Annotated in this window: 53 protein-coding genes and 1 pseudogene (1 of these 54 cut by a window edge); 24 read left to right on the top strand and 30 right to left on the bottom strand. The window is 73.2% G+C overall.

Translation table 11 applies throughout. The annotated features are described in order from the left end of the window. The 3 genes from HTZ77_RS41875 to HTZ77_RS41865 all read right to left on the bottom strand — a co-directional run. A protein-coding gene (locus HTZ77_RS41875) for a DUF4132 domain-containing protein (protein WP_175595346.1) crosses the window boundary here: on the bottom strand, positions 1 to 572 show its beginning. It extends 4288 nt beyond the left edge of the window; only the first 572 of its 4860 coding nucleotides appear in the window; its start codon is at positions 570 to 572; its stop codon lies beyond the left edge, outside the window. Between the two features lie 50 nt (positions 573 to 622). Next, positions 623 to 2809, bottom strand: coding sequence for a P-loop NTPase fold protein (locus HTZ77_RS41870; protein WP_175595345.1), 2187 nt, complete (start codon positions 2807 to 2809; stop codon positions 623 to 625). 87 nt (positions 2810 to 2896) lie between these two features. Next, the gene (locus tag HTZ77_RS41865; RefSeq protein WP_175595344.1) at positions 2897 to 3544 is read right to left on the bottom strand and encodes a winged helix-turn-helix transcriptional regulator; all 648 of its coding nucleotides are present in this window, start codon (positions 3542 to 3544) and stop codon (positions 2897 to 2899) included. A gap of 97 nt (positions 3545 to 3641) precedes the next feature. Here HTZ77_RS41865 and HTZ77_RS41860 point away from each other — a divergent pair, with 97 nt between their 5' ends. The 3 genes from HTZ77_RS41860 (at position 3642) to HTZ77_RS41850 (ending at position 6016) form a co-directional block, all read left to right on the top strand. Next, positions 3642 to 3929 carry a DUF4287 domain-containing protein gene (locus tag HTZ77_RS41860; RefSeq protein ID WP_175595343.1) on the top strand — a complete coding sequence of 96 codons (288 nt, stop codon included), beginning with the start codon at positions 3642 to 3644 and terminating at the stop codon, positions 3927 to 3929. Positions 3930 to 4315: 386 nt separating this feature from the next. Beyond that, positions 4316 to 4837, top strand: coding sequence for a snapalysin family zinc-dependent metalloprotease (locus HTZ77_RS41855; protein ID WP_175595342.1), 522 nt, complete (start codon positions 4316 to 4318; stop codon positions 4835 to 4837). A gap of 138 nt (positions 4838 to 4975) precedes the next feature. Further along, on the top strand, positions 4976 to 6016 hold the full coding sequence (locus HTZ77_RS41850; RefSeq protein ID WP_175595341.1) for an ankyrin repeat domain-containing protein: 1041 nt from the start codon (positions 4976 to 4978) through the stop codon (positions 6014 to 6016). Between the two features lie 10 nt (positions 6017 to 6026). Here HTZ77_RS41850 and HTZ77_RS41845 read toward each other — a convergent pair whose 3' ends face one another. Both HTZ77_RS41845 and HTZ77_RS41840 read right to left on the bottom strand, forming a co-directional pair. Then, on the bottom strand, positions 6027 to 6197 hold the full coding sequence (locus tag HTZ77_RS41845; RefSeq protein WP_175595340.1) for a hypothetical protein: 171 nt from the start codon (positions 6195 to 6197) through the stop codon (positions 6027 to 6029). A 42-nt stretch (positions 6198 to 6239) separates the two neighbouring features. Further along, complete coding sequence (locus HTZ77_RS41840) at positions 6240 to 6677, bottom strand: VOC family protein (RefSeq protein ID WP_175595387.1); 438 nt, start codon at positions 6675 to 6677, stop codon at positions 6240 to 6242. A gap of 154 nt (positions 6678 to 6831) precedes the next feature. Between HTZ77_RS41840 and HTZ77_RS47905 the strand changes: the two genes are divergently transcribed. Both HTZ77_RS47905 and HTZ77_RS41835 read left to right on the top strand, forming a co-directional pair. Next, complete coding sequence (locus HTZ77_RS47905) at positions 6832 to 6957, top strand: hypothetical protein (RefSeq protein ID WP_268960267.1); 126 nt, start codon at positions 6832 to 6834, stop codon at positions 6955 to 6957. Between the two features lie 41 nt (positions 6958 to 6998). Then, positions 6999 to 7322, top strand: coding sequence for a DUF7677 family protein (locus tag HTZ77_RS41835; RefSeq protein WP_205304624.1), 324 nt, complete (start codon positions 6999 to 7001; stop codon positions 7320 to 7322). 24 nt (positions 7323 to 7346) lie between these two features. Here the strand turns inward: HTZ77_RS41835 and HTZ77_RS41830 are convergent. Further along, a pseudogene (locus HTZ77_RS41830) lies at positions 7347 to 8179 on the bottom strand (IS5 family transposase). A gap of 383 nt (positions 8180 to 8562) precedes the next feature. Between HTZ77_RS41830 and HTZ77_RS41825 the strand changes: the two are divergent. Then, positions 8563 to 9696 (top strand): methyltransferase, encoded by a 1134-nt coding sequence (locus HTZ77_RS41825; RefSeq protein WP_175595339.1) that lies wholly within the window; start codon positions 8563 to 8565, stop codon positions 9694 to 9696. Positions 9697 to 9756: 60 nt separating this feature from the next. Here HTZ77_RS41825 and HTZ77_RS41820 read toward each other — a convergent pair whose 3' ends face one another. After that, on the bottom strand, positions 9757 to 10254 hold the full coding sequence (locus HTZ77_RS41820) for an FBP domain-containing protein (protein WP_175595338.1): 498 nt from the start codon (positions 10252 to 10254) through the stop codon (positions 9757 to 9759). A 73-nt stretch (positions 10255 to 10327) separates the two neighbouring features. Here HTZ77_RS41820 and HTZ77_RS41815 point away from each other — a divergent pair, with 73 nt between their 5' ends. Continuing rightward, entirely contained in the window at positions 10328 to 10897 is a 570-nt protein-coding gene (locus tag HTZ77_RS41815) for a TetR/AcrR family transcriptional regulator (protein WP_175595337.1), read from the top strand. Here HTZ77_RS41815 and HTZ77_RS41810 read toward each other — a convergent pair. Further along, positions 10875 to 12170, bottom strand: a complete 1296-nt coding sequence (locus tag HTZ77_RS41810) for an MFS transporter (protein WP_175595336.1) — start codon at positions 12168 to 12170, stop codon at positions 10875 to 10877. The genes HTZ77_RS41815 and HTZ77_RS41810 overlap by 23 nt on opposite strands. A gap of 26 nt (positions 12171 to 12196) precedes the next feature. Between HTZ77_RS41810 and HTZ77_RS41805 the strand changes: the two genes are divergently transcribed. Continuing rightward, positions 12197 to 12757, top strand: a complete 561-nt coding sequence (locus HTZ77_RS41805; protein WP_175595335.1) for a CGNR zinc finger domain-containing protein — start codon at positions 12197 to 12199, stop codon at positions 12755 to 12757. Here HTZ77_RS41805 and HTZ77_RS41800 read toward each other — a convergent pair. The 3 genes from HTZ77_RS41800 to HTZ77_RS41790 all read right to left on the bottom strand — a co-directional run bounded on the left by HTZ77_RS41800 (position 12702) and on the right by HTZ77_RS41790 (position 14938). Next, entirely contained in the window at positions 12702 to 13613 is a 912-nt protein-coding gene (locus HTZ77_RS41800) for a DUF6461 domain-containing protein (protein WP_328809082.1), read from the bottom strand. The genes HTZ77_RS41805 and HTZ77_RS41800 overlap by 56 nt on opposite strands. 39 nt (positions 13614 to 13652) lie before the next feature. After that, on the bottom strand, positions 13653 to 14525 hold the full coding sequence (locus tag HTZ77_RS41795) for an SPFH domain-containing protein (protein ID WP_175595334.1): 873 nt from the start codon (positions 14523 to 14525) through the stop codon (positions 13653 to 13655). An 86-nt stretch (positions 14526 to 14611) separates the two neighbouring features. Then, a complete protein-coding gene (locus HTZ77_RS41790) occupies positions 14612 to 14938 on the bottom strand; it encodes a cupin domain-containing protein (RefSeq protein ID WP_175595333.1) in 327 nt (108 codons plus the stop codon). Between the two features lie 71 nt (positions 14939 to 15009). Here HTZ77_RS41790 and HTZ77_RS41785 point away from each other — a divergent pair, with 71 nt between their 5' ends. The 4 genes from HTZ77_RS41785 to HTZ77_RS41770 all read left to right on the top strand — a co-directional run bounded on the left by HTZ77_RS41785 (position 15010) and on the right by HTZ77_RS41770 (position 18901). Next, positions 15010 to 15972, top strand: coding sequence for a helix-turn-helix domain-containing protein (locus HTZ77_RS41785; RefSeq protein WP_175595332.1), 963 nt, complete (start codon positions 15010 to 15012; stop codon positions 15970 to 15972). Positions 15973 to 16037: 65 nt separating this feature from the next. Beyond that, positions 16038 to 16880 (top strand): helix-turn-helix domain-containing protein, encoded by an 843-nt coding sequence (locus HTZ77_RS41780; protein WP_328809081.1) that lies wholly within the window; start codon positions 16038 to 16040, stop codon positions 16878 to 16880. After that, positions 16877 to 17281: a VOC family protein gene (locus tag HTZ77_RS41775; RefSeq protein ID WP_175595331.1), complete on the top strand. Its 405-nt coding sequence runs from the start codon at positions 16877 to 16879 to the stop codon at positions 17279 to 17281. Before HTZ77_RS41780 ends, HTZ77_RS41775 begins: the two co-directional genes overlap by 4 nt. 312 nt (positions 17282 to 17593) lie before the next feature. Beyond that, positions 17594 to 18901, top strand: coding sequence for an FAD-dependent monooxygenase (locus tag HTZ77_RS41770; RefSeq protein WP_205304623.1), 1308 nt, complete (start codon positions 17594 to 17596; stop codon positions 18899 to 18901). Positions 18902 to 18944: 43 nt separating this feature from the next. Here the strand turns inward: HTZ77_RS41770 and HTZ77_RS41765 are convergent, their stop codons facing one another. Continuing rightward, positions 18945 to 19925 (bottom strand): helix-turn-helix transcriptional regulator, encoded by a 981-nt coding sequence (locus HTZ77_RS41765; protein ID WP_175595330.1) that lies wholly within the window; start codon positions 19923 to 19925, stop codon positions 18945 to 18947. Between the two features lie 189 nt (positions 19926 to 20114). On the opposite strand from HTZ77_RS41765, the gene HTZ77_RS41760 reads away from it, so the two are divergent. Then, positions 20115 to 24077 carry a S8 family peptidase gene (locus HTZ77_RS41760; protein ID WP_175595329.1) on the top strand — a complete coding sequence of 1321 codons (3963 nt, stop codon included), beginning with the start codon at positions 20115 to 20117 and terminating at the stop codon, positions 24075 to 24077. 71 nt (positions 24078 to 24148) lie between these two features. Here the strand turns inward: HTZ77_RS41760 and HTZ77_RS41755 are convergent, their stop codons facing one another. Further along, entirely contained in the window at positions 24149 to 26398 is a 2250-nt protein-coding gene (locus tag HTZ77_RS41755) for a M9 family metallopeptidase (protein WP_328809080.1), read from the bottom strand. A 146-nt stretch (positions 26399 to 26544) separates the two neighbouring features. On the opposite strand from HTZ77_RS41755, the gene HTZ77_RS41750 reads away from it, so the two are divergent. Next, positions 26545 to 28875, top strand: a complete 2331-nt coding sequence (locus HTZ77_RS41750; RefSeq protein WP_175595328.1) for an ATP-binding protein — start codon at positions 26545 to 26547, stop codon at positions 28873 to 28875. Positions 28876 to 28926: 51 nt separating this feature from the next. Further along, positions 28927 to 29883 carry a LysR family transcriptional regulator gene (locus HTZ77_RS41745; RefSeq protein WP_175595327.1) on the top strand — a complete coding sequence of 319 codons (957 nt, stop codon included), beginning with the start codon at positions 28927 to 28929 and terminating at the stop codon, positions 29881 to 29883. Positions 29884 to 29889: 6 nt separating this feature from the next. Here HTZ77_RS41745 and HTZ77_RS41740 read toward each other — a convergent pair whose 3' ends face one another. Genes HTZ77_RS41740 through HTZ77_RS41700 form a run of 9 tightly spaced genes read right to left on the bottom strand, consistent with a single transcriptional unit; the run spans position 29890 to position 41516 of the window. Further along, on the bottom strand, positions 29890 to 31551 hold the full coding sequence (locus tag HTZ77_RS41740) for an amylo-alpha-1,6-glucosidase (RefSeq protein WP_205304622.1): 1662 nt from the start codon (positions 31549 to 31551) through the stop codon (positions 29890 to 29892). Further along, complete coding sequence (locus HTZ77_RS41735; RefSeq protein WP_175595326.1) at positions 31548 to 32369, bottom strand: carbohydrate ABC transporter permease; 822 nt, start codon at positions 32367 to 32369, stop codon at positions 31548 to 31550. The genes HTZ77_RS41740 and HTZ77_RS41735 overlap by 4 nt, the downstream gene beginning before the upstream one ends. A gap of 10 nt (positions 32370 to 32379) precedes the next feature. Next, positions 32380 to 33309: a carbohydrate ABC transporter permease gene (locus HTZ77_RS41730; protein ID WP_175595325.1), complete on the bottom strand. Its 930-nt coding sequence runs from the start codon at positions 33307 to 33309 to the stop codon at positions 32380 to 32382. Between the two features lie 4 nt (positions 33310 to 33313). Further along, positions 33314 to 34597 (bottom strand): ABC transporter substrate-binding protein, encoded by a 1284-nt coding sequence (locus tag HTZ77_RS41725; RefSeq protein ID WP_175595324.1) that lies wholly within the window; start codon positions 34595 to 34597, stop codon positions 33314 to 33316. 32 nt (positions 34598 to 34629) lie between these two features. After that, positions 34630 to 35391, bottom strand: coding sequence for an SDR family NAD(P)-dependent oxidoreductase (locus HTZ77_RS41720; RefSeq protein WP_175595323.1), 762 nt, complete (start codon positions 35389 to 35391; stop codon positions 34630 to 34632). Next, positions 35388 to 36677: an ATP-NAD kinase family protein gene (locus HTZ77_RS41715; protein ID WP_175595322.1), complete on the bottom strand. Its 1290-nt coding sequence runs from the start codon at positions 36675 to 36677 to the stop codon at positions 35388 to 35390. Before HTZ77_RS41715 ends, HTZ77_RS41720 begins: the two co-directional genes overlap by 4 nt. Further along, the gene (gene gcvPB / locus HTZ77_RS41710; protein WP_175595321.1) at positions 36674 to 38215 is read right to left on the bottom strand and encodes an aminomethyl-transferring glycine dehydrogenase subunit GcvPB; all 1542 of its coding nucleotides are present in this window, start codon (positions 38213 to 38215) and stop codon (positions 36674 to 36676) included. Before gcvPB ends, HTZ77_RS41715 begins: the two co-directional genes overlap by 4 nt. After that, positions 38212 to 39555, bottom strand: coding sequence for an aminomethyl-transferring glycine dehydrogenase subunit GcvPA (gene gcvPA / locus HTZ77_RS41705; protein WP_175595320.1), 1344 nt, complete (start codon positions 39553 to 39555; stop codon positions 38212 to 38214). The genes gcvPB and gcvPA overlap by 4 nt, the downstream gene beginning before the upstream one ends. Then, complete coding sequence (locus HTZ77_RS41700; protein ID WP_175595319.1) at positions 39552 to 41516, bottom strand: beta-galactosidase; 1965 nt, start codon at positions 41514 to 41516, stop codon at positions 39552 to 39554. The genes gcvPA and HTZ77_RS41700 overlap by 4 nt, the downstream gene beginning before the upstream one ends. A 100-nt stretch (positions 41517 to 41616) precedes the next feature. Between HTZ77_RS41700 and HTZ77_RS41695 the strand changes: the two genes are divergently transcribed. Beyond that, positions 41617 to 42261, top strand: coding sequence for a GntR family transcriptional regulator (locus HTZ77_RS41695; protein WP_175595318.1), 645 nt, complete (start codon positions 41617 to 41619; stop codon positions 42259 to 42261). A 48-nt stretch (positions 42262 to 42309) separates the two neighbouring features. Here HTZ77_RS41695 and HTZ77_RS41690 read toward each other — a convergent pair whose 3' ends face one another. After that, positions 42310 to 42708, bottom strand: coding sequence for a MarR family winged helix-turn-helix transcriptional regulator (locus tag HTZ77_RS41690; RefSeq protein WP_328809079.1), 399 nt, complete (start codon positions 42706 to 42708; stop codon positions 42310 to 42312). A 28-nt stretch (positions 42709 to 42736) separates the two neighbouring features. Further along, a complete protein-coding gene (locus HTZ77_RS47085; protein ID WP_235995971.1) occupies positions 42737 to 43135 on the bottom strand; it encodes a hypothetical protein in 399 nt (132 codons plus the stop codon). Between HTZ77_RS47085 and HTZ77_RS41680 the strand changes: the two genes are divergently transcribed. Next, on the top strand, positions 43134 to 43652 hold the full coding sequence (locus HTZ77_RS41680) for a cupin domain-containing protein (RefSeq protein WP_175595317.1): 519 nt from the start codon (positions 43134 to 43136) through the stop codon (positions 43650 to 43652). The genes HTZ77_RS47085 and HTZ77_RS41680 overlap by 2 nt on opposite strands. Before the next feature lie 73 nt (positions 43653 to 43725). Here the strand turns inward: HTZ77_RS41680 and HTZ77_RS41675 are convergent, their stop codons facing one another. Then, positions 43726 to 44538, bottom strand: coding sequence for an alpha/beta fold hydrolase (locus HTZ77_RS41675; RefSeq protein WP_205304621.1), 813 nt, complete (start codon positions 44536 to 44538; stop codon positions 43726 to 43728). Then, on the bottom strand, positions 44525 to 45016 hold the full coding sequence (locus HTZ77_RS41670; protein WP_175595315.1) for a hypothetical protein: 492 nt from the start codon (positions 45014 to 45016) through the stop codon (positions 44525 to 44527). Before HTZ77_RS41670 ends, HTZ77_RS41675 begins: the two co-directional genes overlap by 14 nt. Before the next feature lie 96 nt (positions 45017 to 45112). Between HTZ77_RS41670 and HTZ77_RS41665 the strand changes: the two genes are divergently transcribed. From HTZ77_RS41665 to HTZ77_RS41640, 6 genes are all read left to right on the top strand, one after another. Beyond that, positions 45113 to 45703, top strand: a complete 591-nt coding sequence (locus HTZ77_RS41665) for an RNA polymerase sigma factor (RefSeq protein WP_328809078.1) — start codon at positions 45113 to 45115, stop codon at positions 45701 to 45703. Next, on the top strand, positions 45700 to 46524 hold the full coding sequence (locus HTZ77_RS41660; protein WP_175595314.1) for a zf-HC2 domain-containing protein: 825 nt from the start codon (positions 45700 to 45702) through the stop codon (positions 46522 to 46524). Before HTZ77_RS41665 ends, HTZ77_RS41660 begins: the two co-directional genes overlap by 4 nt. Next, positions 46521 to 47378, top strand: coding sequence for an ATP-binding cassette domain-containing protein (locus tag HTZ77_RS41655; RefSeq protein ID WP_175595313.1), 858 nt, complete (start codon positions 46521 to 46523; stop codon positions 47376 to 47378). Before HTZ77_RS41660 ends, HTZ77_RS41655 begins: the two co-directional genes overlap by 4 nt. A gap of 152 nt (positions 47379 to 47530) precedes the next feature. Continuing rightward, positions 47531 to 48994, top strand: coding sequence for a hypothetical protein (locus HTZ77_RS41650; protein WP_175595312.1), 1464 nt, complete (start codon positions 47531 to 47533; stop codon positions 48992 to 48994). Further along, positions 48988 to 49614, top strand: coding sequence for a hypothetical protein (locus HTZ77_RS41645; RefSeq protein ID WP_175595311.1), 627 nt, complete (start codon positions 48988 to 48990; stop codon positions 49612 to 49614). The genes HTZ77_RS41650 and HTZ77_RS41645 overlap by 7 nt, the downstream gene beginning before the upstream one ends. Positions 49615 to 49693: 79 nt before the next feature. Next, positions 49694 to 51106, top strand: coding sequence for a WGR domain-containing protein (locus tag HTZ77_RS41640; protein ID WP_175595310.1), 1413 nt, complete (start codon positions 49694 to 49696; stop codon positions 51104 to 51106). Positions 51107 to 51189: 83 nt separating this feature from the next. Here the strand turns inward: HTZ77_RS41640 and HTZ77_RS41635 are convergent, their stop codons facing one another. Beyond that, on the bottom strand, positions 51190 to 51807 hold the full coding sequence (locus HTZ77_RS41635; RefSeq protein WP_175595309.1) for a maleylpyruvate isomerase family mycothiol-dependent enzyme: 618 nt from the start codon (positions 51805 to 51807) through the stop codon (positions 51190 to 51192). Positions 51808 to 51865: 58 nt separating this feature from the next. Here HTZ77_RS41635 and HTZ77_RS41630 point away from each other — a divergent pair, with 58 nt between their 5' ends. Beyond that, a complete protein-coding gene (locus HTZ77_RS41630; protein ID WP_175595308.1) occupies positions 51866 to 52585 on the top strand; it encodes a TetR/AcrR family transcriptional regulator in 720 nt (239 codons plus the stop codon). A 66-nt stretch (positions 52586 to 52651) separates the two neighbouring features. Here HTZ77_RS41630 and HTZ77_RS41625 read toward each other — a convergent pair whose 3' ends face one another. From HTZ77_RS41625 to groEL, 3 genes are all read right to left on the bottom strand, one after another. Then, on the bottom strand, positions 52652 to 54025 hold the full coding sequence (locus HTZ77_RS41625) for a phenylacetate--CoA ligase family protein (RefSeq protein WP_175595307.1): 1374 nt from the start codon (positions 54023 to 54025) through the stop codon (positions 52652 to 52654). 230 nt (positions 54026 to 54255) lie between these two features. Then, complete coding sequence (locus HTZ77_RS41620) at positions 54256 to 54885, bottom strand: TetR/AcrR family transcriptional regulator (protein WP_175595306.1); 630 nt, start codon at positions 54883 to 54885, stop codon at positions 54256 to 54258. A gap of 114 nt (positions 54886 to 54999) precedes the next feature. Continuing rightward, positions 55000 to 56212: chaperonin GroEL (gene groEL / locus HTZ77_RS41615; protein WP_175595305.1), on the bottom strand; the 1213-nt coding region annotated here is incomplete at its 5' end.

The following is a 56212-nucleotide window of genomic DNA, read 5'->3' as shown; positions in this document are numbered from 1 at the left end:
ACGCGGCGCTCGAACGCGGCGCCGCTCTCGTACCGGGCGTCCAGGTATCCGAAGAGGCCGACCAGGCCGAACGCGCGGTCCATGCTCGCGGGACGCGTCCACACCTCGCGGCCCACCTGCTCGACCACCTGCGTGAGGTACCGTCCCCGCCAGACGGGCAGCTCGTCGCCGAGCAGCAGCGGGTGCGGGATCGCGAAGGCGTCCGCGCCGGTCCACGCGCCCTCGCGCAGGAGCGCGCAGCGGCCGAGGTCGGGCGCGCCGTCGACGATCGGGGCGATGACCAGGTCGGTGAGCGTCTCGCGCCACACCGGGTCGTCCCACACGGCCGCCAACACCGTCGCCGGGACGGGCAGCGACCGCACCATCCAGGACTCGACCCGGTCGCGCACCGCCCGCGCGTGCTCGCCGAGCCGCTCGCAGAGGGCGGCGAGCCGTACCGCGGCCGGATCCTTCCTGACGTCGGCGGGCACCTTGGCCAGCACGCGGCCCGCGGCCGTCCGGCAGGCGAGCACCGGCCGTCGCGTCCCCTCGACGGTGAGCTCGTGGCCCGTCGCGATCCCGATCCATCCCATGGGACGCCATTCTTGATCATCCCTACGACATTCTGCGGGAAACGGCAGATTCACCCGCGGTGGCCGGGCCGGGTGGAGGTCACGCCGCCGCTCTCCGGGGGCGACGCCTGGCCGCTCTCCGGCAGCGCGGCCAGGCCCCACGCGGCCCTGATCCGCTGGAGGCTGGAGCGGGCCAGGACGTCGGTGCGGCCGATCTCCCGCTGCGCCCGCGCCAGGGCCGCGAACGAGCCGGGGAAGTCCGGGTCGGCGGCCGCCGTGACGGCCTCCTCACGCAGGTCGTCGGTGAAGATGCCGCCGATCGTGTCGAGGTAGTGGGCGCGGTTGGCGAGCGTGGCGCCGAGCTTGTCGCCGCCGGGCGTGAGGGCGGCCTGGCGGGTGATGTTGGGCGCCAGGCCGCCGAGGCCGCCGTGCGCGGCGACCAGCGGCGCGTGGAAGAGCTGCAGCAGCTCCTCCCCGTGGCCGCCGGGGACGGCGCTGTTGGCGACCCGTTCCAGCTCGCGCTCGACGAGCGCGGCGGTGACCTCCGACAGCGGGCACGGCCGTTCGGGCGTCACCCGGGCGATCGCGGCGCGGGCCATGCGCAGCAGGTCGCGGGGGCTGCCGCCGGACAGGCAGTAGAACAGGGCCGAGAACGGCGCGGGCAGGCCGACGACGCGGGTGTCGAGCAGGCGGACGGAGGTCTCGTAGTCGAGCGGGTCCACGCGGACGACCTCGTCGATGGCGCTGTCGAAGGCGTCGCGGCGGCCGAGCGGGGCCAGATCGGCCTCGCGCAGCGCCTCGTCGGAGACCGACAGGACGAACAGGCAGTGCGGGACGTCGAAGACGGCCTTGAGCTCGTTGAGGAAGTCGCGCGCCGCGGTGGCCGGGGCGATGCGGTCGAGCTCGTCGACGCCGACCACCAGCCGCCGCCGTACGGGGGCGTCGTGCAGCTCCGCCGCCACCCGGCGCAGCAGCGTCCGCAGCGCGTTCACGATCTCGGGGTACGTCATCGGCTGGTGGGCCAGGCTGGTGCCGCGTTTCATCGACACGCCGAAGCCGCCCCAGCCCAGGTTGGCGTTGGACTCGTTGGAGCGGGTCTGCACGCTGCGCACCCGCCGCAGCTCCCGCTCGGCCAGCGCGGCCGTCTTCAGCCCGGTCGCCCTGACCCGGCGGCAGAGCACCTCCAGCAGGTGGAGCATGAACTCGCGGCGGTCGTAGGCGACGGGCGCCATGACCTCCACGCTCAGCCACTCCTTGCGCGCGGGGTTGCACAGCTCCTTGAGCAGCTCCGTCTTGCCCACCCCGCGCGGGCCGGCCAGCGCCACGCTGCCGCCGGCCATGGCGTCGGTGATCGACAGCAGCGCGGCCTCGGCCGCGGTGCGCACGTGGACGTCGGGCGAGCGCACGTTGCTCAGGCCGGGGGCCGCGCCGATGGCGAGGCTGACGGCGTGCGGGCGGGCGACCTTGCCGCTGATCTCGCCGCGCAGGAAGCCGAGCAGGCTCTCGCGGAGGGCGTCCTGCCAGACGTTCGAGAGCCGGGTGACCTCGTCGTCCAGGTCGAGCTGCCTCAGCTCCTCCAGGGCCGTGGCGCCGGCCGCCCCGTAGACGGCCAGCGCGCCGAGGATGATCAGCCATTCCCAGGCGTAGTGGTCCTCGAACTCGGGGACGCGGCCGGTGGTGAGCTGCCAGGCGACGTCGCTGGCGCCCTCGCCCAGCGAGATCGCGGAAAGCAGGAGCACCAGCACCGCCGTCGTCGCGGCCGTCACCATCAGCCGGCGGTCCTCGTCCGGCGGGCCGCCGGAAGGCTTCTCCGCCACCACCACGTACCCGAACCAGACGATGCAGGCGAGTCCCGCGACGACGACCGCCATCCCGATCAGGGCGTACAGGGCGTACTCCAGCACCTCGGCGACCGTGACGACGTGGTGCTGCCCGTACGCCTCCTGCAGCCTGCCGGCCCAGGTACTCGCCATGATCGACGCCAGGATGAGCACGACGGCGACGATCCACACCGCCCACGCCAAGAGCCGCTTCAGGCGCCGCCGCCGGCGCGTGGCCCGCACATCGGCCTGGGCCCGCCGCCACTCCTCCTCCGCCGTCCTGGCCTGGGCGAGGACGAACGCGCGATGGTCGCCGGCGGTCCGCCGCAGCTCGTCGGCGGAGGGGGCGCCGGGCTCGGCCAGCGCGGAGACGATCTCGGGATCGCGCAGGGCACGGGTGAGGAGCCTCGCGTAGACCTCGCCGTGGACGTCGCTCATCGGCCTCCGCTCTGTGCGGACGGGGGACGGCTGGAGGCACATCGTCGCACGGAGATCGCCGCGCGTCAGCCGGACTCCCGTCCGGGATCAGAAGCGGAACATCGCGGCGAACCCGTCGAGGAGCGCGGGATCCCCCTCCACCCGCAGGCCGCCCTCGGCGAGCACCTCCCCGGGGCTCTTGACGCCGCTCATCAGCTCGCGGATCGGTTGGCCGGCCAGCCGTTCGACGACGAGGTCGGGGGCGGGGTGCGGGCCGAGGCCGCCCGTCAGCGCGCCGTCGGTGACCTGGAGGTGGAGCGTGAAGTCGCCCATGCGGACCTCGTACCCGACGGTGATCCCCCGCGCCCGCTCCGGGCGGAAGGCGGTGCGGAAGGACATGGCGACGGACTCGGCGGTGACGACCTCGCCGGGGCGGGGTTCGTCGAGCGTCCGCGCGCCCCAGCGGCCCAGCGCGATCAGCGCCGGTTCGAGGTCGCGCCCGTAGCCGGTGAGCTCGTAGACCACCGCGCGCTCGGGGTGCGGCAGCGCGCGCCGGGTGGCCAGTCCGGCCTCCTCGAGCTGCTTGAGGCGGGCCGACAGGATGTTGGTCGGGATGCCGGGCAGGCCGGTGCGCAGGTCGGTGAAGCGCCGGGGCCCGGCGAGCAGGTTGCGGACGATCAGCATGCTCCACCGCTCGCCGACCATCTCCATCGCGCGGGCCAGGCCGCAGAACTGCCCGTACTCACGGTGCGCCATGATGCGCATCCTAACGCAAGCTGCAGTTGACAGACCATAGTTGCAAAAGACAAGCTTGCTGCCCATCGGCCCGAATACCACCGAAACGGAGAGAGACATGTCCTTCCAGGCGTACCTCGACACCATCGAGGACAAGACCGGACTGACGCCCCGCGCGTTCATCGCGCTGGCCGAGGAGCGCGGCTTCCACGACCCGGCCACCAAGGCCGGGGTGATCATCGATTGGTTGAAGCAGGACTACGACCTGGGCCGTGGGCACGCGATGGCCCTGGTCCACGTGATCAAGAAGGGCCCGAAGATCGACGCCAAACACGTCGGCAGCTCCGGATCCCACCGCGACGCGTCCGACACCCTGTGGCTGGACGGCAAGGACAACCGGCCCTGACGAGCCGCTTCCCACCGGGCCGCTTCCCACCGGGCCGCTTCCCGCCTTCGGGAACAGGCGCGCGAGCCGCGGGCGGCCCCGTCCCAAACCCCCGCACCAGGTACGACCGGCGCCCGCCGGTCAGGCGCACCCGGCCGAACACCTCGACCGGCACCGCCATGTCGAAGACCACCGTCCGCTCCGGCGCCTGGAGCGCCACCGTGCGCACCAGCGCGGCGAACGCCGCGTCCCGGCCGGGACATGACCGCGCACGGTGCCGGCGACGCGGGCGGTCGGGCAGCTCGGCGCGCTGATCCATAGCATCGCGATAGAGGGAAACTGGCTTGTCCCCGGGCGGCGTCGCCGCGCCTACCGTGACAGCACCCCCCACTGTCCGAGGAGACACGATGCCAAGACCCCTCCGTCTCGCGCTCTCTCTCGTTCTCACCGTCGCGTTCCTGCTGGCCACCTCGCCCGCGCAGGCGGCGGCCCTGGTCCAGGTCCTCCGCTACGACGCCGGCCGCGCGGCCGAGTTCCGCGGCGCGGTGGACCAGGCCGCGCAGATCTGGAACTCCAGCGTCGGCAACGTCCGCCTGGTGGCCGGCACCCCCGCCCACTTCGTCGTCACGGCCGACAACGGCTGGCCGCGCACCCTGCCCACCAGCCTGGGCCGGGGCACCATCTGGATGGGCCGGCAGGCCACCTCGCAGGGCTACAACCCGGTGCGCATCGCCGCCCACGAGATCGGCCACATCCTCGGCCTCCCCGACCGGCGCACCGGCCTGTGCTCCGACCTGATGTCCGGCTCCAGCGCCCCGGTGAGCTGCACGAACGCGAACCCGAGCGCGGCCGAGCGGGCCGAGGTGGACCGCAACTTCGCCGGCGCCACCCCGCTGGCCGAGTTCGGCCGGCTGTACGTGGACCGCTGAGCGCCACCGAGCGTCGCGGGCGAGACAGATCGAGAACCGGCGGCCCCATGACCACAGAAGTGATCATGGGGCCGCCGGTTCTTGTCATCGCCCGCTGATAGCGTCCGCCGAATCGATCTTCCACGCGAAAGGCGAACGATGCCGCACCATTCCGCCGCCCCGGCCGAATACCTGGATCCGGACGTTCTCCTCCAGCTCAGGCGGCTGAATGCCCACCTCCCCGAGGACTTCGCGCCCCGGGAGTGGAGCGTGACCACGCCCGCGGGCGAGTATCCGGTTCCTCCGTCCGTCCAGGCGCTGCTGGCCGTGGTCTGGCCCGCGGACGAACTCCTGCGCACGGACGACGACTTCGAGTGGGAGGTCACCCTCTACTCCGGCGGAGAGGGCTCGGAGACCGAGCCGGGCCTCGTGGCCGAGGACCGCGCCTGGTACACCGTCGGCCACGACGAAGGACAGTGGTTCCTGCTCGTCGACCTGGCCGAGGCGGCGACGAGGACCGACCCGGCGACCTACCGCGTCGACCACGAGGGCGGCCAGCCCGTCCCCGCGGAGGTCCGGCTCTCCCACAGGCTCCTCGACCTCAGACGGTCGACCGCCGTCATCGACTTCGGACGCGCGTGCGCCTGGGGCGACGCGGAGGCCATGCACGCGGCTCTGGAGAGCGGCATCGGCACGGGGCCGCTGGAGCGGTCCGGCCTCACGCCGCTCCACCTGGCCGTGTTCTCCGGCTCGGCGGAGACCGTCCGGATCCTCCTCGAGGCCGGAGCCGATCCCGACGCGATGCTCACCGACACCGTCGACAGCGACGACACCTACGTCTGGTCGACGTACTTCCAGACCTACCGCGGCAGCCAGACGAGTGTCGATCCCGTGTCCTGCTGCAGCAGCAGAGGCAACACCCCTTTGCACGCGGTTCTGGAGAAGTTCGACGGCGTCGGCGACGCCGACGGCGAGGGCGAGTCGCTGCTGGACATGGTCAGGCTGCTGCTGGCCCACGGAGCGCGGCACACGATCCTGGCCGCCGACGGCTACAGTCCCGCGGACATCGTCTTCAGCATGACCATCAGCAGGTCGCCGACCGACGCCCCGGAGGTGTACGCATGCCTCCGGCTGTTGTACGACGCCGGAGCGGAACTGGTCACCTACGCGGACCGGACCCCTGAGGGGACATCCCCGTAGTGCGCCCGCCTCACCCGCTCGCCGCCTGACCGGCGTCGCCGGTCTGCTCGTCCACCATGTACTGCGCGTACCAGCCAGGCCAGTCCGCGTCCGGATGCCCGAGCTCCTGCTCGTGCCGGCCGTGCGCGGCCTCCGCGCGGCGCAGGGCCTCGGCCAGCTCGGCCGCGGAATCGAAGGTCACCGACATCTCGCTTCTCCTCCCGGTTGAACGGCCGCTCGGTGGTCACCGGCCCGGCAGGCGGGTGGTGACCTCCTGGAGCAGCCAGCCGTTGCCGTCGGGGTCGCTGAACGAGGCGAAGGAGCCGTAGCTCCGCCGCTCCGGCGCGGGGCCGGGCACCCGCCCGTCGGTCCCGGCGTGGTGGAACACCCCGCCGGCGTCGTGGAACACCTCGCTCACCTCGGCCCCGCACTCGACGAGCTCGGCCCGGGCCGCGTCGATGTCGTCGACCACCAGGTGCAGGCCCTGCGCCGAGCCGGGGGCCGCCGAGGTGACCTCGGCGCCGAAGATGACCGAGCACGCCGAGCCGGGCGGGGTCAGCTGCACCACCCGGAAACCGTCGCCGCCGGCCACGTCGGCGTCCTCGCGCCACCCGAGCGCCTTGTAGAAGTCCTTGGCGCGGTCCACGTCGGCCACCGGGATCACCACGACCTCGAGTCTCATGTCCACGGCGTCGGCTCCTCCCGTCCGGTGCCGGCGGCCGGATGCGCCGCCGGGCTGCTGTCGTGTCACGGGGGGCCTCCCTTCCAGCCTCGCCCCCTTCGCCGCCGAAGTCCAGGAACGGTCAGGGCGCGCCGTTCCGTCACCGTTGATCGACGTGTCCTTGGTCGGCGGCCGTGGCGTCGAGGCGCTCGAACGGGCCTGGGAATGGGTGAGCGACGTGCACGAAGGGCAGCTCCAGCGCCTCGCCCGACGAGGCGAGCGCGACGGATCGCCCCACTAGGTCCTGTCGTCAAAAGGAGCACGTCAAGCCAGCGTGAACACGTGCATGATGTGTCGGTGGGACATCTACCTGTCGACGTGCGCGCTTCACTCCGGCTCTTCGCCTATTACTTGGCGAATGGCACCATCGACGTTGACCTGCTCGACGGTGTGGACTATCGCCCCGCTCTCTTCCAGTTCGGCTCGCCTCTGGAGCAGGTCTTTGCGATCTATTGCAATGTGCTCCAAGTCGATGCGAACGGTGAGGTTCTGAACGAAGCAGACGCTCAGTACCGAGTCGCACAGTGGATTCGCGCCTACTGCGACCAGAGCTACCAGGTCGAGCCTCCGTTCCAGGCTTGGGAGACTGAACTCCACGGCCCCTGAAGGGCCAATAGCTGTCGTCGGGCATCAGGCCCACATGAACAGCGAGGCGAGGGTGACGACTGCTCGGTAGGACTCGGCGGTCTTGTCATAGCGGGTGGCGATGCCGCGCCACTGCTTCAGCCGGTGGAAGCACCGTTCCACGACGTTGCGCCGCTTGTAGAGCTCCTTGTCGAAGCGGGGTGGGCGTCCGCCCAGGTTGCCGCGCCGGGCCCGGTTACGGATCTGATCGACCCGCTCGGGGATCGTGTGGGAGATGCTTCGTCGCCGTAGCCAGGTCCGGATGGCCCGGGAGCTGTAGCCCTTGTCGCCCAGGACGTGGTCGGGTCGCACTCGGGGGCGCCCCAGGCCGAGGCGGGGCACTCGTATCGCCTCCATCACGGCGGTGAACTGGGTGCAGTCGTTGGCGTTCCCGCCCGTGATGGTGAAGGCGAGTGGTCGGCCGAGCCCGTCGCAGGCCAGGTGGATCTTGCTGGTCAGCCCTCCCCGCGAGCGGCCGAGCGCTGGGCTGTGAGGCCCCCTTTTCGGGCGCCGGCCGCGTGTTGGTGGGCGCGCACGACAGTGGAGTCGACCGACACCAGCCATTCGATGTCCCCGGACGCGTCTGCCTGGGCCTGCGCGGCTCGGAGCATGCGCTCGAAGGTGCCGTTCAGGGCCCATCGCCGGAAACGGGTGTGGAGCGTGGCCCACGACCCGTACCGCTCGGGAACATCCCGCGAGGCCGTGCCGGTACGGAACTTCCATACGATCCCGTTGAGGACCTTTCGGTCGTCCAACCGTTTTCGCCCCCGCGAGGAGACCGGCAACAGCAGCCGGACGAACTCCCACTCGGCATCGGACAGTTCATGACGACGTATCACCTGACCATGATCCACGATGCTAGATCATTTGAAGACACCACCTAGCGACGTCTCCGTGGGTGGCGCGGGAGGCATGGGCCCGGCAGCGGGTGCGCGGCGGGCGCTCGACGTCGCCACCGGCCGGGGCCGAGCTCGCCGGGCGGGAAAGGAGTTTGCCGGTGGGCACGGAGCCGTGGGAGCCTTGGGGTCCGTCTTTGGAAAGGGCTGACCCGTGACACTCGGCATGGTTCTCGGCGACCGCTCCTCACGCGCTTCGACGCGGGAGCCGTAGCCCTTCCTGCCCTTTCCTGCGCGCCCGTGCCACGGCACGGGCGCCTCCGGCCCGCTCCTCGTCGACGTGCGTCTCGTGCCCCATCCGCACGTCCGACCACGAGGAGCATCTGGTGGCCACCGCCCACTGGACCGAATCCGGCACGCCCCGATCCGCCCGCTGGCATTCCGAGAGCGCGACGCCGCCCCCCGCCCGGGTGGTCGTCGCCGACGACCGCACGAAGGCCGACACCGCCTGCCGCCTGGCCCGCGAGGGCACCGCCCTGCTGTGGCGGGGCGACTTCCACAACGGACGCCACCTGCTGCAGGCGATGGGCCGGCGTCTCGACCGCGTACCTCCCGGCCCGGGTGACAGCCCGGCCGAGACCTTCCACCTGCACCGCCGCGCGCGCGGCCACCGGGCCCGCCTTCTGAGCGGGCTGCTCGTGCTCCTGGAGGACGACCACTGCCTGCGCCTGCGCAGGGCGCCGGACGTGCGCCTGGCGTGCGCGGAGGCCTACGGGCCGCCGCGCGAGCCGACGCTCGTCCCCCTGAGGGAGCTGCTGGGCGTGATCGGGGCGCACGAGTGGCGTAGGAAGGGCGTCCCGGTCCCGGCCCTCGGCGCCCGCGTCCATCCGCACTACGGGGTCTTCTCGCCGGTCCGCGGAGAGTACGTCGACCTGGTCGCGCGGGCCCCGCTGCCCGCGCCGGCCGGGCCCCGGACCGGTCCGCGCACGGCGTTCGACCTCGGCACCGGCACCGGCGTGCTCGCGGCCGTCCTGGCCCGCAGGGGGGTCGGCCGCGTCGTGGCCACCGACATCAGCACCCGCGCGATGGCCTGCGCCCGCGACAACGTCCGCGGGCTCGGCCTGGCCGGGCAGGTGGAGGTCACCGGCCCGGCCCTGTTCCCCGACGGACGCGCCGACCTGATCGTGTGCAATCCCCCGTGGATCCCCGCCCGGCCGACCTCGGCCCTCGAACAGGGCGTCTACGACCAGGACGGCGCCATGCTCCGCGACTTCCTCGGCGGGCTCGCCGGGCACCTGCGGCCGGGCGGCGAGGGCTGGCTCGTCCTGTCGGACCTGGCCGAGCACCTCGGGCTGCGGACGCGCCGCGACCTGCGGGCCGCCATCGCGGCGGCCGGGCTGCGCGTCGCGGGCAGGCTCGACACCCGGCCCCGGCACCCGCGGGCGAGGGACGCCGCCGATCCGCTCCACGCCGCGAGGAGCGCGGAGGTCACCTCCCTGTGGCGCCTGACCGCCGGCTGACGGGTCACCTCCCGCCCATCGGCCGAGCACGCACGACAAGACCGTCCTCCCCCAGGGCGGTCATCCCGCCACCTTGTCCAGGAACGAGTACAGGTTGGCCCGCACCCGGGCCACCTTCTCCTCCGGCGTGAGCGACTCGTCCACCAGGCCGCCGCCCGCCGCCTCCCTCTTGCCCCGCGCGTAGAGGGAGCAGGCGAGGTCGGCGCACAGGTACTGCCCGACGGTGTTGCCCTGGCGGCCGGCCTCCCCGGTACGGCGCGCCGTCATCAGCGCCACGCCGCCGCTGGTGTGCGTGGTCAGGCACAGCGAGCACATGCTGCGCGAGGTGAAGGCGCGCTGCGCGCCGGAGGTCACCCGCAGCGCGACGCCCACGAGGCGGCCGTCGCGCTCGGTGACGAGGTAGGCGCGTTCGGGGGCGCCGGGATCTCGCCAGCCGAGGAAGTCGAGGTCGTCCCAGGGCCGCTCGTCGGGATCCCTGGGCAGGCCGAGCCGCTTGGCCTCCCCCTTGGAGCAGTTGACGAACGACGCGCGGATGTCGGATTCGTTGACAGGTCTCATGGGCCGCGACGCTAGCCGTTCTTAACGGTAGTATGCAAATACTTAAAACCTGTAAGTTGAGAGAGGGTGACGCATGGCGCGAGCCGGACTGACCGCCGAACGCCTGACACAGGCCGCGGCGGAGCTGGCCGACGAGATCGGCTTCCCGAACGTGACCGTCTCGGCGCTCGCCCGCAGATTCGGCGTCCAGCCCGCGGCCCTGTACGCCCACGTCAAGGACATCCAGGACCTCCGCGTCAGGGTCGCGGCGCTGGCCCTGACGGAGCTGGCCGACCGGGCCGCCGGCGCCCTGGCCGGCCGCGCGGGCAAGGACGCGCTGGCCGCCTTCGCCAACGCCTACCGCGACTACGCGAAGGAGCACCCCGGCCGGTACGCCGCCTGCCAGATGGAGCTCGACGACGAGACCGCCATCGTCGGCCCCGCACGCCGCCACGCGGAGATGACCCGGGCGATCCTGCGCGGCTACGACCTCCCGGAGCCCGCCGAGACCGACGCCGTGCGGATGCTGCACGGCACCTTCCACGGCTACGTGAGCCTGGAGACGGCCGGCGGGTTCCGCCGCCACGAGCGCGACGTGGACGCCTCGTGGTCCAGGGCGCTGGACGCGCTCGACCTCGTCCTCAGGAACTGGCCCTCCGCCTGAACCCCGCGCCCCTGGCCGTCACCACCACGGCGGCGGCCGTCATCGCCGACAGCACGCCCCAGGCCGCGCCGAACCCGCCGGTCACGTCCCTGAGCAGGCCGAGCGCGGGCGGCGCCAGGATCACGGCGACCTGCGTGACGGCCATGGCCAGCCCCAGGGCGAACCCCGTCCTGCCGGGCGGCGCCGACTCGGCCAGATGCGCCACCCACGGGCCGTACCAGCCGATGCCGAAGAACCCCAGCCAGACGAACAGCAGACAGGCCGCCACCGGCGAACGCCCCAGAGGCGTCATCAGCGCGACCATCCCGGCGGTCACGGCCACCATGCACACCAGGACGCAGGCGTACCGCCCGGACCTCACCCGGTCGCTCCAGGCCGCCAGGCACACGCGCCCGGCGACGCCCGCCCCCTGGACCGCCACGAGCACCAGCGCCGCCGACCCCGCCTCGACGGAGGCCGCCTCGTGCAGGTGCAACACGGTCAGGACGCCGACGCCGCTGTGCACCGAGACCAGGCACGCCCCCGACAGGAGGATCCGCACCATGGCCGGCTCCCGCAGCATCCGCAGCCGCGACCCGAGCGACGCCCGCGGCTCCCCACCGAGCGCCCCCCGCGACTCCACGCCGGGCGCTCCCCGCGACTCCACGCCGCGCGACGCGCCCGGCTCGGGAAGGCCCGGGACGGGCGGCCGGCGGTAGAGGCCCATGAAGGCGACCGCCCCCACCAACGCGACCAGCCCGCCGGCCAGGAGCGATGCCCGCCAGCCCGACGCGGCGGCGAGAGCGGGCAGCACCGCCGCCGCCACGACACCGCCCAGCGGCAGACCCGCCTGCCGCACCCCCATCGCCAGCCCCCGCTGCGACGCGTCGAACCAGGACGCCACCGACTTGCTGCCGCCGGGCTGCACGGTGCTGTACCCCGCCCCCACCACCAGCAGCACGAGCAGCAGCGACGCGTATCCGGGCGCCACGCTCCCCACGCCCAGACTCACCGCGACGACGCAGGCGCCGATCCCGACGACCCACCGCTCGTCGTAACGGTCCAGCAGCTCCCCCGCCACCAGCAACCCGGCCAGCGGAACGAGCTGCGCCGCCGACAGCAGCAGCCCCAGCTCCGCCGCGCCCACGTGCAGGTCGCGCTGCAGGTGGACACCCATCGCCCCGATGCCCTGCACGAAGAATCCCGAGGCGGCCTGGGTGAAGGTGGCGACGCCGAGGACGACCCACCGGTATCGCGCCGGCTCGGCCGGCCGTACATCCGTGTGCTGTGTCACGCCGACCACCCTGATGTAATGGTCTTATGCACCTCAACCCTTACGGCGAGGGCGCCGTGAACCTCGCCGCCGACCTGGCCAACCGGCGCCCGGCGACCGCCGGGGAGCTCGCGGACCGCTGCCGCGCCGCCGGGCTCGTGCTGCAACGCCCGGTCATCCCCGGCGACCTGGACCTCACCCTGGCGGCGCTGGACGCCTGGGAGGAGATCGTCGACGCCACCGGCGAGCACGAGCGCGCGGAGCTGGTCAACCGCATGCTGGCGCGGTGGGCCGCCCATCCGCGGCTGACCGACCACGCCGGCGGCTGGCACCTGCACTACCGCGACGACCTGCTGCCGCTCGGCTCCGTGCTGTCCTCGCTCATCGCCGTGGGCACCGCGCTGCACCTGGTCGGACGGGGCATGCACCGGCTGCGCCGCTGCGCCGTGACCGAGTGCGCCACGATCTTCGCCGACACCTCACGCACCGGGCGGCAGCGCTACTGCTCCCAGCGGTGCGCCAACCGCGACGCCGTACGCCGCCACCGCGCCCTCAGGTCCAGTGGTCACGCTCCGGCAGGCACAGCCACACGTCGGGCGGCCCGATGACCGCCCGCTCGTCGGCCACCCGCAGCCCCACGTACGCGCAGCAGTAGGCCACCGCGTTCCCTTGGTACAGGTACGACAGGAGCACCTCCTGGGGCCCGTCCTCCTCCCACGGCTCGCCGCCGGGGCGCAGGCGCCAGTCGACGATCTCGCCATCACGCGCCACACGCCCCTGGTCGCCGCTCTTGGGATTGGCGTACATGGCGGAGCAGACCGTGCCCGTGGAAAGGCGCCTCATGGCGTCCGGTGCAGCCGGGACGTACCCCCACGGCTGGCTGACGACGCAACCGCCCGGCACGTCCGTGACCCCGACGAAGCGCATGCTCTCCTCGGCGAAGGGGTCGATCTCGTCCAGGAACTCCTCCGGGTCGATGACCTCGACCGTGGCCTCCAGCCGCCGCACCGCCTCGGCCGCGTCGATCCCGGCCACGCACGCCACGGAGAAGCCGTCGTGCTCGACGCCGCCCAGCACCGCCGTCAGCCGGTCGGCCTCCGCCACCAGCGCGGCCTCGTCCTCCGACAGCTCCGCCGGGCCGCGCGCCCCGGCCGGCCACTCGAACAGGTCAGGATCCGGGCCGGCCAGGCTGAGGCGGCCGGGCGACCAGCCGCTCATCATCGGCCGCCACGGGTCGGCCCCGGCGGCCACGAGAGCGCGGGCGACGTCATGGCGTTCCTCGTACACGGCGACCCAGAGCGCGCTGCGCCCCTCGAACTCCGCGTCGACGTCCGCCACGCACCCCGCCAGTTCCACGACCTCCGCGAGCGACCCGTCCTCGACTGCCTCGTGCAGATCCACCACGTCGTCGTCCATGCCCGTGACCCTCCTCAACACCTCGGGGAAGATCACATGGTGCACCACGGGGGCGACAATTCTCGTGGCCCGGCCGGGGATCCGGGGTCAGTTGCCGCCCGGCTTGTTGGGGGTGACGTTGATCTGGCCGGTGTCGGTGACGATGATCTGGATGCGGCCGTCCTTGACGGCCTGCCACATCACCGCGCCCTGCGGGCCCAGCACGTCCTTCAGCTCCTTGATCGCCTCCAGCTCGGTGCGGGCCTTGGCGTTCTTCGCCTTCTGGGCGGTGTTCTCCTCCTGCGCCTGCTGGACCGCGGCCATCGCCTCGCGCACCTTCTGCGGCGGCTGCGGCTGCTGGAGGGTGACCGAGAACTTCTCGAAGAACGCGGTGCCGCCCTGCTCGCGCAGGAACTGGCCCATGTACTCGCCGACCTTCGCCTCCCACTGCTGCTTGGCCTGCGGGTTGACGTAGGTGAGGTCGCGCCAGGCGAACTCCTTGCTGGCCGCGTCCAGGGCCCGGTCGAGCGGCTGGCCGACGTAGACGCTGAGCAGCTTGCGCCAGCCCGCGTCGGTGTAGGCCTCGTACTTGAGCCCGATCTGCTCGTGGAACTGCTGGAGCGTCTTGCAGTCGCCCGTCAGGGAGAAGGTGACGACGCCCGAGACCCGCATCTCCAGCGGGTCCTTGGTCCACATGGTGAGCGGCCCGGACTCGGCGCCCGGCTTGGTCCTGACGCCGTCGGCGTCGTTCGGGTCGGCGGCGAACTCGAACGTGCGCTGCCCCGCCGGGTAGACGTAGCCCTTGTCGCCCCAGCCGGACACGTCGCGGACGCCGGGGTCCACGCAGTTCTGGAACGTGGTGTCGGAGAACATGCCGGCGTCGTAGACGATGCCCTTCTCGTCCGGCTCGGGGATGGTGACGGAACAGCCGGCGAGCAGGAGGGTGGCGGCCAGCGAGGCGACCGCGGTCGTGCGTCTCATCGGTTTTCCCTTCTTGTCGCCGATCACGGTATTGCAGTGATGACGGAGGGGAAGGCGAACCGGCCGACGCCCTTTACTATGTAGATTTATGAGTGCGGGTCGATCATGCTGATGCCGAGCATGCGGGCGCCCGTCTCCGTGCGCGGACGATGCCGGCTGCCCGGCGCGAACACCACGTAACTCCCCGGGCCCAGCGTGCGTCCGCAGTCGATGAACTCGCCCGACACCACGTAGTAGCGCTCCTCGCTCTCGTGCACGTCCACCTCCGGCCACTCCGCCCCCGGGGCGAAGTCGTACATCCAGCCGCGCGCCAGGTCGGTGACCGGCAGGCCACGGCGGACGATGCCCGGCGCGACCTCGACGGCCTCGATCTCCTCGACGTTGAGCACCTGCATGAGGGATTCGTTCGTCATGGCCCCATCGTGGCGGCGGGCGCCCCGGCCCGCCCAGTGTCTTGATTGTCATCTACCGGTACTTTCCTGCCATGGGTCTTCACCGGGTCGTCGCGCTCGTCATGCCGCCGCAGTCCACGTTCGAGCTGGCGTGCGCCGCCGAGGTCTTCGGGCTGAGCCGCCCCGGGCTGCCCGCCCGGTACGCGTTCACGGTCTGCGCCGAACGGCCGGGCCCCGTGCCGACCCTGGCCGGCTACGCCATGGTGGCGGGCGAGGGGCTCGCGGCGCTGGAGGCCGCCGACACGGTGGTGATCCCGGGATGGCAGCGCCCCGGCGCACCCGCCTCCCCCGCCGTGCTCCATGCGGTGCGCGCGGCTCACCGGCGCGGGGCCCGCGTCGTGTCCATCTGCTCCGGCGCCTTCCTGCTGGCCGAGGCCGGGCTGCTCGACCGGCGCCGGGCCACCACCCACTGGCGGATGGCCGGCGAGCTGGCCGCCCGCTTCCCCGGCGTCCTGGTCGAGCCGGACCTGCTCTACGTCGACCTGGGCGACGTCGCCACCAGCGCGGGCACCGCCGCCGGCATCGACCTGTGCCTGCACCTCGTGCGCGCCGACCACGGCGCCGCCTACGCCGCGCGGGTCGCCCGGCACATGGTCATGCCGCCGCACCGGGAGGGCGGCCAGCTCCAGTACGCCACCCCGCCCGCCGCCGGACGCCTGCCCGACTCCCTGGCGCCGCTGCTCGACTGGGCCCTCGACCGGCTGCACGAGCCCCTCACGCTCGACGGCCTCGCCCACCGGGCCCGGGTCTCGCCGCGTACGCTGGCCCGCAGGTTCGCCGGCCAGCTCGGCGTTAGCCCTGGCAGGTGGCTGCTCCAGCAGCGCGTCGCCGCGGCCCAGGCGCTGCTGGAGGAGACGGACCTGCCGCTGGAGGCGATCGCCGCCAGGGTCGGCCTGTCGTCGGCCACCAACCTGCGCCGGCGTTTCCACGCGATGACGCGCACCACCCCCGCCGCCTACCGCCGTTCCTTCGGCCGCCGCCAGGACCGGCCGTGAGGCGCGGGCGAACGGCCGCGGGCCGTCCTGACCGCCGGCGACAGGGTGTCCGGGGAGGGATCGACGTGGCCGATGATCGGATGTCCGCCGCTCTGACGCCGTTCGTGGCGAGGCTTTCCGCCTACGACCTCGGGCCGGATCCGGCGGGGGCGCACCGGGGGCTTCCCTCCTCCACGGTGTCGATCACGATTCCCGGGCACGACTCGCTCGACATCGGCTGGGCCGGGCGGCCGGGCTCACGCCGACGGCTGCGGGCCGTCGTGGCCGGGCTCCATCTGCATGCGGCCGAGCTGCGGCAGCAGGGGTACGCCCGCGGCGTGTGGCTGACGCTCAGCCCGCTGGGCGTCCGCGCGCTGCTGGGGCTGCCCGCCTCGGCGCTGGCCGGGCACGTCGCCGAGCTCGCCGACGTCGTCCCGGCGATGGCGGACCTGCCCGAACGGCTCGCGGCCTGCCGGTCCTGGCCGGAACGCCGCGCGCTGGTCGAACGCCGCCTGCTCGACGGCCTGGCCCGCCACGACGGACGCGCCGACCTGTCCAGGATGCGGGCCACGCTGGCGGCCCTGTCCGGGACCGGCCGGGTGCGGGAGGCCGCCGAGCTGCTCGGGTGCTCCCGCCGGCACCTGAGCGGCACGGTGCGCGCGGAGCTCGGGGTGACGCCGAAGGAGTACCAGCGGCTCGTCCGCTTCGAGACCGCCCGGGGCCGGCTGGTGGCCGCCGCCGGCGCCGGGGAGATCAGCCTGGCGGCGGTGGCCGCCGCGTCGGGGTTCGCCGATCAGGCGCACTTCACCCGGGAATGGCGGTCCATGGCGGGGTGCACGCCCACCGAGTGGCTGCGCGCGGAAGGCCCGGACGCCCGTTCCCAGAAGTTCAAGACCTCGCCGCCCCTCGGCCGCACGATGGGCACATGACACAACAAAGCCGTATTTCTCCCCGCCTCATCGTGCCCGACCCGGACCGCGCGTCGGCCTTCTACCAGGACGCCCTCGGTGCCGAGCAGGTGTTCCGCGCCCCGGCGGAGGACGACGGGCGGCCCTCCGTTGTCGAGCACCGCATCGGCGGCTCGTCCTTCCGCGTCTCCCCCGCCGTCTCCTCGTGGGGCTGGCTCTCACCCGCTGATCTCGGCGGCTCCGCGGTGCTCCTGGAGATCGAGGTCGACGACCCGGACGCGGTCGGCCGGCGCATGACCGCGCACGGGGCCGAGGTGGTCGTGCCGATCGAGAACCGGCCCTACGGCAGACGCTCGGGCCGGATCCGCGACCCGTTCGGCCACCTGTGGATCATCACCGGCGAGCTCCGTACGCTCGCATGAACCCGTGGCTGCGCTCCACCTTCGATGAGCCGGGATCCCGTCGTCTCATGTTCCGTCGCAGCGAAGACTGAGCATTGTCATCGAAGGTTGATCACGACTACGGTGTCTCACCGAAGGTTGAGTGACTGCTGGGGCTTGATGTCCGTTCTCACTGGCCCTTTCAGCGTCTCACTGTGTTGCGCGCGGATCTGCCTGGTAGCCCGGTTTGCGGTTGGCGAGAGCATGGACGCGATCTCGGTCGTGCCGATGAGTTTTGTGCGGACCCGTGGTCGATACGGCTGGACACTCCGACAGAAGCACAGGGAGGCAGTGGTGAGCGTCGACGACTCCGAGCAGGAGCACACCATCCGGGCCGGCGGGCGGGGGACGCGGGTGAGCGGTCCCAGGGTGTTGGTGGCGGGGGCGAGCATCGCGGGACCAGCGCTGGCCCATTGGCTGCGCCGGCGGGGGGCCGAGGTGACCGTGGTGGAGCGCGCGCCCGAGCTGCGTCCCGGCGGGCAGGCGGTGGACGCGCGCGGGGTCGCCAAGAAGGTCATCGGGCGCATGGGGCTGGACGCGGCGGTGCGTGCGGCGTGCACCGACACCGCCGGCGCGCACACCGTGGACGCGGACGGGCACGTGCTGGAGACCTTCCGTGCCGACGACGACGGTGGCGACGGGTTCATCGCGGACATCGAGATCCTGCGCGGGGACCTGTCCCAGGTGCTCTACGACGACACCCGCGACGGCGTCGAGTACGTCTTCGGCGACCGAATCGCCGGGCTCGCCCAGGACGCGGACGGGGTCGACGTGGTCTTCGCGGGCGGCGACCGGCGGCGCTTCGAGCTGGTGGTCGGGGCCGACGGGCTGCACTCGGCGCTGCGAGCGATGGTCTTCGGGCCGCATGAGCGGTTCCTCCGCCACCTCGGGCACGTGCTGGCCTTCTACAGTGTGCCCAACGAGTTCGGGCTGGACCGCTGGCTGCTCGAGTACCAGGACCAGGAGTCCGGGCGCTCCGCCCTCCTGCGGCCCATCCAGGACGCCACCCGGGCGATGGCCATATTCTCCTTCGCCTCGGCCGACTTCGACGTCGACCACCGTGACGTCGCGGCCCAGAAGGTCCTGCTGCGTGAGCGGATGGCGGGCCTGGGCTGGTTGACCCCGGACATCCTCGCGCACCTGGACGACACCCCGGACTTCTACCTCGACCAGGTCGCCCAGGTGGTGATGGACCGCTGGTCGAGTGGACGGGTGGGGCTGATCGGGGACGCGGCGTTCAGCTCCTCGCCGATGTCGGGGCAGGGCACCGGGCTGGCCCTGGTCGGCGCCTACCTGCTGGCCGGAGAGCTGGCCGCCGCCGGATGGGACCCCGACGCCGGGTTCGCCCGCTACGAGGCGCGGATGCGCTCGTTCGTCGAGGCCAACCAGGAGATCGGCCGGTTGAACGCCCGCAGCCGCGACGTCCCCGGGCCGGACGCCGAGCCGCGCCCCGATTTCGCCGGCGCATGGTTCACCGAGCTGGTCGGGCGCGCGATCAACGGCGTCGAGCTGCCCGACTACGCAGGGGTGCCGGACTACGCAGGGGTGCCGGACTCCGCGGCCCCGGCCGGATCGCCGATCACCTCGTCGGCCAAGCCGTAGGCACCTGCGAAGTGTCTTTCGTCGGAAATTCCGGATCCGGCCGCTAGATCCAGCCGCGTTCCCGGGCCGCCAGGCCGGCCTGGAAGCGGGTGATGGCGTTCAGGTCGCGCATCACCGCGTGGATGCGGCGCTGCACCGTGCGCAGGCCCAGCCCCAGGGCGCGGGCGATGGCCTCGTCCGTCAGGCCCCCGGCCAGGAGCGAGAGCAGTTCCCTGGTCAGCTCGTCGGGCTCCGCGACGGCCGACGCGGACGCGGACGCGGGGGTGGCGCGTAAGGGGAAGCCGCGGCCCCACTCCCGTTCGAACAGGGCGATCAGCGCGTCGAGCAGGGCCGACTGGTGCAGGATGAACGCCGCGTCGATCGCGTACGCCCCGTTGCGGATGGGGATCAGCGCGACCGCGTCGTCGGCGATCCACATCTTGGCCGCCGCGTCGGCCACCACCCGGGCCTTCTCGCCGCGCGCCATCGAGTCCTGGACGAGCCGCAGCTTGCCCGGGACGGCCAGCGACTCCAGGTCGTACACGCTGCGGTAGTCGATGCCGGACCGGAGCATCCGCCGCTCCCGCTCCACGTTGTCGCCGTGGTCGCGCATGACGTACGGCGGCTTGTCGATGTTGCGGAACATCGTCTGGGCGCTGTCCTGCAGCGCGTACGCCCGGCTGATGATGTTGTCGGTGCCCGTGACCACCTCGACCTGCTCGGCCGGGTGGGTCGCGTAGCGCGAGGCCAGGTGGAAGGACGAGGTGAGCTCGTGGATCGCCGTGCGCACCCGGTGCAGCTCCTCCTCCTGGCGGGTGAGCAGCGGCCTGATCGCGATGTCGGGGGCGACGGCGACGTAGCGGGCGCGGCGGCCGGGCAGCCTGCTGGCCAGGCCGCGCCGCGCGAAGGCCGCCAGCGTGCGGGCCGCCAGCAGCGTCGAGACGCCGCAGAGCGGGGCCAGCTCGGCGGCGGACGAGCGCGGGTTCTCGACGAGCGTCGCGTACAGGCGGCTCTCGGCCGGTGACAGGCCGATCGCTTCGAGCATCGGCGCGCCCCCCTTCTCCCGCCGCACGATGCCGGGCGGCGCTGGCGGGTTACCGCCACCTGGCGGGTTTTGGCCCGTCCGGCGGACTTGTGCCCTGACTGATCACCAGATTAGGTCAGCGTTGAAACGATCTCCATCGCGCGCGGGCGACGATGGCCGTGTTTCCCATGTCTGGAGAAAGTTGTGCGCATGCTGCCATCCCCCCGGCGCCGCGGACTCGTGGCCTTACTCGGGGCTGTTCTCGCCGTGCCGCTCGTCGCGGTCCCGGAAACGGCCGACGCGGCGACCGTAAAAACGTTCACACCTCCGGCCGCGACCACGAACGCGCCGGTGAAGGCCATACCGCCGGTCAAGATCACCCTGATCACCGGCGACACCGTCGTCTACGCGAAGGACGCCGCGGGCCGCGCGTCGGCCACCCTGGAGCCCGGCGCGGCCGGGGAGGCGCGGACGTACCAGGCTCAGCAGGACGAGCACGGCTACTACGTCATCCCCGCTGACGCCGGGCCTTACCTCGCCAAGGGGCTCCTGGACAAGGAGCTGTTCAACGTCGACTACCTGGCGGCCAACGGCTACGCCGACGCCAGGTCCCCGAAGATCCCGCTCATCGTCCAGTACCACGCCCGGACCAGGACGGGCGACCTGGCGGGCAAGGCCAGGGCGCTGAAGGGCGGCTCGGACCCGATGGTGCTGGAGAGCATCGACGGCGCCGCGATCAAGGTGGACAAGAAGCAGGCCACCGCCTTCTGGCAGTCCCTCGGCGGAGGAGGCCAGGCCACCGCCCGGGCCCTGACCGGCGACCTGCGCAAGGTGTGGCTCGACGGCAAGGTCAAGGCGCTCGACGACGTCAGCAACCCGCAGATCGGCGCGCCCACGGCCTGGGCAGCCGGGTTCGACGGGACGGGCGCGAAGGTCGGCGTCATCGACTCCGGCGTCGACGCCGCCCACCCCGACCTGCAGGGCCGGATCGTCGCTTCCCGCAACTTCGTCCCCGCGGGCAGCCCCGGTGGCGGCAACGCCGACGAGGTGACCGACCGCGTCGGCCACGGCACCCACGTGGCGTCCATCATCGCGGGCAGCGGCGCCGCCTCGGGCGGCACGTACAAGGGCGTCGCGCCCGGAGCCCGGCTCACCATCGCCAAGGCGCTGGACGACACGGGCAGCGGCAACAACTCCGAGATCATCGCGGCGATGCAGTGGCAGGCTGCCACCCAGCACGTCCGCGTGGTCAACATGAGCCTGGGCAGCAGCAACCCGACCGACGGCACCGACCCGCTGAGCCAGGCCGCCAACGAGCTGACCGCCGCGTACGGCACGCTGTTCGTGGTCGCCGCGGGCAACGCGGGCCCCGGCCGCTACACCATCGCCTCCCCCGGCGCGGCCGCCTCGGCGCTCACCGTCGGCGCGGTCGACTCCTCCGACAAGATCGCCTCGTTCTCCAGCCGCGGCCCCCGCCTGAGCGAGGACTTCGCGATCAAGCCCGAGATCACCGCGCCCGGCGTGAACATCGTCGCGGCGCGCGCGGCCGGCACCTCGCTGGGCGAGGGCAGCAGCGTCCCGGGCGGCGGCCCGATCGACGAGCACTACACGGCGGCGTCCGGCACCTCGATGGCGAGCCCGCACGTGGCGGCCGCCGCGGGCATCCTGTCCGCCCAGCACCCCGACTGGACGCCCGAGCAGCTCAAGACCGCGCTGACCGCGACCGCGAAGCCGGGCGACGCCACGGTCTACGACCAGGGCGCGGGCCGGCTGGACATCGGGCAGGCCGTCACCCAGCAGGTCTTCGACGACGTGGCGTCGGTCTACGCGGGGTTCACCGACCCGTACACCGGCCAGACGATGACCAGGAAGGTGACCTTCCGCAACACCGGCAAGGAGCCGGTCACCCTGAACCTGTCGCTGGCGCTGAAGCACGGCGACGCGCAGCCGCCGGCCGGGATGGCCACGCTGACGCCGTCGTCGCTGACCGTCCCGGCGGGCGGCACCGCGACCGCGGACCTCACCGTCGAGCCCACGCTGGGCGAGCCCGGCTGGTACGAGGGACGCCTGACGGCCACCGCCGGCACGACCCGGCTGACGGCGCCGATCGCGTTCCGCAAGCAGGCCAGGATGCACACCCTGAAGGTCAGGTTCGTCGGCCGTCCGGAGTGGACGATCAACCCTGGTGCGGTGTCCGCCGCGCGGATCAGCGACACCGACCCGCTGCTCGAGGGCGAGCCGACGGCCACGTGGACCGAGAACTGGCGGACCACCGACACGCCCGGCGTCCTGGAGACCGAGCTCAGGCTCGCCCACGGCGGCGTCTACTACATCGGCGAGACGCCCTGGTGGTACAGCAGGCCCGACCGCAACCTCCAGTACGGCTTCCTCACCGTCCCCGAGCTCAAGCTCGACGCCGACACCACGGTCACCATGGACGCGACCAAGGCCGAGCCGCTGGAGATCAGCACGCCGCGCCCGTCGGAGCCGGTGTTCCTCAACGTGAACTTCGCCCGCACGACCGCCGGGGGCCGCATGTACGCGGGCGCCTCGGTGCTCAGCTACGAGCCGGCCCTCAGGGGCCGGTACTGGGTCACGCCGGTCACCAAGGCGCCCACGGTGGGCACGTTCATGATGCTGTTCGACCAGGTCCGCCGCGCCCCCGAGGTGGAGCTGAGCGTGCCCGGCGTCTCGCTCAACCCGCGCTACGTCAGCGAGCACGACGCGCTGGTGCCGAAGTTCGCCTCCGACCGGCGCCTGAACCTCACCACGGGCGACGACCTGCGCGCCGGCGGCGACGTCCGGGGCCGGCTCGTCTACCTGCCGGCCCGGGACTCGCTCCAGCTCCTGCTGACCGACCTGGACCTGGCCATCAAGGCGGGGGCCGCGGGCGTGGTCACCAGCGACCGGTTCGCCTGGCTGCTCAGCGCCGAGCCGTACACGGCCCAGAACAAGATCCCGGTGCTGTGGCTGGACAACGGCGAGGCCGACCGGCTGGGCAAGGTCCTGGCCCGCAAGCCGTACCCGAGCGCGGCGCTGCACGTCACGCCGACCACCCCGTTCGAGTACAAGCTGGTCGACTACGTGAAGGGCACCACGGCGGGCCGTCTCCGCTTCGCGCCGAAGGCCCGCGACCTCACCGCGATCGACACCACCTACCACGCCCAGTTCGCCCCGCAGCCGGGCGCGTGGGGGCCGACCTCGAACTTCAACGAGGTCAGCCACACCTTCACCGACGAGCAGCGGCTCAGCGTGCGCGGCTCGCACTCCTTCGCCGCGCCCGCGGCCCGGACCGAGTACTACAACACCACGGGCGGCGACGTGCTGTGGGAGCGGGCCTACACCTTCTACGACCCCGCCTCGGGCGGTGAGCGGCACGCCACCTCCTTCCGCGGCTTCACCCGCGCCGGCCAGGAGCGTGAGGACTGGAACGAGGCCATCATGCCCGCCCAGCTCACGGACGGCCCCCACGTGCCGGACTGGATCGGCCAGAGCTTCTACTGCGACGGCTGCCGCCAGGGCGACCGGCTGCGGCTGCGGGCGCTCTCCCCGCTCGGCTTCGGCTACTACTCCGACGCCTCGAACCCGAGCCACAGCTATCAGGGCGCGTGGGGCGAGGAGGAGATCCACCTGTTCAACGGCGCGGCCGAGGTCAAGCAGGAGTACGACGACCTGGGCGTGCCCTACTACACCGTCCCCGCCGGGCCGGGCACGTACCGGCTGACGGACTCGTGGAAGGACGCCTTCTCCGGCAAGCATCCTGGCACGGGCGTGGAGACCACCTGGACGTTCCGCTCGGCCCGCCCGGCGAGCGCCGGCTCCCCGCTCCCCTGTCTGGACACCGTGCTGTGGGACGACAAGCAGCCGTGCGCCCAGGTGCCGCTGATCCGGCTGCGGTACGACCTCGGGCTGCCGGGGGACGACACGGTCCAGGGCGGCAGGCCGTTCACCTTCACCGTCACGCCGGAGGGCGGCCGGTCGCCGTCGCTGCGGGCCGCCTGGGTCTCCGGCGACAAGGGCGCGCACTGGACGAAGGCCGCCGTGCTGCCCGGTGACCGGGTGCTCGTGCTCAACCCCAAGGGCCCGGGCAGCGTGTCGGTCAAGGTGGAGGCGAAGGACAGGGACGGGAACTCCGTCCAGCAGGTCCTCTCCGACGCCTATCTGGTGAAGTGACCGGCTGTCTCGTGAGGTGACCGACGTCGTGGCGGGGACGGGGCGAGCCCGTCCCCGCCACGACCGGCGCGTCAGTAGTCGGTCGTGACGGCGGCGCCGGAGAAGCTCGCCGCGCCGTACAGGCTGATGTAGACGTAGCCGGCGGGCGGGTTGGTGACGGTCAGGGTCTCCGCGTTGCCCGAGGCGGTGGACCGCTGGGCGTAGGAGCCGGTGGTGGCCCAGCCGGTGGGGTTGTAGTAGAGGTCGGCGTTGCCGGTGCCGCCGGAGGCCGTGATGGTCAGCCGGGAGACGCCGGCGGGCAGGTACAGGAAGAGGTAGGCGTAGTCGTTCTGGGCGGCCGACAGGTTGCTCCGCCTGCAGCCGCGGTCCAGTTGCCGGGTGTCCGCGCCTGTGCACTCGGGGGCGGAGCCGCCGCCGTCCCCGCCGGCGCAGGCGCCCGAGGCGCAGGCGGCCAGCCAGGTGTACCAGTCGGTGTCGTAGCGGCTGCCGATCGAGCCGGTCAGGAACGACCGGGCGGTGCTCCAGGCGCCGGTCCGGTAGTGGCCGAGCAGTGTGGACAGGTCGCCGGGGTGCTTGTCGAACATGTAGCGGACGGCCAGGTAGCCCCAGCGGTAGATGCGGGTGGTGTCGTGCGCGTAGGTGGTGTCCCACAACGTGCTGAGGGCGTAGGTGCGCCTGCCCGCCTCGGTGATGGCGGCGTCGTAGGTCTGCTTGCGGTAGGAGTAGGAGACGTACTCGGCGAAGCCCTCGATCCACCAGATCGTCGGCGTGCTGACCCCGGCGTCGAAGTCGCCGTACATGTCGTAGCGGCCGTCGAGGTAGTGGGTGTACTCGTGGTTGAGGTTCCAGATCTGGAAGTCCGGGCGCAGCCACTCGGCCTCGTAGGCGATGAAGCGCGGCTGGTTGCCCGCCGCGGACGGGTCGCCCTCCAGGTACATGCCGCCGTTGTTGGTGTCGATGCCGAACATGGGGCCGGCGTAGGTCTGGTAGTCGGCGCTGGAGTCGAACACCACCACCTCGATGCTGGTGTTGCCGTCACCCGCGACGGGGCCGTTGTCCCTGACCAGGTTGTGGAAGTAGGCGTCCTGGTTCGCCAGGCTGGCGCAGGTGCCCGAGAGCTGGCCCGAGGTCATGTCCTGGGCGCGGATCCTGATGCCGGCGCTGCACGTGTGGTTGATCGGGAGCACGCTGTCGGCCAGGCGCCGCTGCAGGTCGCACGTGTCGTAGTAGGCGCAGTCGGCCTTGTCGTAGGCGTCGGTCATCTCGGCGACGCCCACCCACAGCGCGGCGGTCGGGCCGGTGATGGAGCTGCGCCCGAGCAGGTCCTTGGCCAGCGGCCGCACCGTGGCGAGCAGGGGCTGGTGCTGCAGGAAGCGGCCGAGCTCCCGTCCCGCGTTGGAGGTCAGGTAGCCGCGGGCGGTGCCCAGCAGCGACAGGTGGCCGGCCGCGAACGAACGCAGGGTGCTGATCACGCTGGTGTCCGCCTGGACGGCGCTGACGAACGCGGGCACCTGGTGGCCGCGGAAGAGCACGGTGTAGACGTTGTTGACCGCGTTGAGCATCCACCAGGAGGCGTCGTAGGAGCTGTCGTAGCCGTTGAGCAGGCGCTTGACGACGTAGAGGTAACGCGCGTTCTGCTGGGCGCTGTCGATCAGGGTGACCGCCTCGGCCAGCACCTCGCCGTTGGCGTCGCTGACCGTCCAGGCTCGGGCGGCGGCGAAGAACGCGTCGAGGCCGGCCTGGACGGCCGTGGCGAGCGCCTGGCCGTAGGCGCCGACGTCGGTGGGGTGGTACCACTGCACGTAGTAGCCGGCCCGCAGGTAGAGGACCAGTTGCGCGGTCGAGGTGGTGTTGTCGCCCGGGTAGGAGGCGGCGTTGTCGCGCAGGGCATAGGCGACGGTCGTCATCTGCGCCTCGCGGAAGGCGTGGTAGGCGTCGGCGCCGGTCAGGTTGAACAGCGTGTTGACGCAGTCGGTGGTGCTCGCCTTGATCTGCTGCACCAGGGCGCTGCCGGAGCGGCTGGTGAAGTCGGCCACGCTGCACGCCGCGGCGGCCGCCTTGGCGCTGGTCCGGGCCGACGGCCGGGGATGCTGCGGCGCGCTGGCGGGCTCGTCGTAGTCCTTGCGGAGCGCGTCGGCGGCGGCCGGCCGGGGCGGGCGGTCGGCCAGGTCCAGCCGGGTCTTGCGCACGTGCGGCGCGTCGTCCTGGGACGTGGTGGCGGCGGGGAGGGACGGGGGCGGTTCGACCTGCGCCCGCGCGGGCGCCGAGGTCAGCGAGCAGGCGACGACGCAGGCGGCCATCAGGGCTAAGAGGCGGCGCACGGGAACCTCCTGGGGGGTGTTCGGACGGGTTCGCGGCCGCTTCGAGTGTCAGTGCGGCGATCACCGCGCAGTCATCAGCGCTCCCATAAATCTCGTGGATGACCCCCGGGAGGCGTAGGGGTGACAGGTCGGGTAACTCTTGGGAGATGGGGACGAGGGGCACCGGGACGCGGGGGCGCACCCACGGGCTCCCGGCGGAACGTACGAGCTTCGTCGGACGCCGGCGGGAGATCGCCCAGATCAGGCGGATGCTGTCGGCCGCGCCCGTCGTGACGCTGACGGGCCCGGGCGGCGTCGGCAAGACGAGACTGGCCGCACGAGCCGCGGCGACGCTGGGCGGCGCGTTCCCGGACGGCGTGTGGATGGTCGACCTCGCCGCGCTGCGCAGCCGGGAACTCCTGGCGCCGGCGATCGTCGAGGCGCTCGGGGTCCGCGACCACACCGCCCGCCCGCCGCTGGAGGTCCTCACCGGCCACCTGAAGGACAAGCGGCTGCTGATGATCCTCGACAACTGCGAGCACCTGGTCGGCGAGTGCGCCGCCGTGGCGCGGACGGTCCTGCGGTCGGCGCCGGATCTGCGGATCATCGCGACCAGCCGGCAGTCGCTGCGGGTTCCCGGCGAGCGGCTGCTGGAAGTGCCGCCCCTCGGACTGCCGCCCGGCGCCCGGCCGCCGGCCGGTCAGCTCGCCCGCTCCGAGGCGCCGCGGTTGTTCGCGGAGCGGGCCGAGGCCGCCGCGCCCGGTTTCGCCGTCACGGAGGCCAACGGCGACGCGGTGGTCGAGATCTGCCGCCGCCTCGACGGGATCCCGCTCGCCCTCGAACTGGCGGCCGCGCAGTTGCGGACCCTCGCGCTGGAGCAGGTGCTCGCCCAGTTGGAGGACCGGTTCGGGCTGCTCCCCGCCGCGGGGGCCCGGCCGGCTCATCATCGGACGCTGCGCGCGTTGATCGACTGGAGCCACGGGCTGTGCACGGACGAGGAGCGTCTGCTGTGGTCCCGCCTGTCGATCTTCGCGGGGAGCCTCGACCTGGAGGCGGCGGAGGCGGTGTGCGGCGGCGACGGGATCGCCGCAGACGACGTCGTCGACCTGCTGAGCAGCCTGGTCGACAAGTCGATCCTGATCTCGGAGCACGACGGGGAGTCCGTCCGGTACCGGATCCTGGAGACCATCCGCGACTACGGGCGGGAACGGCTGGAGGAGTCCGGGCAGGCGGCGGCGCTGCGCCGGCGACATCGCGATCACTACCGCCGGCTGGCGAGCGAGACCCGGGCCCGGATATCGAGCCCGGAACAGGTGTCCTGGCTCGCCCGCCTCGGCGCCGACCACGCGAACCTGCGGCTCGCCCTGGAGTACTGCCACACCGAGCCCGGGCAGGCGCGGACCGGCCTGGCCATGGCGGCCGACCTGATGTACCACTGGGTCAACGGCGTCTACCTGGGGGAAGGCCGCGCCTGGCTGGAACGGGGGCTGGCGGCCGAGACGGAGCCCGGCGACGTCCGCGTCCGGGCGCTGTGGACCGACGGCGTCCTGGCCATCATCCAGGCGGACATCGCCTCCGCCGAGGCGGTGCTGCGGGAATGCCGGACCCTGGCGGACGACCGCCGGGACCCGATGGCCCTCGCCTACATCGCGCTGGGCGAGGGGCTGCTGGCCCTGGGGCGGGAGGACCCCGTCGCCGCCATCCCCCTCCTCGACGACGCGGTGCGCCGCTTCCGCGCCGTGGACGACCCGGTGGGCGTCGTGGAGGCGCTCATCCGGCTCTGCGTCGCCCACCGCTCCACGGGAGAACGCGCGCTCGCCGTCTCCATCGGGAAGGAGTCGCTGGCCGTCTGCGACCGGCACGGGCTGGGCTGGCACAAGGCGTACACGCTGGCGGTGCTGGGCGTCGCGGTCTGCGAACGGGGGGACGCCCGGCACGCGGCCGCGCTGGTGTCGGAGGCGCTGCGCTTCAACCGCTCGCTGCGCGACCAGCGGGGCGTCGGCCTGGATCTGGAGATCCTGGCCTGGATCGCCACGACGCAAGGACGGCTGCAACGGGCGGCCCGGCTGTACGGGATCCTGGACACGCTCTGGGCGAGGGTCGGCGATCCCCCGCCCTCCGGATACCTTCATTCCGCCGCGCACGCCGAGCAGTCGAGATCCCGGGCCCGGCACGCCGTCGGCGAGCCGGCGTTCCACGCGGAGTTCGCCCGGGGCGCCGAGCTGGGCTACGACGAGGCGCTGGCGTACGCCCTGGACGAGGAGCCGGCCGGCCCCGGTTCGCCGGCCGGGCCCGACCGGCTGGCGCCGCTCACGGCGCGGGAGACGCAGATCGCCCGGCTGGTCGCCCAGGGGCTGAGCAACAAGGAGATCGGGAGGTCCCTGATGATCGCCCAGCGCACCGCCGAGGGACATGTCGAACACATCCTCGGCAAGCTCGGGGTCGACTCGCGTACCCAGGTCGCGGTCTGGGTCAGCAAGCAGGATCCGGATGAATAGGGATTTGTCGCCCTATGGAAGCTGGTTGTCGTATGTCACATACTCCTGATTGTGGACCTTGACCTGAGACACCTCCGCCTGGTCTGCGCCATCGCCGAGACCGGCAGCCTCACCAGGGCGGCCGCGCGTCTGGAGCTGTCCCAGCCCGCGGCCACCCACCAGCTCCGCCAGATCGAGGAGCTGCTCGGGGGCGAGCTCTTCGCCCGCTCCCGCACGGGCACCAGGCCGACCCCACTGGGTCACCAGGTCGTCGCCCGAGCCCGGATCGTGCTCCACGAGGTGGACGCGCTCGTCCACGACCTGCGCGGGAGGCACGCGCCGTCCGCGGCGCTCAGGCTCGGCTGCAACCACCTGGCGTGCGTCGCGAGCGTCGTCGAGCGGGTCGGCGAGGCGCTGCCCGGGCGTGCCGTGTCGCTGTGGATCGAGCCGTCCACGGCGTTGCTGGCCGACGCCCTGGCCCACGGCGAGCTCGACGCGGCCCTCCTGGGCGTGATCGAGGGGACCGAGATCGCGCTGCGCTCCCCCGTCGTCACGCGCACGCTCATCCCCCGCCATCCCATCTTCGTGGCGCTGTCGGCGGCGCACCCGCTGGCCGGCGGCGCCGCCGTACGGCTCGCCGACCTGGCGCGGGAGCGGTGGATCAGCCCGCCGGGCGGCGACGACGGCTCGCTGGCGGCGCTGCGCGCGTCCTGCCGCGCGGCGGGCTTCGAGCCGGACATCCGCTACGACGCGCCGAGCGGGGCCGGTCGGCCCCTGGTGGCGGCGGGGCACGGGGTGCGCCTCGTCGATCCCACCTGGCCCGCGCCGGAGGGCACGGTGGTGCTGCCGCTGGTCGGTGAGCCCCAGGTGGCGCGGCTCACCGTGGCCTGGCGCCGCGACCGCCTGGGACCGGCGGACGCGGCCGCGCTGTATCGCGGGTTCGCCGCCGCCTTCGCCGACCACGTGGACGACAACCCGGCGTTCCGGAAGTGGTGGGACGCCCATCCGGAGTCCCACCCCGTCGTCTGAACGCCGTCACCCCTCGCGTGCGGCGGCGCCGGTCCGGCCCTCCCCGTCGGCGGAGTCGGCCAGACTGTCGTGGGCGAGGTCCAGGAACAGGGCGGCCGACCAGCCGAACCCGCTCGTCGCCCGGCCCGCCCGGCGGCCCGTCAGCGGGTTCCAGTACTCGTACAGGCCGCCGCCGTCGCGGACCATCGCCAGCGTGCGCTCGCGCAGCTCGCGGGCCGTCGCGGGGTGGCCCGACCGGCGCAGGCCCTCGATGAGCAGGTAGTTGACGTTGAGCCAGACCGGTCCGCGCCACATGGCGTCGGGGTCGAAGCGGGGGTCGTCGAAGGCGACCGTGGGCACCGGCCGCTCGCCCCAGAAGCTCGGCGAGCGCAGGTCGGCCACGAGCCGGTCGGCGACGTCGGCCGGCAGCCGCCCGGTCAGCAGCGGCAGCAGCTCCAGCGGGGTGCGGACGTCCGCCTCCCGCCCGCCGACCAGGGTGACGAAACGCGTGCCGGTCCACCGCCGCGCCACCATGCGGTCCACGAGCGCCTGGGCCCTGTCCCGCCACTCCCCCGGGTCGCGGCCGAGCGCGGCGGCGATGTCGCCGAGCCGGTCGTACTGCAGGGCGAGGTAGGAGTTGAGGTCGGGCGGCTCGGCCCGCGGCCCGCCGTCCCAGATCGGGCTGTCGTCCAGGCCCGAGGAGTACGGGTGCAGGTACTCGGCCAGGCCGTCGCCGTCGGGGTCGGAGCGGGTGAACCACCACTCCTGCGCCCGGACCAGCGGCTCGTACACCTCGGCGAGGAAGCCCGGGTCGGGGTCGGCCTGGTGGATCTTCCACACGGCCCAGGCGGTGAGCGGCGGCTTGGTGACCGGCACGGCCTCCCGGACCGGTGGCCCGCCGACGTGCTGCGCCAGCCGGGCCAGGTCGGAGCGGGGCAGGTCGGTGGTCTCGGCCAGCACCCCGTGGTCGTGGACCACGTCGGGGATCAGCCCGTCGGGGCGCTGGTGGTCGAGCAGGATGCGGATCTGCTCCCTGGCCAGGCCCGGGTCGGCGTGCCGGAGGGCGATGGCGTGGAAGTAGGAGTCCCAGTTCCACAGGCCGACGTAGCCGTACTTGGACGGGATCAGCGACTCGCGGCCCTGGATCGGCACGAGGTTGACGGCGAGCGTCCACCACGCCTGCTCGGCCCGCTCCCGCAGGCCGGACGGGACGGCGGGCATGCGGGCGAACCAGTCGCGCCAGCGCGCGGCGGCCGCTTCCAGGACCGCCCGGCCGTCGGGCGGCGGGCCGCCGGGGGCGGCCACGTGCGCGCCGTCCCGGCCGGGGCCCACCAGGACGAGGCCGTCGCCGACGGGCGCCCGGCCGCCGTCCCACACGGCACGCACACCGCCGTCGCTGCCGCCGCCGCCCGCCGGGCCGGCGCCCGGCGGGCCGGTCAGCACGAGCGTGTCGGGGCCGGCGAAGGCCAGGGCCGCGCCGCCCTCGAACTCCACCCGGTCCGGCAGCGCCCGGCGTACGGGCAGCTCCCGGTCGCCGGCGAGAACCCGCAGGCCGGTCAGGACGGCCGTCTCGCGCAGCGGCGTCTCGTAGCGGGCGGCGGCGATCCACAGCGAGCCGTCGTCGGCGGCCATCACCAGCAGCCGCGACCCCCGGTCGGTGAACGGTCGTTCGCGCAGGTCCAGCATCATCGCCCGCCCAGTCCGGAGGAGGCCATCGAGTTGATGATCTTCCGCTGGCCGATCAGGAAGGCGATCAGCGTGGGCACCACCGCGATCGCCGACCCGGCCAGGATGAGCCCGTAGTCGACCGCGGTGTGCTGCCCGGAGAACTGGCTGAGCAGCAGCGGCACGGTGGCCAGCTCGGGCGAGTTCAGGAAGATCAGGGGGAAGAAGAACGAGTTCCACGAGGCCAGGAAGGCGATGATGCCCAGGGCGCCCAGGCCGGGGCGGATGTTGGGCAGCACCACGTTCCAGAAGCACCGCCAGCGGCCCGCCCCGTCGATGCGGGCCGCCTCCTCCAGCTCCACGGGCACGGCCCTGATGAACTGGCGCAGCAGGAACACCGCGAAGGGGTTGGCCACCGTGGGCAGGATGAGCGACAGGTGGGAGTCGATCCAGCCGAACCGGGCCAGCATGAGGTACAGCGGCACGACCGTCACCTGCGCCGGCACCATCTGCGTGGCCAGGAACACCACGAACAGCACGCCCGAGCCGCGGAAGCGGATCCGGGCGAAGGCGTAGGCCGCCATGGCGGAGGTGAGCAGGGTGAGCGTGACGTTGAGCGCGGCGATGTAGAAGCTGTTCCAGTACGCGGTGCCGAACGGCATCGCCGCGAGCGCGTCGGGGTAGTTCTGCCAGCGCCAGGGGTGGGGCAGCCAGTCGAGCGGGGCGTTCAGCATCTGCCGCACGCTTTTGAACGACGTCAGCAGCATCCAGGCGAACGGGAACACCATGGCCAGGCCGCCGGCCGTGAGCGCGGCGTGCAGGGCCGCCTGCCGGAGTCGCATCAGCTCTCCCTCACGAGTCGTAGTGGACCAGGCGCTTCTGCGCGGCGAACTGGACGAGCGTCACGAGCAGCGTCAGGGCGAGCAGGATCAGCGCGGCGGCGCTGCTCATGCCGAACTCGAAGTCCTTGAAGCCCAGCTCGTAGACCTGGTAGACGATCGTGCGGGCGCCCTCGTTGTCCTCCGGCCGCACCAGCACGTAGATCTGGTCGAACGCCTGGAACGAGCTGATCACGGCGACCACCGTGGAGAAGAAGATCGTGGGCGAGAGCAGCGGCAGGATGACCGAGCGGAAGATCCGCAGGCTGCCCGCGCCGTCCATCCGCGCGGCCTCGACGATCTGCGGCGGGATGGTCTGCAGCCCCGCCAGGAAGATCACCACGTTGAGGCCGAGCGACGACCAGATCGTCACCACGGCGATGGACACGATCACCCAGCCGGTGTCGCCGAGCCAGTCGGGCGGGGTGAGCCCGAACCAGCTCCGCAGCGAGTTGTTGAGCACGCCGCTCTCGTCGCCGGCCAGGATGATCTGCCACATCAGCGCGACGGCCACCGAGCTGGTGACCACCGGCATGAAGTACAGCACCCGGTAGAAGGAGCCGCCGCGCACGTTGTTCAGCGCGAGCGCGATGAGCAGCGCGAGGGCGAGGCCGACAGGCACGGTGAGCAGGGCGAGCTTGACCGTGTTCCACACCGCCAGGCCGAACTCGGGGTCGGAGAGCTGGGCGGCGAAGTTGTCCAGCCCGGCCCACTCCTTGCGGCCGAGGCCGTCCCAGCGCATGAACGCCAGCACCACGGCGAAGCCGAGCGGGAAGACCAGGAACACGGCCAGGGCCGTGACCTGCGGGGCGAGGAAGAACGCCGCCCACCAGCCGTCCCGGTTGCGCACGCCGGGGGCCCGGCGCCGGCCCGCCCGGGGGCGGGCACGGGTGAGGACTGCCACGGCGTCAGCCCAGCTTGCTCTGGACGAGCTGCTGGAGCTCCGTCATGCCCTGGTCGAAGCCGACCTTGCCGCTCCACACCTTCAGGAGCTGCTCGTTGATGGCGGCCGTGAGGCCGGGCACCGCGACCTCCTCGGGGTAGTTGGCGAAGCCGGTGTCGCGCACGTCGATGAAGGTCTGGGCGTGCTTGGGGTAGCCCTCCGCGAGGACGACCTGCTCGGCGCCCTTGACGGACGGCACGGCGCCGCCGCCCTGGAGCCGCAGCATCTGGCCCTCCTTGCCGACGAACTCGGTCAGGAACGTGAACGCCTCCTTGGGCAGCTTCGTGTCCTTGTTGAGTGCCAGGTAGGAGGCGGCCACCGCGCCCGGCATGGGGTCGCCGGTCGGCGAGGGGAACGGCACGATGTCGTAGTCGTCGAGCTCGCCGCCCTTGCGCAGGGAGTCGACCACCCAGCGCCCGCCCGCGTAGAAGCCGGCCTTGTGCTTGAGGAACTGGGTGCTCGGGCCGTTGCTGTCGGGCAGCGTGTCGGCGCTGAGGAACGTCTTGTCCTGGTAGCCCTTGGCGAGCGTGCTCAGCGCCTCGCGCGCCTTGGTGTCGGTGGTGGCGACGAACTTGCCGCCGTCCCAGACCTTGCCGCCGAAGCCGTTGATCATCGAGTACGTGGAGCCGTACCAGTTCCAGAAGATGGAGCCGGCCTTGCCCGCGGCCTTGAGCTTGGCGTTCATGTCCAGATATTTCGGCATGGTCCACTGGCCGCTCTCGTTGAGGGTGGCCGGGTCCTCGGTGATGCCGGCGTCCTTGAGCGCCTTCTTGTCGTACCAGAGCACCTCGGGGTTGGTGTCGTTCGGGACGGCGTAGATCTTGCCGTCGCGCTTGGCACCGCCGTACACGCCGTCGAAGAAGTCCTCGGGGCGGCTCTTGGAGTCGGGGCCGGCCAGCTTGTCGTCGAGAGGCGTGATCACGCCCGAGGAGACGAACTTGCCGATGTAGTCGTCGCCCACGAAGATCACGTCGGGCGCGGTCTTGCTGGTGAGCTGGGTGAGCAGCTTGGGGTGGTAGTCCTCGTACTTCGCGACCGACTCCAGCTTGAGCCGGATGTCGGGGTGGCGTCGCTGGAAGTCCTCGGTGAACTTCTCGTAGACCTTCACGTCCTCGGCCGATCCCCAGGTGGACCAGCGCACGGTCACCGGGCCCTTGCCGGTGCCCGCGCCAGGAACGTTCCCGCCGCTTCCGCTGCAGGCGGTGGTGGCGAGGGCGAGGGCGCCCAGGACGGTCAGCGCACGCTTCATGGTGGCTCCTTCGATCTTTCTTTCGGGGGGTGTCAGGCGAGTCCGCCGCCGTCGACGACGAGAGCGGATCCGGTGACGTAGCTGGAGGCGTCGCCCGCCAGGAACAGCACGGCGCGGGCGATCTCCTCCGGGGTTCCGGCGCGGCCCATCGGCCGGTCGGCCGCGTCGCTCGCGAACGCGGTCCAGTCCTCGCCGAGCTGGCGGGCCTCGTCGCGCAGCATGGGCGTGTCGGTGTCACCGGGGTTGACGGAGTTGACCCGGATCCCGGCGCGGGCGTGGTCGATGGCCAGCGCCCGGGTCATGTTGACCACGGCCGCCTTGGAGGCGCAGTAGGACAGGGCGTTGCCGCCGCCCTTGAGGCCCCAGCCCGAGCCGGTGTTGACGATCGAGCCGCCCTCGGTCATCGCCGGGACGGCGTACTTGCACATGAGGAAGACGGAGCGGACGTTGACCGCCATGACGCGGTCCCACTCCTCGACGTCGAGGTCCAGGGCCGTGGTGCGGCGGATGATGCCGGCGTTGTTGAACAGGACGTGCAGCCCGCCGAAGGTGCCGGTGGCGCTCTCCACGACGCGCCGGCAGTCGTCGGGGGACGACACGTCGGCGCGCACCGCCAGCGCGGCCCCGGGCCGGACGGCGTCGATCTGCGCGGCCGTCGCCTCGGCTCCCGGGCCGTCGATGTCGGCGACGACCACCCGGGCGCCCTCCTGGGCGAAGAGCAGCGCCGTGGCGCGCCCGATGCCGGAGGCACCGCCGGTGACGATCGCGACCTTGCCCTCGAGCTGGGCGTTCATCCGTTCAACTCCTCACTTGCCGCACTGATGCGGTAGATCGTGCTTTCGTGGTATCCGGTGATCACCTGGACGTGCCCGGCGAGCATCCGGTCGAGGTCCTCGTCGCCGCTGTCGGCCAGCAGCGGGCGTCCGCCGAGGGCGGCCAGTTTCTGCTGGGTGGCCAGGACGAGCAGCCGCCCGGCGGCCCGCGCGCCCGGCGCGTCCCCGGGGGCGTCCCCGAGCACGGCGCGCAGCACGCGCGGCGACACCTGCTGGTTGCCGCGGCCGAGCACGAAGCCCTGCCCGCCGATCACCGACAGCACCAGGACCGCCTCCCCGCCCTCGACCAGCCCGGACAGCTCCGCCTCCGAGACGTCGGCCGCCACCAACCGGCCACCGGCGCCGTCGCGTTCGACGCGTTCGACGCGTTCGACGCGTTCGACGACGTCCACGCCGAGCAGGGTGGTGGCGAGGCCGAGCTCGCGGCCGACGGCCCGCGTGGTGGCGCCGGGTCCCAGGACGTGGCGGACGCCGGGCCGCATCCGGGAGACGACCTCCCGGGCGATGCCCTCGACCGTGCCGGGCGCCGTCCCGGAGGATCCGGCCTTGCGGCCCGACAGCGCGGCCGGGGCGGCGGGCACCCGCAGGGCGCCGTAGAGGACCGGGCTCACCAGCCCCTGCCGGTAGCGGTCCTCGTCCAGGTCCACCACCTCGGCCTCGGCGAGCGCCGCCCGGCCCGATCCGTCACCGGACGTCCCGGAGACGCCGGACGTCCCGGAGATGTACGCGGCGGCGAGCGTCCCGGCCGCGGCCGGGCTGAGCGCGAAGCAGCCGGAGTACACCTTCACCCCGGCCGGGATCCCCAGCACGGGCGGGACGCGCTCGCCGCGCTCGCGCAGCTCGCGGACCGCGTCCAGCACGTCGCGCGCCGTCCCGTCGCCGCCCGCGAACAGCAGCAGGTCCACCCCGGCCATGGCCAGGACGGCCCGCCGCGTGTCGCCCGCCGTCGTGACGCCGGACGCTCCCGGCTCCGACGGCGGGACGGAACGCACCAGCGTGTGCGGGGCGCCGGCGGCGCGGGCGCTGTGCTCGCCCATCGGGCCCGGCGCCGTGACCAGGCGCGTGCCGGGACGGCGCGACAGCAGCGCGCGCACCGCCCGCGCCGCCCGCTCCCCCGCCCGCGGCGTGGCGCCCCGGGCCAGGGCCGCGCGCTGCACCTCGGCGCCGTCGCTGCCCTTCAGGCCCGCCGCCCCGCCCAGCCCGGCGACCGGGTTGACGACCAGGCCCACCGACACCCCCGCGCTCATGACAGGTGCTTGCGGACGTAGGCGCGCCAGGTGGGCGCCCACGCCTTGGGGTCGTCGAGCGGCGACGGGTCGATCTTGTGCACGGTCTGGTTGTAGGGGGCGCCCTTGACCATCTCGGGATCGCGGCGGGCCTCGTCGGCCACGTGGGCGAGGATCGCAGCGTACTCGTCGAGGTCCTCCTTGGAGTACGACTCGGTGGGCTCCAGCGTGAACGGCTCCGGCACCAGGTACGGGTGGTGACTGGTCCAGTAGTGCACGCCGAAGTCCGACGCCCGCACGCCGATCTCCTCGGAGTGGACCCCGGTCTCCTCCGACAGCTCCTGCCAGGAGTAGCGCGCCTGCTCGATGCGCCGCGTGCCCCAGGGCGCCGACGCGCCGGGGATGGCGAGGATCTTGCGCATCAGGTAGTTGTTGTTGAGCGCGGCCGTCTCGGCCACCTGGCGCAGTCCCTCCGCGCCGAGCGACATGATCCACGCGTAGGCGCGCACGATGTTCTGGGTGACGCCGAGGAACGGCCGCACCTTGCCGATGGAACGTTCCGGGGTCTCCAGCGTGTACGCCGAGCCGTCGAAGGCGACGACCGGGCCGGGCAGGAAGGGCGCCAGGTCGGCCGACACGCCGCACGCTCCGGCCGCGGGCCCGCCGCAGGAGTGCGGGGTGGAGAAGGTCTTGTGCAGGTTGAAGTGGCACAGGTCGAACCCGGCGTCGCGGGCCCGGGTGATGCCGAGGATGCCGTTGGCGTTGGCCTGGTCGTAGCAGGCCAGGCCGCCCGCCTCGTGGACGAGGTCCACGAACTCCCGGATGCGCGGGTTGAAGATGCCGGTGTCCTCCGGGTTGGTGATCATCAGGGCGGCGGTGCGGGGCCCGACGGCCGCGCGCAGCGCCTCGATGTCCGGCAGGCCGTCGGCGTCCGGCATCAGGGTGATGACCTCGAAGCCGGCGACCTTGGCGCACGCCGCGTTCGACGGGTGGGAGAACATCGTGGTGATGACCTGGTCGCGGTGGGTCTCGCCGCGGGCCGCGTGGTAGGCGCGGATCATGGCGACGTTCGCGTAGATGGCGGCCGAGCCGGAGCCCGGCTGGAGCGAGACCCGGGACATGCCGGAGATCTCGGCCAGCATGCGCTCCAGCCGCCAGTAGATCTCCAGCACGCCCTGCACGGTGTCCTCGTGCTGGAGCGGGTGCAGCTCGGCGACCGCGGCGGCGAACCGGTCGTTGACCTTGGGGCTGTACTTCATGGTGCACGTGCCCTGGCCGACGTCGATGTTGAGGTCGTTGCCCAGGTTCTCCTGCGACAGGCGCAGGTAGTGGCGGACCACGTGCGGCTGCGCCAGCTCGGGCAGCTTCGGCGGCTCGGCGCGGCGCACCGACTCCGGCAGCTCGACGCGCGGGGCGCCGGGCTCGGGCACGGCGATGCCGCGACGGCCCGGCCTGGACAGCTCGAAGATGATCGGCTCGTCCCAGCGGGCCTGGTGGAAGCGGCGCAGCGGCGGCTTCGGCGCGACGGGCAGCTCGGCGAAGGGCTCCGCGGTGTTCACAGCGTCTCCTGGATGGCGGCGATCTCGGCGATTTCTGCGGCGAGGCGGTCGATGTCGGCGATGGAGTGGCGCTCGGTCACACAGACCAGCACCGTGCGGTCGTCGAGGGGCACCCCGCCGTAGATGCCGCGCTCGCGCAGCCGGTCCAGCAAGGCCGCACTGGAGGGCACCTCCACCGCGAACTCGCGGAAGTGGACCGCGTCCGGGTGCAGCACGGTAACAGATCCGGCCAGGGCGTCCATCGCGTACCTGGTGCGGGCGAGGATCGTCTCCCCCAGCTCACGCATGCCGTGCGGGCCCATGAGCGCGAGGTAGACGCCGGCCGTGATGCCCCACAGGGCGGCGGCGGTCCCCACCCATTCCTTGCCCTCCTCGCGGTGGGCGAAGGAGGTGCGGTCGTAGAAGACGTCGCCGAAGCCGTACTCGCCGGGCACCTTCGTCGGCGCGATGCCGAACAGCCGGGAGGGGAACTCGGCGACCAGCGGCTCGTGGTCGTGGGTGGCGATGTAGCCGGCGTGGCCGCCGCCGAAGCTCTGGTGCATGCCGAGCGACTGGATGTCGCCGCAGGCGATGTCGGCGCCGTACGCGGCGGGCGGGGCGAGCACGCCCAGGGAGATCGGGTCGGCGCCGACGACGAGCAGGGCGCCGTGGGCGTGGGCCAGGTCGGCCAGCTCCCGGCCGCGCGTCTCGACGACGCCGTACACGTTCGGCGTCTCCAGGTAGATCGCGGCGTAGGAGTCGTCGAACGCGGTGACGGCCGTCTGGCCGTCCTCGCCCACGGGGGCGGGCACGATCTCGACGTCCGGGGCGAGGAAGTCGCGCAGCTTGCTCAGCTTGTCGGCGGCCACGGCCTCGCTGACCAGCACCTTCGAGCGCCCGGTGTAGCGGCCGGCCATGCGCAGCGCGGTGCCCGCCGCCTGGAAGCCGTCGTAGGTGGGGACGTTGACGACGTCCATCTCCAGCAGCTCGCCCATCATGCTGACGTACTCGAACAGGGCCTGGAAGCGGCCGTGGTCCTCGTACGGCTCGCCGGCGTACGCGGTCAGGAACTCGCTCCTGGAGTTGACCTCGTCGCAGACGGCGGGCACGTGGTGCGGGTAGCAGCCGTGGCCGAGGAAGCTCAGCGCCTCGTCGGTGCCGGTGGTCCGGCCGAGCAGGCCGTTCATGTGGCGGACCAGGTCGGGCTCGGCGGTGAGGGGCGCCGGCAGGTCGAGCGGCCGGTTCAGGCGCAGGTCCGCGGGGATGTCGGCGTAGAACTCCTCGACGCTCTCCGCGCCGATCGCGGTGAGCATCTCGGCCCGCACGCCGGGTTCGGCGTTCGGGATGTACGGGTGCGTCACGTGTCTCCTTCGATCCTGAGCACGACGGCGTCGCGCGGGGCGAGGACGGCGTCGCCTCGCAGGTCGGTGTCGGTGAGCAGGTCCCGGCCGGGGTACGGCAGGGTGATGCGCTGCTCGTCGGTGGTGTGGTTGAGCAGGAAGAGGTGCCGGCCCCGCCGGACCGCCTCCACCCCGGCGGGCACGGCGATCGCCGGGACTCCGGCGAGCACGCGGTCCAGCAGGGGCGTCAGGTCGGCGGGCAGGCAGCCGAGGTAGGTGGCGTTCGCCCGGCGGGTGATCGCGGGCAGCCCGTCCAGGTCGCCGCCCTCGAAGCGGGCGAGCACGTCGGTGCCCTCGTCGGGGCGCAGCCACTCGGCCCAGGTACGGGCCACGCCCGGGTCGCCGCCGGCGTGGCGCAGGGGCTGGGTGACGCCGTCGGGCAGCGGCCAGAACTCCTCGACCGCGACGCCCAGCAGGTCGCGCAGCGGGCCGGGCGCGCCGCCGTCGTGCACCTGGTCGGCCTGGTCGACCACGCCGCTGAACGGGCCGACGACCAGCTCCCCGGTGACGGCGGCGAGCGCCTCGGCCTGATCGGCGGTGCACAGGTAGAGGTTGGGCACGATCACCACGCGGTAGCCCGACAGGTCGGCGCCGGGCGGCGCGAGGTCGACGGCGATCCCGCGGGCGTGCAGCGGCGCGTACCAGGACAGCAGCAGGTCCTTCAGCTTGAGCCGGTCGGAGGGCATCGACTCGGGCGCCTCCAGGCCCCACCAGCTGTCCCAGCCGAACACCAGCGCCACGTCGGCGGGCGCGTGGCCGCCGGCGACCTCCGCGAGGCGCCGCAGGTCCGCGCCGAGCCGCAGCGTGTCGCGCCAGCCGCGCGTGGCGGTGCCGCCGTGCGGCAGCAGCGCCGAGTGGAACTTCTCCGGCCCGTACCTGGCCTGCCGCCACTGGAAGAACATCACCCCGTCGGCGCCGTGGGCGACGGCCTGGAGGCTGTGCAGGCGCATCATGCCGGGCGGCTTGGGCGCGTTGACCTCGCGCCACGACACGGCCGACGGCGCGGACTCCATGAGCAGCCAGGGCCGCCGCTTGAGCGAGCGCATGAGGTCGTAGCTGAGCGCGACCGCCACGTGCGAGGACGGGTCGGCCGGGTCGGGGTAGGCGTCGTCGCTCACCAGGTCCTCGGCCTCCGCCCAGGCCCAGTAGTCGAGGCCGTGCAGGATGCTCATGAAGTTCGTGGTGACGGGCACGTCCGGGGTGACGGCGCGCAGCACGTCGCGCTCGGCGGTGAACAGCTCCAGCAGGGCGTCGCTGCAGAAGCGCCGCCAGTCGAGGAGCTGGGCCGGGTTGACCGGTCCGGGGGCCTTGCGGGGCGGCTCGACCTGGTCGAAGCCGGTGTAGTGCTGGCCCCAGCAGGACGTGCCCCAGGCGGCGTTGAGCCCGTCGACCGTGCCGTAACGGGCCTGGAGCCAGGCCCGGAAGTGGCGGGCCGACTCGGGGCAGAAGCATTCGAGGGTGTGGTCGGCGTACTCGTTGCCCACGTGCCACAGGGCCAGCGCCGGGTGGTCGCCGTACCGGGCGGCCATGGCGGTCGCCAGCCGTACGGCGTGCTCGCGGAAGACCGGCGAGCTGGGGCAGTAGCCCTGCCGGGAGCCGAACTCCAGGCGGGTGCCCGCGGCGTCGACCGGCATGACCTCGGGGTGGCGGCGCACCAGCCACGGCGGCGGGGTGGCGGTCGCGGTGGCGATGTCGGCGGCGATGCCGTGCTCGTGCAGCAGGCCGAGCACGCGGTCGAGCCAGCCGAAGTCGTACGCGCCCGGCTCGGGCTCCAGCCGCGACCAGGCGAAGACCGCGACGGTGACCATGGTGACCCCGGCCTCGGCCATGAGGCGCACGTCCTCGGCCCAGACCTCCTCAGGCCACTGCTCGGGGTTGTAGTCGCCGCCGTACAGCAGCCCCGGCACCCGGGTCAGACCCACTCGACACTCCCTCCTGTGTTTTGTATTCAGAATTCATAGTGCAGTATTTTGAATCACGTCAAGGGCTAGTATTGGGCACGGCCGAAACCAAAGGAGCGTCATGCCGATCGACCGGCGACCGCTGCGCGAGCAGATCCGGGAAGAGCTGCTGGGCAGGCTGGACCGGGGCGACTTCGCCGCGGGCACCGACATCAACGAGGTCGCGCTGGCGGCCGAGCTGGGTGTCAGCCGCACCCCCCTGCGAGAGGCACTGATCACGTTGGCGGGCGAGGGCGTCCTGGAGAGCACCCAGGGGCGCGGATTCCGGTTCGCCCCGGTGAGCAGGAAGGAGTTCAGGGAGCTCTGCGAGATCGTGGCGGGGCTGGAGGCCCTGGCCCTCGACCGCTCCGACCCGGCCTACCTGCGCGAGATCGCGCCCGAGCTGCTGCGGCTGGCGCGCGACTTCCCCGACCGGATCGCCGAGCAGCACGTGATAGAGCGTCATGACGACGAGTGGCACGACCTGCTCGTCAGCGGCTGCCGCAACGAGCGGCTGATCGACCTCATCACCAGCGTCAAGGCGGGGCTGCGCCGCTACGCCCACCTGCTGGCGGGCGACGACACGCCGCTCGAACGCGAGGCGGCCGAGCACTGCCAGGTGGCCGAGCTGCTCATGGCCGGCGACCGGGCCGCGGCCGGCCAGGCGTTGCGCGACAACTGGGTCAACGGCATGGAGCGCATGATGTCCCGCATCCCCGCCTCCTGACCCGAGCCCCGGCCGGGCCCATGCGCGCGCCCGAGCCCGGCCGGGGCGTCAGAGGGACGTGTCGCCCAGATCGACCAGCACCCGGCGCAGCAGGGCCGCCAGCCCGTCGCGGTCGCCCTCGCCCAGCGCCGCGAGCAGGCGCGCCTCGTCGGCCATGTGCAGCGCGATCACCTCGTCGCACACCTCCACGCCGCGCCGCGTCAGGCCGACGATGACCGACCGGCGGTCGGCGGGGTCCCGGACGCGCTCGACCAGCCCCTTGGCCTCCATCCGGTCGATGCGGTTGGTGATCGCCCCGGACGTGACCATGGTCTCCTTCAGCAGGGCGCCCGCGCTCAGCTCGTACGGCTCGCCGGAGCGGCGCAGCAGCGCCATGACGTCCCACTCGCCCTTCTCCAGGCCGTGCCGGGCGAAGAACTCCCGCAACTGCTCGGCTCGTGGGCGCACACCACCGGACCGCGCGACCGGTTCAACTTCACCTTCTGGGCGCGACCTGTGCGCCACCGATTTCGGCCTCTACAAGCGGTTCATGGCGTTGCAGGGCTTCGTGCCGCGCGTCCTGGACGGCTGGGGCCACGAGGGGCCGGCCGCCGCGCAGAACGACGCGTGGCCCGCGGGCGTGGACAGGCAGATCGAGGTCTGCCTCCAGGTGGACCTGCGCGAGCGGCTGTCCCGCGTCGTCGCGCCCACCCTGGTCGTCGGCTTCACCGCCGACGAGATGGTGCCCGTCGACGGCTCCCGGCAGCTGCACGCCGGCATCAAGGACAGCCGGCTGGTCGAGATCGAGGGCGAGGGCCACATGGACTGGTTCGCCGACCCCTCCCGGATCATCGGGCTGACCCGCGACTTCATCACCGCCTGGGGAGCTGGTCATGACCTATCCCAGCCCCCGCTCCTTCGGGGAGACCGGCGAGATCAACGCCTCCTTCCGGCCCGCGACCGCGACGCCCGACCTGGTCACGGGCGGCGGCGTGTACCACTACCTGGCCACCACCGCCTCCACCGACGGGGAGTTCGGCCTGTACCGCGTCGACATGAACGGCGCCCCCGGCGGGCCGAGCCCGCACATCCACCGGACGATCTCCGAGTCGTTCTTCATCCTGTCCGGTCGCATGCGCCTGTTCGACGGCGAACGCTGGGCCGAAGCCACCGCGGGCGACTTCCTCCACGTCCCCGTCCGCGGCCTGCACGCCTTCCGCAACGACTCCGGCGAGCCGGCCTCGATGCTCATGCTGTTCGCGCCGGGCGCGCCGCGCGAGGGCTGCTTCGAGGGCATCACCGAACTGGCCGGGCTCACCGACGAGGAAGGCACCCGGTTCTTCGTCGAGCACGACAGTTACTTCACCGACATCGGCACCGGCCCGCAGGGCGGCTTCACCCGCACAGCCTGAGCGCTCCTCCCCGGGCCCGAGCTCTCCCCCAGGACCCGCGCCGGAAGGAAGCCGCCGTGCCGGATGGAAGTCGCTACGCCGGAAGGAAGTCGCGCACGAGCGCGGCGACCGCGTCCGGCCGCTCGGCGACCATGTTGTGGCTCGCGTCCACCTCCTCGACCCGGATGTGGGGCGGCAGTCCGGCGAGGTCGCGCCGCACCCCTCGCCGGAAGGCCGCCATGAGCTCGCCGCCCGGCATGCCCGGCGGGTCCTGCGTGGGGATCACCACCAGCGCGGGGCAGGCGACCCGGCGCAGCAGCGGGATCGTGTCGCGGAACTCCGGCGCGTACCGCACCGCCGTCAGGAGCTCCGGGCCGGGCCGGGCGTACGTCTCCCCGTCCCGCTCCACCAGCGCCCTGGCGGGGAACATCGCCCGGGCCTCGGCGGGGAGCGGGCCGCCCATGGCCGCGGCCTGCGCGTCGAACACGGCCTTCAGCTTGGCCAGCTCCTCGTCCCGCGCGGCCGGGTCCATGCCCGGGTAGGCGCCCGGGTCGTTCTCGGCCGACCGCAGCCCGTCGAGGTTCACCACGCCCGGGCAGCCGGGACGGCGCAGGGCCCACTGGACGGCGAGCATCCCGCCGAGCGAGTGGCCCACGATCGCCGGCTCGCCGAGGTCCAGGCTCCGCACCACGGCCTCGACGTCGTCCAGCACGCGCTCCCACGCCCACGGCCCGTCGCCGGACCGGCCGTGGCCGCGCAGGTCCATGGCCACGGCCCGGCGGCCGCCCAGGTCGAACCCGTCCCAGGCGTCCAGCGTGCCGCCGAGCCCGTGGAGGAGGAGCACCGGCCGGCCGTCGCCGCCGTGGTCGCGCACGGCGAGGGGGATCTCGTGGTCAGTGATGGTCATGTCGTGCGGCATGGCGCTCCTGAGGTCGGTTGAGTCGTTCCTGGATGGATCGGGTGGTCACCCCTCCGTCGGGGTGCCGGTCGAGCTTGGCCCGTCTGACGAGGTCGTGGACGCCCTGCCGGGTGATGCCGAGCATCGCCCCGGCGGTGGCGAACGACACCGCGTCCCGGCCCGGGTGGCCGGCGCGCCGGGCCACCGCCCTGCCGAACGCCGTGCCCCACCACGCGTCGGGCGGGTCGAACGGGCCGTCGCCGGGGTAGAGCGCCGCGATCAGCCGCGCCGCCGCGCGGACCGCCGTCCGCTCGTCGGGCCCCAGCAGTTGCGCGGCCCACACCTCGGCCTCGATCCGCAGGCGCTCGCGAACCGGGCCGACGGGGTCGCCGTCGCCGAAGAGGATCTCCAGCGGATCGACGACCCGCCGCTCGACCAGCGCGGCCAGCTCCCCGGCCAGCGCGACGTGCTCCCCAGTCGTAGTCACTTGACAGATGATAGCAAGTACTTGCTCTCGAACGTCAAGTAGCCGTTCTCCCCGACCCGGGAACCGGACGGCGTCTCCGCCGCGATAGAGGGAGATGTGCACCGATTCCTCGCCCGGCGCAGGGAGCCCCCGCCGATCGGGCCCGACAGTGACGACGCCGACCTCCTCCAGGCCGTGGCCGCGGAGCGGACCGAGGCGCTGAAGATCCTGCACCGGCGGCACGCGCCCTGGCTGCGGGCCCGGCTGGCCCGCCGCTGCGCCGACCCCGGTCTGGTCGACGAGGCGCTGCAGGACGCCTTCGTGGCCGTCTGGCGCGGCGCCCACCGCTACCGCCCCGCGCACGGGGACGCCGCCGCGTGGATGTGGACGATCGCCGTCCGCCGGCTCGTCTCGCTGCTGCGCAGGAGCGGGAACATCCCCGAACCGGGCGGCCTGCCGGACCACGGGTTCGGCGCGGCGGGCGGGGTCACCGAGTCGGCCGAGGACGCCGTCCTGGTCGGCGTCGAGCACGGCGATCTCGGCACGGCGCTGGCCCGGCTCTCCCCCGACCTGCGGGCCGCCATCCAGGCGACCGTCCTGGACGGCCTCACCGTGCGCGAGGCCGCCCGCCTCCTCGGCGTCCCCGAGGGCACCGTGAAGACCCGCGTCATGCGGGCCAAAGCACAGCTCAGGGGGTTCCTGGCGTGAGCGCTGTCTGGCATCCGCCCGCCGACCTGGTGCGGCGTTACGCGACGGGCGGCCTCGATCCCGTCCAGGTCATGTCGGTGGAGGCGCACATCGCCCGCTGCCCCCGCTGCCGCGCGGCCGTGCCGTACGAGGAGGAGTGGCTGGGGGCGGCCTGGGAGCGGATCGAGGACGTCGTGGACCGGCCGCGGCCGGGACCCGGCACGCGGCTCCTGGTCCGGGCCGGGGTGCCGGAGCACACGGCCCGGCTGCTCACGGCGACGCCGTCCCTGACCCGCGCCTGGCTGGTGGCGGTGACCGCCGTGCTGGCGTTCGCGGTGGTCGCGGCCCGGGTCACCGCCGGCGATCCGGACGTCCTGCTGGCCTTCCTGGTGGTCGCGCCGGTGCTGCCGGTGGCGGGGATCGCGCTGGCCTACGGCCGTCCTGTCGACCCCGCGTACGAGCTGCACGCCGCCACCCCGATGGCCGGGACGCGGCTCTTCCTGCTGCGGGCCGTCGCCGTGCTGTCCGTCGCGTTCGCGCTGACCGGCGCGGCGACGCTGCTGCTTCCCGGGCCGCTCGGGCTGAGCGCCGCCTGGCTGCTGCCGGCGCTCACGCTCGGCCTCGCCCTGCTGGCCCTGTCGGGCCGCCTGCCGCCGCTCCTCGCGGGCTCGCTGCTCGCCGCCGGGTGGTTCGCCGTGGTCCTGGTCTGCGACGGCACGCTCCATGACCGGTTCCTGCCGTTCCATCCGGCGTCCCAGCCCCTGTACGGCGGCGCCGTCCTCGCCCTGCTCGTGCTCATCCGCCTGCGGCACCGCCGCCTGATCCTGGGAGAACGCCGGTGAACGCCACCGTGGAGATCCACGCGCTGACCAAGCGCTTCGGCCGGACCACCGTGCTCGACCACGCCGGCCTGCGCATCGGGCCCGGCGTGACCGGGCTGCTCGGCCCGAACGGCGCGGGCAAGACGACCCTGCTGCGTTGCCTGGCCACCACCCTGGCCCCGGACGGCGGCCGGATCACCGCCCTGGGTCTGGACCCGGCCCGGCGCGAGCAGCGCACCGCGCTGCGCCGCCGCCTGGGCTACCTGCCGCAGGACCCCGGCTTCTACCCGCACTTCACCGTCTTCGAGCTGCTCGACTACGTCGCGATCCTCAAGGAGCTGACCGACCGCGCGCGGCGCCACCGCCAGGTGCGCCGGGTGCTGGAAGAAGTGGAGCTGACCGACCGCGCCCGCGCGAAGGTGCGCACGCTCTCCGGCGGCATGAGGCAGCGCCTGGCCCTGGCGCAGGCGCTGCTCGCCGACCCGGAGCTGCTCGTCCTCGACGAGCCCACCGTGGGCCTCGACCCCGAGCAGCGCATGCGCTTCCGCGCCCTGGTCTCCCGGCTCGGCGAGGACCGCACCGTGCTGCTGTCCACCCACCAGACCGAGGACGTGGCCGCCCTGTGCGACCACGTGGTGGTGATGGCCGGCGGCGGCGTCGTGTTCGACGGGACCCCGCGCGGCCTGGCCGAGGTCGCGGCCGGGAAGGTGTGGATCTGCGACGAGCCGCCCGCCGGGGCCGTGCTCCGGTGGCGGACGGCCGAGGGGCGGCATCGCGTCGTCGGTGAACGTCCCGCGGGCGCCGTGCCGGCCGAGCCCGCCATCGAGGACGGCTACCTGCTGCTGCTCGGCGCACGGGCGAAGGCCGTGGCATGACCGGGCGGCGCCCCGCGCGGCCGTCCCGGGAACGGCAGACCGGAGACAGGGCGGACGAAGGGTTGACCGGAGGGCGGCCGGCCGAGAAACGGCAGGCCGGAGGGTGGCCGCTCGGGAAAGGGCCGGTCGGAGGGTGGCCGGGCGCACGGGCGTTGTTCGCCTTCGAGCTGCGCCGGGCGCTGCGCAGCCCTCTCCTGTGGGGCGCGGCCGTCCTCTGTCTGGCGCTGCGGCTGGTGGCCGTGTGGGAGTGGCTGCCCGACCAGACGACCGACCCGGTGAGCATGTCGGGGGCCATGCTGCTGCTCGCCGCGGCGGCGCTGCTGACCGCCCACCTCGCCGTCGCGCGCGACCGTCGCCCGGGCGTGCCACAGGCGCTGGCCGCGCTGCCCGGACGTGCCGCGGCGCGCACCTCGGCCGCCGCCGCCGCGGTCGTGGCCGCCGGGACCGGGATCGCGGTCCTGGTGATGGCGCTCTACCTGGCGATCCGCGCGGCCATGGGGCCGTCGGCCGGGACGTTGGACCCCTTCGAGGCGCTGGCCGGGATCCTGTCGGTGCCGTTCGCCGCCGCCCTGGGCGCGGTGCTGGCCCGCTGGGTCCGGTGGGCGGTCGCGGCGCCGCTGGCGGTGTTCCTGGTGGGCGCCTTCACGTACCTGAACGGCAACCAGAGCGGCTACGGCGACTGGTTCCTGCCGGTCGTGCTGTTCCACGGCCCCGACTGGCCCGGCCGGCCGTCGGGACTGCACGTGCTCTACCTGCTGGCGGCGGTCGCGCTGATGGGCGCGCTGGCGCTGCTGCGGCACGGACGGCGGCCGGCGAGGCTGGTCGCGGCGCTGGCCGCCGCGGCGGTCGCGGTGCCCGCCGGAGCCGTCGCCTCCGCACGGGCGCCCGGCGCCGAGGTCAGCACCCTGCGGTTCCCCGCCGGGCAGGCGCGACCCGAGCGGCTGCCCGCCTGGGTGCGCGAGCGCTACCTGGCGCCGCGGAGCCGGCACTGCGAGCGGCACGGCCCGCTCACCTACTGCGCCTTCCCGGGCTACGAGCCGTGGATTCCGTCGTGGGTCGCGGCGGCCGGCCCCGTCGCGGAGGCGCTGCCCCCGCGCCTGCGCGACCGCCTGCCGGTCGTGCGGCAGTGGGCCGAGAGCTGGGCCGCGTACGACGACCACGACGCGGCCTCCGTCAGGACGTTCATGGTGTGGGGCCGCGCCGGCACCGGCGACGACCACCGCGCGGTCCTCGCCGCCGACCTGATCGACCAGGTCACGGGGCTGGGGCGGGCGAACCCCTCGGCGCGGGAGAGCTGCGACGCGCGCGGCCAGGCGCGCACGCTCGTGGCGCTGTGGCTGCTCGGACAGGTCGTGCCGCCCACCCTGCCGCAGGACCGGCAGGTCCAGATCGGCGGCTCCTCCTATGCCGCGGGGCCCTTCCCCCTCGGCGTCCGGTACGGCTCCGCCGAGGTGGGGTACGCGCGCCGGCTGCTGGCCTCGCCCACGGCGCGGGAACGCGTCTGGGCGCACTGGGACACCCTGACGGACCCGCGCAGCGGCATCGGCGAGGCGCTGCCGCTGCTCGGGCTGCGTCCCGAGTTCGCCGCCGAACCCGTGAAGGGGCGGCCATGCTGATGATCCGCCTGATCAGGCCGGTGACGCGGGCCCTCGACTGGATCCCCCTGCTCCTGTCCGGCCTGCTGGTCGTGCTCCTGGTCAGCGTGATCGACGCCGGCTCCTCCCTGGGGTCCGGCACCGCCCTCACCCTGCTCAGGACGGCCGGACCGCTGCTGGGCGCCGCCGCCGGCTTCACCGTCCTCGACGAGATGGCCGCGAGCACCGCCGCCAGCCCGGTCCCCCGCGTGCTGCGCCACCGCATCCGCTACGCGGCCGGCGCCCTGACCGCCGGGGCGTGCTGGTCGGCCGCGTGCGCGATCGCGGTGGCGCGGCTCCCCGCCGGCGCCGTCCTGCGGGTCCCGGGGATGGCGGTGGAGGCCGCGGCCTGCGTCGTGGCCGGTCTGCTGGCGGCCACGGTCGCCGCGCGCCGGTACGAGGGCAGGACCGCGGCGCTCGCCGGGACGGGGGCGCTGGTGGCGGTGTTCTCGGTCACCCTGGTCCTGCGCGGGCCGTACTGGCCGTGGCTCTACCCCGGCGAGCCGGCCTGGGAGAGCGTGCACCTCGGCTGGGCGGCGGCCCTGGCGCTGCTGCTGGTGGCGCTGGACGTCGCCGGCCAGGGGCCACGGAAAACCCGTTGAGCTGGACATAACACGATTTGTCGCCGCAGTGCTCTAGTGTCCCGGGCAGTTGATCAGCCCGAGCGTGGAGTGAGCGGACATGACGTACCTGGAGCTGTCGGAGGACGACGGCGGCGCGCACAAGTTCTACGAGGTGACGGCCTCCGGCACCCAGGTGACGATCACGTACGGACGCATCGGCGAGGCCGGCCAGACGAAGGTCACCGGCTTCCCGACGGAGGCCAAGGCGCAGGCGGCGGCCGACAGGAAGATCGGCGAGAAGACCCGCAAAGGGTACGCGCCGGCCGTGCGCGGGGTGCGTCAGCGCCGGGCGATCACCCGCCGGTCGGTCACCAGCAGCCGCTCCACCGCCCGGCAGGCGCCGGTGCTGTGGCGCTTCGCCAGCGGCGCCGCCGCCTTCGGCGTCTTCGTGGACGCCGAGCGCTGCTGGGTCGGCAACCAGCGCGGCGACGTCTACACCGTCGCCCACTCCGGCGCCGTCACCAACCGCTTCCGCCTGCCCGACGGCGTCAAGTGCATCGTCGCCGACGACTTCTGGATCTACGCCGGGTGCGACGACGGCCGCGTCTACGACCTCAGCGGCAAGGTGCCGCGCTCGGCGTACGAGATCGCCGCCGACGTGGACATCTACTGGCTGGACATCCGCGACGGCATCCTCGGCGTCTCCGACCGGGACGGGCGCATCACCACGATCGACTACGAGGACGAGTTCCAGTGGGCGCGCACCGGCCGCGGCGGCTCCGCCTGGATGGTCCGCTGCGACCACGACGCCGTCTACCACGGACACTCCAACGGCGTGGCCCGCTACGACGCCTCCGACGGCTCCCTCGTGTGGGAGAACAAGGAGGCCGACGACGTGCTGTTCGGCTGGCAGGAGCGGCACTCGGTGTACGCGGGCACCGCCGGCAGGGCCGTCTACCGGCTGGCCAAGGGCGACGGCCGCACCGAGGCCGTCTACCGGTGCGACGGCTACGTCTACTCCTGCGCCACCTCCCCCGACGGCCGGCACGTCTTCGCCGGCGACAACCACTCCTCGGTCTACTGCTTCGACGCCTCCGGCGAGCGGCTGTGGAAGCTCGGCACGGGCTGCGGCTCGGCCCTGTCCATGCAGTTCCTCGACGACCGCCTCTACATCGTCACCACCGACGGCACGCTGGCCTGCATCGACGCCAGTGAGGCGGCCATCGCGGCGGCGCGCGAGGGCACGGTTCCGCAGCCGGTGGACGTCAAGGCCGCGGCCACGCTCGCCCCGGTCGAGCCGTCGGTCGCCGTCGAGACCACCACCGAGGCGAGCGGCGGCGTACTGGTGGAGTGCGTGCGGGAAGGCGACCGGCTGCGGGTGCGGGTCTCCACTCCCGGGTACGAGGAGTGGAACGTCCAGTTCCCCAGGGAGATCCGGGAGGCGGGCGCCCGGTACGTCGTGGACGGCGTGCGCCCGTCCGGCCGCGGCGGCTTCTATCGGGCGTACGGCGAGATCCGCCGCCTCGTGTGACCCGCGATCCGCGCGGCCGGACGAGGGCGGTCGCTCACGCGGCGGCGTAGCGGTCGCCGGCCTCGCCGCGGCGTAGCGGTCGCTCACACGGCGGCGTAGCGGTCGCTCGCCTCGCCGCGCAGGCGTCCCGGCGGGAGCCTGCGGCCGTAGGCGACGAGCAGGAGGTCCTGGGCGGCGCCGGTCACCGGCGTGCCGGCGCCGAAGGACCAGTCGAGGTCGTCGGCGAGCAGCCGCACGCCGCGCAGGTCGGCGCCGAAGAACCGCGCGCCGCGCGGGGTGACCTGCTCCAGCAGCAGGCGTACGCGCTCCTCGGGGACCCGGCGATCGACCCCGGCGGCGACGGTGATGTCGAGGCCGTGGACCACGTCGTGGCCGAGCGCGGCCGGGAGCCCGCCGACCGGCGGCCGCCAGGGGTGGTGCGCGTTGTCGCGGATCGCGGCGACCAGGTCGGCCGTGGACATGGCGGCGGCGTCCAGGCGGGCCCGCCGGTCGGTCATCCGGTTCATGCCGCCGCCCGCCTTGACGAGTTCGAGCGCCATCCTGGGCAGCGAGAGGCGGAAGCCCAGCGACATGTGCGCCGCGACCTCGCGCACCCGCCACCCGGCGCACAGGCTGGGCGCCTCCCACAGCTCGGGCGGGAGGTCCTCCAGCAGGTCCGCCAGTTCCCGGCGTTCGGCTGCGATGGCGGCGACGACGTCCATGGTGGCGCTCCTGGGGTCGAGGGAGATCTCATAACGAGATTACGGCAATAATAGGATTATGAGAGTAACAAGGGCGGAGGCCAAGGAGCGCAACCGGCGGGCGCTGCTGGAATCCGCGCGTCAGGTCGTCGCCAGGGACGGCCACCGGGCCAGGCTGGAGGAGATCGCCGAGCTGGCGGGGCTCACGACGGGCGCCGTCTACTCGCTGTTCGGCAGCAAGGACGGCCTGCTGATCGCGCTGCTCACCGACCATCTCGGCCCGCACTACGAGGATCTGGAGCAGGCCGTCCCTGCGGGGCTCGGCCTCGCGGACGCGGTCGGCGCGTTCGCCCGCCACTACCGCCGCCTCTGCGACGACCCCGACGCGCGGCGACACCTGTCGTTCGAGATCAGCATGCAGGACATGGCGCTGCGCGACCCCGGGCTGGGGCCCAGGTTCGCCGCCTCCGTGCGGGCGCACGAGGAACGGCTGACCGCGCTGTTCGCCGGCCGCGCCCACGACGGGGCCGCGCTCACCCCGCGCCAGGCGCGGCGCCTGGCCACGGCCCTGCGGGGTCTGCTCATCGGCCTCAGCCAGGGGGTCGTCCTGGGCCTGATCGGCCCGATCCCCGAGCCGCACCCCTCCGAGCCGGACGCCTCAGAACCGCCCTCCTCCGGGCCGGACGCCTCAGGACCGCGCCCCTCCGGGCAGGACGCGGGCGAGGAGGACGCTTCCGAGCGCTACTTCTCCGACGTCGCCCGCGCGCTCATCACCCCGCCCGTGCTCGGTCCCCCCTGACGCGTCCCGGGGAATGCGCTCCCCGAGGCGCCGCCCTCAGGGTCCGGCCAGTCCGGGCCTGGTCAGTCAGGGCCTGGTCAGGGGGATGATCCTGCGGAGCTTGCCGCCCGGCGACTGCTGCGGCGGCTCCTCGGCCCGTTCCAGTGTGACGTCCCCGGCCCGGTGCTCGGTGAGCAGGTGGGCGATCTCGCCGCGCACCGTCGCCCACACGGCGTCGGCGTCGGCGCCGTCGCCGACCCGCAGGCGGACGCGCAGGGTGGTGGGTGCGGTCTGGACGATCTGGAACCGCTCCACGCCGGGCGCCCGGTCCAGCAGGGTGCCGAACAGCATGGGCGAGACGCTCACCTGCTCGCCGTCGCCGGCGGGGAAGGTGAGCAGGTCGGCGGCGCGGCCCCGCACGCGGATGGCGGGCAGCGGGCTGCCGCACGGGCACGGGTCGGGGCGCAGCACGACGCTGTCGCCGATGTCGTAGCGCAGGATGGGCTGGACCCGGTTGGCGAGGTTGCTGATCAGGACCGTGTGCGACGGCCGGCCGGCGGGGACCGGCCGGTGGTCGGCGTCGACCGGCTCGACCAGCGCCCAGTCGCTGTTGACGTGGTACCAGCCGTGCGCGCAGCCGTAGCTGAGGTATCCGCACTCCGTGGCGGCGTACGAGGCCCGGACCCTGGCCTGGAACGCGGTGCCCAGCCGCTCCAGGGCCTCCGGCGTCGCCGTCTCGCCGCCCGGCATGATCATCGCGGGACGGATGCGCAGGCGGCCGGCCTCCTGCTCCGCGGCCAGTAGCGTGAGCATGCTGAGGAAACCGGCGACGCTCGCGGGGTTGTAGCGGTTGAGCTCGGCGACCAGGTCGGGAAGCGGCTGGTTGATCGGGACGACCCGGAGGATCCGGCCGCTCAGGGGCCTCTCCCTGCGGAACCAGGCCGCCGAGACGACGGTGGAGAAATGGCCGCCGGGCGCGGTCACGATCGCGGTGCGGCCCCCGCGAGCGGCGACGCGGAGCAGGTCGCGGACGCCGAGACCGCCGCCGGCGCGGGACCCCAGCGCGGTGTGCACGGCCATGCACCGCTCGTCCACCACGAACAGGCCGCGCACCCCGCTGGTGCCGGAGGTGGTGGCCACCATGTACCGCCCCAGGAACGCCTCCCCCGCCCGCGCGGGGTCGGCCACGAACTCCTGGACCCGCTCCAGCGTGACCTCGCGGTCGGTGACCCAGTCGTCGAAGCGGGCCATCAGCGCCTTCTTGTCGGTGACCGGGAGCAGCGCCGGGTCGTCGACCCGCTCCGGCAGGCCCTGGTACAGCTCGCGATAGTACGGCGAGCGGGCGCGGGCGTGGGCCACCATCTCGGCCAGCCGCGCGCGCCCGCGCCGCTCGATCTCCTCGGGGCCCTGCCGGACGGCCTCTCGGGCGTCGCGGGCGATCCGCCGGCCGCTTTCGCTCATGATGAACGGGTCCTTTCTCCGGGGTCGCGGGCGCGACACGCCGGCACGGCACGGGTGCCGCCGGGGCCGGAGTCGCGTCCTCGTCAGGGGTTCGCGCGCGCGGGTCCGCGCGCCCGCGTCAGGGAACGCGCATCAGGCAACTCGCGTAAGGGAACGCGGATCAGGAGACCCGCGTCAGGGAACGCACGTCAGGAGACTCGCGTCGGGGAACTCGCGTCGGGGAGCTCCCGTCAGGGGCCTTCGGCGGAGGGCCGCACCGAGAGCAGGCCGCGCGCGGCGACCTCGACGGCGCGCCGCGACGCCTCCCACATCTCGTCCTGCGTGCGGCCGAGCCGGACGCTCTCCAGCGTCGTCTGCTGGATGGCGCCGATCAGGGACCCGGTCATGGCCGCGGCCGTGACCGGGTCGAGCTCTCCGGGGAACGCCTCCAGCAACGCCTCGGCGATCCGCCGCTGGAGGTCGAGCATCACGTACAGCCCCTTGGCCTGGAGGGCCGGAGTGGACATGACGAGCCTGGACCACGCCGACAGCTCCTCGGGCCGCTTCGGGGTGACCTCGGGGCGGCGCCGGGCGGCGTAGTCCTGGACCATCCGGACGAGCACCTCGCCCGGGCCCTCGTCCGGGTGGCGCCGGACGATCGCCCCGAGCAGCAGCTCGTGGATGTGGTCCAGGTCGGCGAACAGCACATCGTCCTTGCTGCGGAAGTAGTTGAAGAACGTCTTGGGGTCGACGTCGGCCGCGGCGGCGATCTGCGCCACCGTGGTCTCCTCGTACCCCTGCTCCGCGAACAGCGCGACGGCCACCATGGCGATCCGCTGCCGGGTCAGCCGCTTCTTGCGCTCGCGTCGCGTCTCTTCCATGACCGAGAATATACGCTCACTAGAAACTTCCAGCAACTGGAAAAATCTATGGGCTGGCACATTCGTCGAAGTGCCGGGGCCGGTCGACGGCCCCGGCCCCCGATCGGGTGCGGGTCAGAAGTCCATGTCGCCGCCGCCGGGCATGGCGGGGGCGGCCGGGGTCTTGTCCGGCTTCTCGGCGATGACGGCCTCGGTGGTGAGGAAGAGCGCCGCGATGGAGGCGGCGTTGCGCAGCGCCGAGCGCGTCACCTTGGCCGGGTCGATGATCCCGGCCTCGAACAGGTCCACGTACGCGCCGGTCACCGCGTCGAGCCCCCGGCCGGGCTCCAGACTGCGGACCCGCTCGGCGACCACGCCGCCCTCAAGCCCCGCGTTGACGGCGATCTGCTTGAGCGGCTCCTCCAGAGCCTTGCGGACGATCGCGGCACCGGTGGCCTCGTCGCCGTCGAGCTCCAGCCTGTCGAACGCCTTGGCGCCCGCCTGCAGCAGCGCCACGCCACCGCCGGGGACGACACCCTCCTCGACGGCCGCCTTCGCGTTGCGAACGGCGTCCTCGATGCGGTGCTTGCGCTCCTTGAGCTCGACCTCGGTCGCGGCGCCGGCCTTGATGACGGCCACGCCGCCGGCCAGCTTCGCGAGGCGCTCCTGGAGCTTCTCGCGGTCGTAGTCGGAGTCGGTGCGCTCGATCTCGGCGCGGATCTCGTTGACGCGACCCGCGATGGCGTCGGGGTCGCCGGCGCCGTCGACGATGGTGGTCTCGTCCTTGGTCACCACGACCTTGCGGGCGCGGCCGAGCCGGTCGAGCGTGGTGCTCTCCAGCTTCAGGCCCAGCTCCTCGGCGATGACCTGGCCACCGGCGAGGACGGCGATGTCGCCGAGCATGGCCTTGCGGCGGTCACCGAAGCCCGGGGCCTTGACCGCGACCGACCGGAGGACCCCCTTCAGCTTGTTGACGATCAGTGTGGCCAGGGCCTCCGCCTCGACGTCCTCGGCGATGACGAGCAACGACCCGCCCGCCTGGACCACCTGGTCGAGCAGCGGCACCAGATCCCGGTTGGCGCCGATCCTGCCGCTGACGACGAGGACGTAGGGATCGTCCAGGACCGCTTCGAGCCGGTCGGAGTCGGTCACGAAGTGCGGGGCGAGGTACCCCTTGTCGAAGCGCATGCCCTCGGTCAGCTCCAGCTCCAGGCCGAAGGCGTTGCTCTCCTCGACGGTGATGACGCCTTCCTTGCCGACCTTGTCCATCGCCTCGGCGATGAGCGAGCCGATCTCGGGGTCGGCGGCGGAGATGGAGGCGGTGGAGGCGATCTGCTCCTTGGTCTCC

It is taken from the genome of Nonomuraea montanisoli (assembly GCF_013363975.1).
GTDB classification, from domain to species: Bacteria; Actinomycetota; Actinomycetes; order Streptosporangiales; family Streptosporangiaceae; genus Nonomuraea; species Nonomuraea montanisoli.
The sequence above is the reverse complement of the archived record's forward strand: the minus strand, read 5'-3'. Positions and strand labels throughout refer to the sequence as shown.

Coding starts and splice junctions, on each gene's coding strand:
- HTZ77_RS47085 (WP_235995971.1), bottom strand. CDS start 43,135: ATGACCAGCTCCCCAGGCGGTGATGAAGTCGCGGGTCAGCCCGATGAT.
- HTZ77_RS41840 (WP_175595387.1), bottom strand. CDS start 6,677: ATGAGACTCGAGGTCGTGGTGATCCCGGTGGCCGACGTGGACCGCGCC.
- HTZ77_RS41715 (WP_175595322.1), bottom strand. CDS start 36,677: ATGAGCGCGGGGGTGTCGGTGGGCCTGGTCGTCAACCCGGTCGCCGGG.
- HTZ77_RS41765 (WP_175595330.1), bottom strand. CDS start 19,925: ATGCTCGAAGCGATCGGCCTGTCACCGGCCGAGAGCCGCCTGTACGCG.
- HTZ77_RS41635 (WP_175595309.1), bottom strand. CDS start 51,807: ATGGACGTCGTCGCCGCCATCGCAGCCGAACGCCGGGAACTGGCGGAC.
- HTZ77_RS41790 (WP_175595333.1), bottom strand. CDS start 14,938: ATGACGAACGAATCCCTCATGCAGGTGCTCAACGTCGAGGAGATCGAG.
- HTZ77_RS41850 (WP_175595341.1), top strand. CDS start 4,976: ATGCCGCACCATTCCGCCGCCCCGGCCGAATACCTGGATCCGGACGTT.
- HTZ77_RS41870 (WP_175595345.1), bottom strand. CDS start 2,809: ATGAGCGACGTCCACGGCGAGGTCTACGCGAGGCTCCTCACCCGTGCC.
- HTZ77_RS41675 (WP_205304621.1), bottom strand. CDS start 44,538: ATGACCATCACTGACCACGAGATCCCCCTCGCCGTGCGCGACCACGGC.
- HTZ77_RS41775 (WP_175595331.1), top strand. CDS start 16,877: ATGACACAACAAAGCCGTATTTCTCCCCGCCTCATCGTGCCCGACCCG.
- HTZ77_RS41860 (WP_175595343.1), top strand. CDS start 3,642: ATGTCCTTCCAGGCGTACCTCGACACCATCGAGGACAAGACCGGACTG.
- HTZ77_RS41720 (WP_175595323.1), bottom strand. CDS start 35,391: ATGAACGCCCAGCTCGAGGGCAAGGTCGCGATCGTCACCGGCGGTGCC.
- HTZ77_RS41695 (WP_175595318.1), top strand. CDS start 41,617: ATGCCGATCGACCGGCGACCGCTGCGCGAGCAGATCCGGGAAGAGCTG.
- HTZ77_RS41815 (WP_175595337.1), top strand. CDS start 10,328: ATGGCGCGAGCCGGACTGACCGCCGAACGCCTGACACAGGCCGCGGCG.
- HTZ77_RS41645 (WP_175595311.1), top strand. CDS start 48,988: ATGCTGATGATCCGCCTGATCAGGCCGGTGACGCGGGCCCTCGACTGG.
- HTZ77_RS41855 (WP_175595342.1), top strand. CDS start 4,316: ATGCCAAGACCCCTCCGTCTCGCGCTCTCTCTCGTTCTCACCGTCGCG.
- HTZ77_RS41795 (WP_175595334.1), bottom strand. CDS start 14,525: ATGAGACGCACGACCGCGGTCGCCTCGCTGGCCGCCACCCTCCTGCTC.
- HTZ77_RS41620 (WP_175595306.1), bottom strand. CDS start 54,885: ATGGAAGAGACGCGACGCGAGCGCAAGAAGCGGCTGACCCGGCAGCGG.
- HTZ77_RS41725 (WP_175595324.1), bottom strand. CDS start 34,597: ATGAAGCGTGCGCTGACCGTCCTGGGCGCCCTCGCCCTCGCCACCACC.
- HTZ77_RS41865 (WP_175595344.1), bottom strand. CDS start 3,544: ATGGCGCACCGTGAGTACGGGCAGTTCTGCGGCCTGGCCCGCGCGATG.
- HTZ77_RS41820 (WP_175595338.1), bottom strand. CDS start 10,254: ATGAGACCTGTCAACGAATCCGACATCCGCGCGTCGTTCGTCAACTGC.
- HTZ77_RS41785 (WP_175595332.1), top strand. CDS start 15,010: ATGGGTCTTCACCGGGTCGTCGCGCTCGTCATGCCGCCGCAGTCCACG.
- HTZ77_RS41760 (WP_175595329.1), top strand. CDS start 20,115: ATGCTGCCATCCCCCCGGCGCCGCGGACTCGTGGCCTTACTCGGGGCT.
- HTZ77_RS41735 (WP_175595326.1), bottom strand. CDS start 32,369: ATGCGACTCCGGCAGGCGGCCCTGCACGCCGCGCTCACGGCCGGCGGC.
- HTZ77_RS41805 (WP_175595335.1), top strand. CDS start 12,197: ATGCACCTCAACCCTTACGGCGAGGGCGCCGTGAACCTCGCCGCCGAC.
- HTZ77_RS41625 (WP_175595307.1), bottom strand. CDS start 54,025: ATGAGCGAAAGCGGCCGGCGGATCGCCCGCGACGCCCGAGAGGCCGTC.
- HTZ77_RS41750 (WP_175595328.1), top strand. CDS start 26,545: ATGGGGACGAGGGGCACCGGGACGCGGGGGCGCACCCACGGGCTCCCG.
- HTZ77_RS41630 (WP_175595308.1), top strand. CDS start 51,866: ATGAGAGTAACAAGGGCGGAGGCCAAGGAGCGCAACCGGCGGGCGCTG.
- HTZ77_RS41680 (WP_175595317.1), top strand. CDS start 43,134: ATGACCTATCCCAGCCCCCGCTCCTTCGGGGAGACCGGCGAGATCAAC.
- HTZ77_RS41740 (WP_205304622.1), bottom strand. CDS start 31,551: ATGATGCTGGACCTGCGCGAACGACCGTTCACCGACCGGGGGTCGCGG.
- HTZ77_RS41640 (WP_175595310.1), top strand. CDS start 49,694: ATGACGTACCTGGAGCTGTCGGAGGACGACGGCGGCGCGCACAAGTTC.